The 41,423-nt window shown below is 57.6% G+C and carries 39 protein-coding genes and 2 pseudogenes; 25 read left to right on the forward strand and 16 right to left on the reverse strand.

Annotation, left to right across the window (positions count from 1 at the left end; translation table 11 throughout):
- Positions 1-302: 302 nt before the first annotated feature.
- Positions 303-815 (reverse strand): LuxR C-terminal-related transcriptional regulator, encoded by a 513-nt coding sequence (locus FB593_RS25830; RefSeq protein WP_145167323.1) that lies wholly within the window; start codon positions 813-815, stop codon positions 303-305.
- 169 nt (positions 816-984) lie between these two features.
- Between FB593_RS25830 and FB593_RS25835 the strand changes: the two genes are divergently transcribed.
- The 8 genes and pseudogenes from FB593_RS25835 to FB593_RS25870 all read left to right on the forward strand — a co-directional run bounded on the left by FB593_RS25835 (position 985) and on the right by FB593_RS25870 (position 8,666).
- A complete protein-coding gene (locus FB593_RS25835; RefSeq protein ID WP_145167324.1) occupies positions 985-1,701 on the forward strand; it encodes a CoA transferase subunit A in 717 nt (238 codons plus the stop codon).
- Positions 1,701-2,366 (forward strand): 3-oxoacid CoA-transferase subunit B, encoded by a 666-nt coding sequence (locus tag FB593_RS25840; RefSeq protein WP_145167325.1) that lies wholly within the window; start codon positions 1,701-1,703, stop codon positions 2,364-2,366. Before FB593_RS25835 ends, FB593_RS25840 begins: the two co-directional genes overlap by 1 nt.
- 31 nt (positions 2,367-2,397) lie before the next feature.
- Positions 2,398-3,579: a thiolase family protein gene (locus FB593_RS25845; RefSeq protein ID WP_145167326.1), complete on the forward strand. Its 1,182-nt coding sequence runs from the start codon at positions 2,398-2,400 to the stop codon at positions 3,577-3,579.
- A gap of 380 nt (positions 3,580-3,959) precedes the next feature.
- A pseudogene (locus FB593_RS27980) lies at positions 3,960-4,159 on the forward strand (IS110 family transposase); the annotation flags it as partial.
- 659 nt (positions 4,160-4,818) lie between these two features.
- Entirely contained in the window at positions 4,819-5,271 is a 453-nt protein-coding gene (locus tag FB593_RS25855; RefSeq protein ID WP_145167327.1) for a lipocalin-like domain-containing protein, read from the forward strand.
- A gap of 25 nt (positions 5,272-5,296) precedes the next feature.
- Positions 5,297-5,833 carry a cupin domain-containing protein gene (locus FB593_RS25860; RefSeq protein WP_145167328.1) on the forward strand — a complete coding sequence of 179 codons (537 nt, stop codon included), beginning with the start codon at positions 5,297-5,299 and terminating at the stop codon, positions 5,831-5,833.
- A 120-nt stretch (positions 5,834-5,953) separates the two neighbouring features.
- Positions 5,954-7,537 carry a bifunctional 3-(3-hydroxy-phenyl)propionate/3-hydroxycinnamic acid hydroxylase gene (locus FB593_RS25865; RefSeq protein ID WP_145167329.1) on the forward strand — a complete coding sequence of 528 codons (1,584 nt, stop codon included), beginning with the start codon at positions 5,954-5,956 and terminating at the stop codon, positions 7,535-7,537.
- A gap of 4 nt (positions 7,538-7,541) precedes the next feature.
- Complete coding sequence (locus tag FB593_RS25870; protein WP_145167330.1) at positions 7,542-8,666, forward strand: alpha/beta hydrolase family protein; 1,125 nt, start codon at positions 7,542-7,544, stop codon at positions 8,664-8,666.
- Here the strand turns inward: FB593_RS25870 and FB593_RS25875 are convergent.
- From FB593_RS25875 to FB593_RS25885, 3 genes are all read right to left on the reverse strand, one after another.
- Positions 8,659-9,414: a TetR/AcrR family transcriptional regulator gene (locus tag FB593_RS25875; RefSeq protein ID WP_210246047.1), complete on the reverse strand. Its 756-nt coding sequence runs from the start codon at positions 9,412-9,414 to the stop codon at positions 8,659-8,661. The genes FB593_RS25870 and FB593_RS25875 overlap by 8 nt on opposite strands.
- A gap of 262 nt (positions 9,415-9,676) precedes the next feature.
- Positions 9,677-10,576: a transporter gene (locus tag FB593_RS25880; RefSeq protein WP_186447989.1), complete on the reverse strand. Its 900-nt coding sequence runs from the start codon at positions 10,574-10,576 to the stop codon at positions 9,677-9,679.
- A 342-nt stretch (positions 10,577-10,918) separates the two neighbouring features.
- Positions 10,919-12,337 carry an amidohydrolase family protein gene (locus tag FB593_RS25885; RefSeq protein ID WP_145167333.1) on the reverse strand — a complete coding sequence of 473 codons (1,419 nt, stop codon included), beginning with the start codon at positions 12,335-12,337 and terminating at the stop codon, positions 10,919-10,921.
- 172 nt (positions 12,338-12,509) lie between these two features.
- Here FB593_RS25885 and FB593_RS25890 point away from each other — a divergent pair, with 172 nt between their 5' ends.
- Positions 12,510-13,832, forward strand: coding sequence for an amidohydrolase family protein (locus FB593_RS25890; RefSeq protein WP_186447990.1), 1,323 nt, complete (start codon positions 12,510-12,512; stop codon positions 13,830-13,832).
- Between the two features lie 65 nt (positions 13,833-13,897).
- Here the strand turns inward: FB593_RS25890 and FB593_RS25895 are convergent, their stop codons facing one another.
- Complete coding sequence (locus FB593_RS25895; RefSeq protein ID WP_145167335.1) at positions 13,898-14,635, reverse strand: GntR family transcriptional regulator; 738 nt, start codon at positions 14,633-14,635, stop codon at positions 13,898-13,900.
- Positions 14,636-14,805: 170 nt separating this feature from the next.
- Between FB593_RS25895 and FB593_RS25900 the strand changes: the two genes are divergently transcribed.
- The 6 genes from FB593_RS25900 (at position 14,806) to FB593_RS25925 (ending at position 21,881) form a co-directional block, all read left to right on the forward strand.
- Complete coding sequence (locus tag FB593_RS25900) at positions 14,806-15,687, forward strand: fumarylacetoacetate hydrolase family protein (RefSeq protein ID WP_145167336.1); 882 nt, start codon at positions 14,806-14,808, stop codon at positions 15,685-15,687.
- Between the two features lie 31 nt (positions 15,688-15,718).
- Positions 15,719-15,934, forward strand: coding sequence for a hypothetical protein (locus FB593_RS27745; protein WP_210246048.1), 216 nt, complete (start codon positions 15,719-15,721; stop codon positions 15,932-15,934).
- The gene (locus FB593_RS25905; RefSeq protein ID WP_210246049.1) at positions 15,931-16,668 is read left to right on the forward strand and encodes a VOC family protein; all 738 of its coding nucleotides are present in this window, start codon (positions 15,931-15,933) and stop codon (positions 16,666-16,668) included. Before FB593_RS27745 ends, FB593_RS25905 begins: the two co-directional genes overlap by 4 nt.
- Before the next feature lie 199 nt (positions 16,669-16,867).
- The gene (pyc, locus tag FB593_RS25910) at positions 16,868-20,329 is read left to right on the forward strand and encodes a pyruvate carboxylase (RefSeq protein WP_145167337.1); all 3,462 of its coding nucleotides are present in this window, start codon (positions 16,868-16,870) and stop codon (positions 20,327-20,329) included.
- A 578-nt stretch (positions 20,330-20,907) separates the two neighbouring features.
- Positions 20,908-21,165 (forward strand): helix-turn-helix transcriptional regulator, encoded by a 258-nt coding sequence (locus tag FB593_RS27985; RefSeq protein WP_321186335.1) that lies wholly within the window; start codon positions 20,908-20,910, stop codon positions 21,163-21,165.
- 167 nt (positions 21,166-21,332) lie between these two features.
- Positions 21,333-21,881, forward strand: a complete 549-nt coding sequence (locus tag FB593_RS25925; RefSeq protein WP_145167338.1) for a carboxymuconolactone decarboxylase family protein — start codon at positions 21,333-21,335, stop codon at positions 21,879-21,881.
- A 92-nt stretch (positions 21,882-21,973) separates the two neighbouring features.
- On the opposite strand, the gene FB593_RS25930 is transcribed toward FB593_RS25925, so the two are convergent.
- The gene (locus FB593_RS25930) at positions 21,974-23,281 is read right to left on the reverse strand and encodes an MFS transporter (RefSeq protein ID WP_145167339.1); all 1,308 of its coding nucleotides are present in this window, start codon (positions 23,279-23,281) and stop codon (positions 21,974-21,976) included.
- A gap of 156 nt (positions 23,282-23,437) precedes the next feature.
- Between FB593_RS25930 and FB593_RS25935 the strand changes: the two genes are divergently transcribed.
- From FB593_RS25935 to FB593_RS25955, 5 genes are all read left to right on the forward strand, one after another.
- A complete protein-coding gene (locus tag FB593_RS25935; RefSeq protein WP_145167340.1) occupies positions 23,438-24,928 on the forward strand; it encodes a bifunctional 3-(3-hydroxy-phenyl)propionate/3-hydroxycinnamic acid hydroxylase in 1,491 nt (496 codons plus the stop codon).
- The gene (locus FB593_RS25940; RefSeq protein ID WP_145167342.1) at positions 24,925-26,055 is read left to right on the forward strand and encodes an alpha/beta hydrolase family protein; all 1,131 of its coding nucleotides are present in this window, start codon (positions 24,925-24,927) and stop codon (positions 26,053-26,055) included. Before FB593_RS25935 ends, FB593_RS25940 begins: the two co-directional genes overlap by 4 nt.
- Positions 26,056-26,080: 25 nt before the next feature.
- Complete coding sequence (locus FB593_RS25945) at positions 26,081-27,079, forward strand: fumarylacetoacetate hydrolase family protein (RefSeq protein ID WP_145167344.1); 999 nt, start codon at positions 26,081-26,083, stop codon at positions 27,077-27,079.
- Positions 27,080-27,113: 34 nt separating this feature from the next.
- A complete protein-coding gene (locus FB593_RS25950) occupies positions 27,114-28,118 on the forward strand; it encodes a VOC family protein (protein ID WP_145167346.1) in 1,005 nt (334 codons plus the stop codon).
- Between the two features lie 118 nt (positions 28,119-28,236).
- The gene (locus tag FB593_RS25955; protein WP_145167348.1) at positions 28,237-28,980 is read left to right on the forward strand and encodes an IclR family transcriptional regulator; all 744 of its coding nucleotides are present in this window, start codon (positions 28,237-28,239) and stop codon (positions 28,978-28,980) included.
- Between the two features lie 782 nt (positions 28,981-29,762).
- Here the strand turns inward: FB593_RS25955 and FB593_RS27660 are convergent.
- The 6 genes from FB593_RS27660 to FB593_RS25975 all read right to left on the reverse strand — a co-directional run bounded on the left by FB593_RS27660 (position 29,763) and on the right by FB593_RS25975 (position 34,304).
- Positions 29,763-29,912 carry a hypothetical protein gene (locus tag FB593_RS27660; RefSeq protein WP_186447991.1) on the reverse strand — a complete coding sequence of 50 codons (150 nt, stop codon included), beginning with the start codon at positions 29,910-29,912 and terminating at the stop codon, positions 29,763-29,765.
- Between the two features lie 254 nt (positions 29,913-30,166).
- Positions 30,167-31,096 carry a DMT family transporter gene (locus tag FB593_RS25960; protein ID WP_145167350.1) on the reverse strand — a complete coding sequence of 310 codons (930 nt, stop codon included), beginning with the start codon at positions 31,094-31,096 and terminating at the stop codon, positions 30,167-30,169.
- Between the two features lie 48 nt (positions 31,097-31,144).
- A complete protein-coding gene (locus FB593_RS25965) occupies positions 31,145-31,723 on the reverse strand; it encodes a TetR/AcrR family transcriptional regulator (protein ID WP_145167352.1) in 579 nt (192 codons plus the stop codon).
- A 285-nt stretch (positions 31,724-32,008) separates the two neighbouring features.
- Positions 32,009-32,626, reverse strand: a complete 618-nt coding sequence (locus FB593_RS27990; RefSeq protein ID WP_321186336.1) for a hypothetical protein — start codon at positions 32,624-32,626, stop codon at positions 32,009-32,011.
- Between the two features lie 3 nt (positions 32,627-32,629).
- Positions 32,630-33,148, reverse strand: coding sequence for an MFS transporter (locus FB593_RS27995; protein ID WP_321186337.1), 519 nt, complete (start codon positions 33,146-33,148; stop codon positions 32,630-32,632).
- Positions 33,149-33,380: 232 nt separating this feature from the next.
- Positions 33,381-34,304 carry a LysR family transcriptional regulator gene (locus FB593_RS25975; protein WP_145167354.1) on the reverse strand — a complete coding sequence of 308 codons (924 nt, stop codon included), beginning with the start codon at positions 34,302-34,304 and terminating at the stop codon, positions 33,381-33,383.
- Between the two features lie 100 nt (positions 34,305-34,404).
- On the opposite strand from FB593_RS25975, the gene FB593_RS25980 reads away from it, so the two are divergent.
- Positions 34,405-35,448, forward strand: a complete 1,044-nt coding sequence (locus FB593_RS25980; protein WP_145167356.1) for a zinc-dependent alcohol dehydrogenase family protein — start codon at positions 34,405-34,407, stop codon at positions 35,446-35,448.
- A 144-nt stretch (positions 35,449-35,592) separates the two neighbouring features.
- Here the strand turns inward: FB593_RS25980 and FB593_RS25985 are convergent, their stop codons facing one another.
- Positions 35,593-36,948 (reverse strand): MFS transporter, encoded by a 1,356-nt coding sequence (locus FB593_RS25985; protein ID WP_145167370.1) that lies wholly within the window; start codon positions 36,946-36,948, stop codon positions 35,593-35,595.
- A 6-nt stretch (positions 36,949-36,954) separates the two neighbouring features.
- Positions 36,955-37,383: a nuclear transport factor 2 family protein gene (locus FB593_RS25990; protein ID WP_210246050.1), complete on the reverse strand. Its 429-nt coding sequence runs from the start codon at positions 37,381-37,383 to the stop codon at positions 36,955-36,957.
- A 122-nt stretch (positions 37,384-37,505) separates the two neighbouring features.
- Between FB593_RS25990 and FB593_RS25995 the strand changes: the two genes are divergently transcribed.
- Positions 37,506-38,225, forward strand: coding sequence for an ArsR/SmtB family transcription factor (locus FB593_RS25995; protein ID WP_145167360.1), 720 nt, complete (start codon positions 37,506-37,508; stop codon positions 38,223-38,225).
- A 99-nt stretch (positions 38,226-38,324) separates the two neighbouring features.
- Here the strand turns inward: FB593_RS25995 and ftrA are convergent, their stop codons facing one another.
- Complete coding sequence (gene ftrA, locus FB593_RS26000) at positions 38,325-39,308, reverse strand: transcriptional regulator FtrA (RefSeq protein ID WP_145167362.1); 984 nt, start codon at positions 39,306-39,308, stop codon at positions 38,325-38,327.
- Between the two features lie 114 nt (positions 39,309-39,422).
- On the opposite strand from ftrA, the gene FB593_RS26005 reads away from it, so the two are divergent.
- Both FB593_RS26005 and FB593_RS26010 read left to right on the forward strand, forming a co-directional pair.
- Complete coding sequence (locus tag FB593_RS26005; RefSeq protein ID WP_145167364.1) at positions 39,423-40,037, forward strand: glutathione S-transferase; 615 nt, start codon at positions 39,423-39,425, stop codon at positions 40,035-40,037.
- Positions 40,038-40,065: 28 nt separating this feature from the next.
- Entirely contained in the window at positions 40,066-40,743 is a 678-nt protein-coding gene (locus FB593_RS26010; RefSeq protein WP_145167366.1) for a glutathione S-transferase N-terminal domain-containing protein, read from the forward strand.
- Positions 40,744-40,878: 135 nt separating this feature from the next.
- Here the strand turns inward: FB593_RS26010 and FB593_RS27665 are convergent, their stop codons facing one another.
- Entirely contained in the window at positions 40,879-41,019 is a 141-nt protein-coding gene (locus tag FB593_RS27665; RefSeq protein ID WP_186447992.1) for a hypothetical protein, read from the reverse strand.
- A 130-nt stretch (positions 41,020-41,149) separates the two neighbouring features.
- Here FB593_RS27665 and FB593_RS26015 point away from each other — a divergent pair.
- A pseudogene (locus FB593_RS26015) lies at positions 41,150-41,423 on the forward strand (IS110 family transposase); the annotation flags it as partial.

Raw genomic sequence — 41,423 nt, forward strand, 5'->3', positions numbered from 1 at the left:
TGCCGAGCTTGATATACAGCTCGACCGCGCGAATTCTGTCAGCATGGGAATACATGAACTACCTCCTGGTGGTCCAAGTTTTAGTCCGCATCCCCTATCCTATGCTACCGGGTCAGTTCTCAGTGGCAATCAACATTTTAGGCTTCCGTCGCCGTTTGCGGTGCTCCTAGATACCTTTGGCAGCAACAACGCACCGGCTTTGCCAATCAGTTCCATTTCGGCGATCACATGCATCGAGACGCCAGCCCGCGCTGACCGTTGCATTTGACGGGCGATTTGAAGAACGCTTACATCACCGCTGTTCAGCGTCCTGAAATGTAGCTCAAAAACCATGTCATGAGTTCGCTGGCGTTCCTGGCGCCGACCTTTCTCATTAGACGCGCCCTGTGCGCCTCAACCGTGCGCACCGAGATACCAATCTCGTGGGCGATCTCGTGATTCCTCTTGCCGCGTGCGACAAGGGTCATGATCTGCTGGCGGCGTTCGCTGAGCAGGCTTCGCTCGCCATCGACAGGTCGCGAAAGGGGTTGGAAGAAATACACGGCTTCAGCAAAGGGATCGTGAGGCGTTCTGCTTCGTCCGCTCACCGCACACCAGAAACGGCGGCCTGTCGCGCTTTTCATGATGCGCTCGTCATAATAGATTTTGCTGCCGGCCAGATGGGTGCCCCACATTTCGCCTATCCGTTTAAAATCCGACAATTGTGGGTAGAGCCTGGCGAAGCTCCGATCGATTATGTCTTCGCGGGTCCGCTCGAAAAGATCCGCAAATGCCTGATTGCAGTCGCGAATGATCCGGAAGGTCGCATAGGCCATCGGCGTGGGCATATCCGCAAGCGGGAAGTGGAGTTCGCCGCCAATCTGTGGAAGCGATGTCATAAGGCGCTGAGTATGCATGCAGTATTTATACTACTCCCCATTCCGCTGGCCAGCGATTTTAATCGGACCTGCGGGGCGTGTCCCGGCGTTTTGGAGGAGGAAATCAGTGAGCAAAGTGAGTTCGACGGCCAGCGAAGCGCTGGCCGGAATTTTGCGGGATGGGATGATGATTATGGCCGGGGGCTTCGGACTCTGTGGCATACCGGAAAGCCTGATCGAGGCCGTGCGACTATCGGGAGCAAGAGACCTGACATTCGTATCCAACAATGCCGGGGTTGATGGGATCGGTCTCGGCCGGCTGCTTGAGACGCGGCAAATTCGAAAGATGATTTCTTCCTATGTCGGAGAAAACAAGCTCTTTGCCCAGCAGTTCCTGTCGGGCGAACTCGAACTTGAATTCAATCCGCAGGGAACGCTAGCCGAGCGGGTGCGGGCGGGTGGCGCAGGCATTCCGGCGTTCTACACGAAAACAGGCGTCGGCACGCTGGTCGCCGAAGGCAAGCCTACGCAGGACTTCGATGGCGAGACTTATGTTCAGGAGCGTGGCCTGTTTGCCGATATCGCTCTCGTCCATGCTTACAAGGGCGATCCGGAAGGTAACCTCGTCTACCGGAAAACAGCGCGGAACTTCAATCCTGTCATGGCCACTGCAGCTAAGGTCACGATCGCTGAAGTCGAGCATCTGGTCGGGGCCGGCGAACTGGATGCCGACCATATCCACACACCGGGCATATACGTTTCAGCGGTCGTTCATGTCCCCAATCCGGTGAAACACATAGAGCAACGTACCGTGCGTAAGCGCGAAATGGAGGATGCGATCTGATGGCCTGGACACGCGAACAGATGGCCGCAAGGGCAGCGCAGGAACTGCGCGACGGCTTCTACGTCAATCTCGGGATCGGCATACCGACGCTGGTCGCCAATTTCATTCCGCAGGGGATGAAGGTCAACCTGCAGAGCGAGAACGGCATGCTGGGCATGGGACCCTTCCCATATGAGGGCGAGGAAGATGCCGACCTGATCAATGCCGGAAAGCAGACTATCACGCAGATCGGCTCCTCCAGTTTCTTCTCCAGCGCCGATAGTTTCGCTATGATCCGCGGTGGTCACATCGATCTGTCGATACTGGGCGCAATGCAGGTGGCATCGAACGGCGATCTCGCCAATTGGATGATCCCCGGCCATATGGTCAAGGGCATGGGTGGCGCGATGGACCTGGTAGCCGGCGTCAAGCGCGTGGTGGTGGTCATGGAACACGTCGCCAAGGGCCAGCCGAAACTCCTGAAAGAATGCACCCTCCCCCTGACCGGCAAGCGCGTTGCCGATCTGGTCATAACCGACCTTGGGACATTCGAGATCCAGAAGCGCGGCGATGTCCGCATGACGCTCACGGGGCTGGCGGACGGTGTAACCGTAGACGAGATCAGGGCGAAGACCGAAGCCGACTTCGACGTGATGCCGGATATGCGGCAGGCCTTGGCATCCTGATAACAGACAGTTTCATACAAGGGAGAAATTTATGGCACGCGAGGTCATCCTGGCTGCTGCAGTACGCACTGCAATTGGCGGCTACAATGGCACCTTGAAAGGTGTGACGGCTGCGGACTTGGGCGCAGCTGCAATAAGGGAAGCCCTATCAAGATCCGGCGCCGACCCGACACTGATCGGCTCGGTCATCATGGGTAACGTCATTCAGGCCGGGAACCGGATGAACCCGGCACGACAGGCCTCGATTGGCGGCGGCCTGCCGGTTTCGGTGCCTGCGCTGACGGTCAACAGGGTGTGTGGCTCCGGTGCGCAAGCGATTATCAACGCCGCGCAGGATGTTCAACTTGGTCATCACGACATGGCCATCGCGGGCGGCATGGAGAACATGGACCGGGCGCCCTATCTCGTCGACAACGGCCGCTGGGGCTATCGCATGGGCAACGCGACCATGGTCGACAGCATGCTGGGCGACGGTCTGAATGATGCATTCTCCGGCGAGCATTCCGGCTGGCATACCGAGGACCTCGTGGCTCGTTGCGAACTGACACGTGCCGATCAGGACAGATGGGCGGAGCGATCGCAGGAACGTTTCGCGACGGCACGCGAGGCAGGCCACTTTGCTGACGAGATCGTCGCAGTCACCGTAAAGGGCCGCAAGGGTGACGAGCTCTTCGACCGCGACGAGGGGCCTCGCCCGGAGACCTCGGCCGAAAGCCTTGCGAAGCTTCGTCCGGCGTTTCGCAAGGATGGCACGATTACGGCCGGCAACGCGCCCGGGTTGAACAGCGGCGCGTCTGCCATGCTGGTCGCCGACAGGCAATATGCCGAAGCAAACGGTATCCGTCCGATGGCGCGCCTTGTTGCCTACGGGATCGCAGCGCTTGAACCCGGCTATTTCGGCCTCGGCCCCGTACCGGCTGTCAGGCAGGCTCTTGCAAGGGCTGGATGGCAGCTTTCCGATGTCGATCGCTTCGAGATCAACGAAGCCTTCGCTGCTGTACCGCTGGCGGTAATGAAGGAAATGGGCCTGCCGGAAGACGTGGTGAATGTGGAGGGCGGTGCCATAGCCCACGGCCATGCCATAGGTGCCACCGGCGCGATCCTCACAACCCGGCTGCTCCATTCCATACGACGCGACGGTCTGAAGCGCGGGGTCGTCACCTTGTGCATCGGTGGAGGCCAGGGCATCGCGCTTGCCGTGGAAGCCATCTGAAAGCTGTTCGAATGGAAACGGGACCCGAGCGGGCCCCGTTTCGCATGTTTGGCTCCCAGTCTACCGAGCCTATTTCGGTATATGGTCCTACGACCAAGATCGACCATATTGGGCTCGGCTGATAGGTGGCCCCGCGCGGTCCGGCAGCTTGAACTCAGCATGCCGATCAGCCAGACCGACGAGGTCCGCTGACAGGTCGAACTGTGCTGCGCGAGGAGATCCACGAGCTCCCCTTCCCGCTGAATCCGCCCATTGATTGACATCATCGAGAAGCCGAGCCCCACACGCCGGCGCTTTTCAAAGCACGACCAGAGCGGACACTTTCTGCGCCTCCTCCAATGGCTAGGCCATTACCGCAACCAGGGTCTCGACTCCGAAACCGGGCGGCTGCGCTACTAAGACATGTCAGAAAGCGACGAACTAAGCCCTCCTGTTGGCTGGCTGCAATGCTGGAGCATAAGCCACCGAAATTGGTCGCTGTCCGCTGGCGAACAAGTTCGCTCGCATCGCTTGGCGGCCTATGATCTCCGGGGGTGTCTATGATAGGCCGGCCGATCCTTATCTATCCGCCACAGCATAGCCAAAGCAGTCCCGCCAGCGTTCGAGAACGAAAGGGCTTGGTAACCTTGCGAAGGAAGCAGCGCTTTTCCGCTCGGTGTTGAGTTTCAGCATGATTTAACCCGATTTGCCACTTCGCGTTACCCCACCAGATCCGGCGTAGTGAATTGTTCGACAACAAATCTATCCGGCAATGGATCGGCTCGCACGAAAACTGACAAATCAACATCGACGGACAAGCGCCATTGACATTACCTTCAAACTTGAGGATATATTCAGTCAATGCACTGTTGGCATGTGATGCGGTGCGTACAGGAGGAGGCACATGGTTAATCTAGTGAGATACGGCGCTGGTGCAGAACCGCGGATGGGAGTGTTCGGCGGACTTCATGTTATCGACTTCCAAGAAGCTGGCTTGGACTTTCCAGCCTGCAAACCAACGTCGATTCAGGGCGAGGCGGTTGGCGACACGCCAAAGAGCCAAGCGGGATCGGTGTCGCAACGTCTAAGAAACAGTTGTGACAATAAGCAGACGCATGTCCGTCTTGACCGCTCGATTACATCAATCCAGCCGTAATTCAATAAGCCGAACTACGAGCTTGAGTTAGCCATTCAGCTATCTCTCTCACAGCGCTCACGTGCGAAGCGAGCCTCGCTCGCAGCTATCTTTAGGAGGAAAGAATGTCTCATCTGCGTTCAAAACTTATCGGCAGTTGGCGGATGGTCGACTGGGCTCTCACCGACGGTGAGACGGTGGATCATTACGTGCCCCCTTTCGGCTATCCGCAGGATGGCGGTGGAATTCTGATCTACTCAGAGGGTGGCGCCATGAGCGCGATGCTTTCCCAGAAAAACCGGCAACCCTTCAAGGATAAATCGCTGGACGGCGGTACCGTTGAAGAAAGGGCCAGGGCGTTCGGCTCGATTACCTCTTACGCCGGAACTTTCGAAACGGATGATGCGACGTCCCAGGTCACACATGTGGTTGAATATGCAACCCTTCCTCATTTTGTAGGCCAGCGGATGATGCGCATCTGCATATTCGACGGCAACAGATTGAAGCTGGATACACCCACGATGATTATCGGCGGTGTATCGCGCAAGAGCTACATCGAGTGGGAACGCTTCAACTGAACAGCTACCTATCGGGAGATAGAATATGAGTGATGTGATCGACCTAAAAGCAGCCACCCCCGTCTCCAGCTCGGTGAAGCGGTATCGCCGCATCGTCACGGACGAGAACGATTCTGGAAAGTCTAACATCAGGACGGACGAAATTTGCCCAAACACGCAGGCAATCATGGGAATCGGCGAGTTCGCGACAACCGAGCTGTGGAAGACGTCAGCAACGCCTGTTGATCTCAAGTCGGAGGCCGACGACCCGAGTGCGGGACCGGTCGTGCTGTCGCCCGAAGGCACTGGAACGACGTTTCGGATCGTCGAGTTTCCGCCTGACGCTTACGTCGCGAGCAAAATGCCACAGCGGCGCCCTGAAGAGCTGATGCATCGCACGGCATCGATCGATTATGCCTACGTCATCGAGGGCGAAGTTGTGGCAGTTATGGATGAGGGCGAAACGGTGATGCGTGCCGGTGACATCATGATCCAGCGCGGTACCAATCACAATTGGTCGAACCGGTCGGACAAGCCGTGCCGCATCCTCTTCGTTCTGGTCGGAGCGCAGCTACCGAGCTGAGCCGCAAGCGCCGAGGGGAGAGCTCCACGGTTTCAGTTGCTAGAGGCAGATACATCTTACCGCGGCGGCAACGCCGCGGCGTGGAGGTCATGTAACTTTGAAAGGCAGGAGGATCATAAGATGGGAGGGAACGTGGAAAGCTACGATGTCGTGCAAATCGGCTTTGGCCCGGTTGGTCAGGTCAGTGCCGCAGCATTAGGACAGCGAGGGCACAAAGTTGGCGTGTTTGAACGGTTTGGCAGTCTTTACGCGCTTCCGCGCGCGGGGCACGTCGACCACGAAATCATGCGAGCGTTTCAGTCGATTGGCGCCGTCGAGAAGATGCTGGATGATGCGTTCCGCTGTTCGAAATACGGTTGGCGAAATCAACATGGCCACACGCTTCTCGATATAGATTGGAGTTATGACGGCATCTCCGGCTGGGCTTCAGACTATCTGATCTACCAACCTTACGTGGAGGATGCTCTCAACCAAGCCGTACGCCGACACCCAAGCGTCGATGTCCATCACGGATGGACGGCAGTCGGCATCGAGCCTGGCGACAAGTGGGTTGAAGTCGAGTTGGCACAGGGTGTCCTCGAAGGCACGACGTATCGGCTGACCGGCGAGCGTCGACGGGTTCGTGGGCGTTACCTTATCGGTGCCGATGGCGCGAACAGCATCGTTCGCTCGCTGTCTGATATCCCGATGGTTGATAAAGGCTTCAACGAGCAATGGCTCGTCACCGATTTCAGGCAGAAGATGCCCCTGCACTTCGAATTCGACAATGGTCAGATATGTGATCCCGCCCGTCCGATGTGCCTCTTCCAGCTCGGTCGCACTCACCGTCGCTTCGAGTTCATGGTCATGCCGGATGACGATGTTTCCGACATCACGTCGCGAGAGAGCGTCTGGAGGCTCGTCGCCCCCTGGATCACGCCTGAACAAGCTGAACTCATTCGGGCAACGGTCTATACGTTCCGGTCTGCGAACGCAGCCAGATGGAGGTCGGGGCGCAGTTTACTGATCGGTGATGCGGCGCACTTGATGCCACCGTTTCTAGGCCAGGGAATGTGTTCGGGCGTAAGAGATGCCGTCGAGTTGGCCTGGAAGCTGGATCTGGTCTTGACTGGCAAGGTGAGCGATCAGCTTCTCGACACGCACATGATCGAGCGTAAACCACACGTAGATGCGATCACCGATCAGGCTGTCGCGCTTGGAAAAGTATCTTGCACGATCGACCCCGCCGCGGCAGCGCTGCGCGATCAGGCCTTCCTCAGCGGCAACGTGCCACCGCCGCCGCCATTCCCCATTCTTGAGGAGGGCATCCTTGACGATGGGCAAGGCCCCGCGAATGCTCGGGTACGCGGACGACTGGGTCCCCAAGGCGTTATCAAAGTCGGGGACCGTGAGAGCCTGGCTGACAACGTGATCGGACCCGGCTGGCAACTCATCTCCCGTGATGACGTTACGGCGACTGCACAAACAAGGACGAAGACAATTCTAAACGAACTCGATGTGAAACTGCTGAACCTAGACAGCAAACGCTTGCTCGACACGAACGGCACCTACAAGGCGTATCTCGAAGAGATCGGAGCGCGCGCCATCTTGGTACGGCCGGACTTCTACGTATACGGTGCAGTTGAGGCGGATGAGACGCTTGATCGACTTATCGGTGAGCTGTCGGTAAAGCTTGGTCTTCGCGAACTCGCGTTGCAGGAGTAAGGTATTGTTGCAGACTGTATGGACGTTAGAAGACGATCCCGATCGTCCTCAAGCAGAGGCCACCGCGCAAGACGAAGATTTCGTCGCGGAGCAAGCAAGTCATCGACGATCCATGCCCGTGCAACGCTTGCTCGGCGGTGGCATGCGCTTCGATGATGCCCAAGACCTGCATCGCATGAATGCTGAGGGGGTATCCTGGCAGCGAGCCGCAGAATTCCTTGGTCAACGCAACCTTGCAGCCGGTAACGCCTCTCCACATGCCGCGGCACAACGTTCGTGGTACCGCTACGCCTCGGCTTGCTTCCGGTTCGGCCAAGCTGCGTTGCCCACCGATGATGACGAGAAGCGGCGGCTTCACGGGCTCATGGTGGAGAGCTTCGGCCTTGCCGCACGGCTTGAAGAACCAGTCGTCGAGAAGCACGAGATCGACTGGAACGGCGGTAAACTTTGCGGATGGCTCATGCGACCAGTCGCCGAAGGACCGGTCCCCATTGTCATGGTGCTAGGGGGCTTCGATGGTTGGCGAGAGGATTACGTTCTTGGCGCGGATCAATTGGTCCGTCACGGCATCGCTGCGTTTCTCGTGGACGGGCCTGGCCAAGGCGAGACAAGACTGCGGCACCGCCTATATCTCGATGACAGCTTTGTGGATGCGTTTGGTACGGTTGCAAAGTCTATTGCAGCAGACCGAAGGTTCACAACGCTCGGCGTATGGGGCAATAGTCTCGGAGGCACGTTGGCTGCTTGGGTCGCAGCGTTTACTCCGCAAGTTCGCGCAGTTTGCGTAAACGGCGGCACGATCCGTCCTGCAGAACTTCCTGAACGTTACCCACGGTTCTGGTCAAAGGCCGAAGCGCTTGTAGGCTCTGCGGAGAGGGGCATCGCACAGGAAATCCTCAATGGGCTAGATCTTTCTCCCGTTGCCGCCCGGATCAAAATTCCTTTCCTTCAGCTGCACGGAACTCCGGACAAGGTCTTCCTGCTTGAGAATGCCCAAGAGATATACGACCGTGTCAGTAGCTCCGACAAAAAGCTGCTCATTTGGGCAGATGGCGATCACTGCATTTACAACCACACAGAGCAGAAGAACCTTTATGTTGCGGGTTGGTTTGCAGACCGTCTCACCTAGACCTGAAGGTTCGCTCGGCGAGGTCTTCAAACTCAGCCGGTAATGGGAGCCGGCTCAGCTCCACCGCGGAATCGTTGGGAACGCCAAGTAACTGTAGGAGAGATCCGACGATATCTTCGGCCCAACCGGCAGGTTTCTCGCCCAGCAACAGGTCGCGCATCCCAGTGGTGAGCACGACCAGGATAATCCGGACCGCGACGTCGATGTTCACCGGCTTGAACCGTCCGGCCTCTTGACCCCGTTTGATGTGATCGGCCGCTCCTGCGCCAAAAATCTCACCGAGCTCAGGAAGGTCCGATGTCGCGTGAACCACAAACCAGCCCCAAACCGGATCGCGAACGGCCTTCGTGAAAAATGTCTTCTGAATATATGCAATACCCAGTGCGGCATCTTCAACAGACTCGAAAATGCTCATGCTTACGTTGTAAAGATCGTCGGCATGGCTGCGGAAGATGATTTCGGCTAATTCTGATTTCGTTTTGAAATGGTTGTAGAACGAGCCCGTCCCTACATCGGCCGCCTCGGTGATGTCGGCAATCGTGGTCGCGTCAACCCCTTTTGCCGCCATCGTTCTTTCCGCGGCTTCGATAAGCTTGGCACGCGTGCTCTCTCTGATGCGCTCGGTGCGCGAGAGCTTAGCGCGCGCACCAGCGTTCACGACTTTAGACTGGTCAGAATTCAAGGGAAGCTTCGGTTCGGTCGGCGTCATCCCTATGATGTATGCCGTCATGATCGCAGATTCAACCATGAATCCACCATCAACTATTCCATCATCATGAAAATTAAGTTGCCGGCAATACACTCTGGCTCCCTCACCAATCATTTCGATGAAGCACGTAGCCATCTGACAGGACTCAGAGCATCTGATGTGAAGATGAGGATACGGAAGGTGCTCGCGCCAGAATAGACGAGGGTAGCGACACGCTCCCTCGTCGCTTGAAAAGCGGAGTTGCAACGCTCTTTCATTCAATGATCCGTATTCACGATCATTATATCGCCCTAGCGACATGTCATTTTCCAACAGGCATACTAAACTGAAGCCATACACGGTCGCCTTTCGCCCTGTATTCCGTATCGAATTCATGTTGCCATTTCAGAGCTATGCCGCCGCCGCCGATGGCGTAGCTAATCTGGGGCCCTATAGCGAACCCTTGCTGCCGAAAGCCGTCCCCAACAACGACACCCGCGATCTTGTCATCGGTAACCTGCTTTACCGCGTAGCCCTGAATCCCGATTCCCAAATTCGGAAGGGCATCGAACGCCCGATAGTTTGCGGCCCAATCCAAAAACAAGACCGTTCCTGATTGGTAATCTGTTTCAGGGTTTTTGGTGTGAAATTCGGCGCCAAAGGATGCCGAAAGCTCGAGCTTACTGGTAGGAAACCAAGTTATGTTTACATCTGGGGCAAAACTATAGAAATTATTCGAAACATTTGTCTTCGTCGGAACAAATACGTTGACGCCACCATAAATGAAGAAGTTCTTCTGAGGGTTGCTCCAGCCAAGATACAAAGGCTCAAGCGTAATATCCCCCAATGCGAAATCATTTGAATGGCTGAGATCCGATCGGACATCTACGCCAATTAACGGCAAAACAACCCCAGAACTTAACGTAAAGGGGCCAAATGTCTCGTCCCAAGTGTGGAATACGCGCGTGGCGTTTACGACGGCACGGGAGTTGAATCCTGGCACCAGACTATTTCCCGACCCATCCGAATATTCCGAAGAGTCATAGTAAACAGAATAATTTTGGACCCAGGTCTCTCCAGGAGCGGGGATGATCCCATTCGCTATGGTGTAAACGCCGATCGGATATGCGGTCGTTCCGTTCTCGGTCGCTATCGCAGGCGATCTAGTTGTGAGAAGCACCGACAGAGTAAGAATCAGTACAGCGGGTTTAGAAATGTTCAAGTTGTCCTCCCTCACTTGAAATGTTCACGCGTCGGCATCGGCGCGTTTTTGCATGAGCTTTGCTCTCGCAGGTCGATCGCAATCTGCTGCCTATGCTTAGAAGCCGCTGATGCGACCGCCGTGTAGAAGGTCCGCTTCCTCCTGCGGACCCAGGCGGTCTGGAACAGCGTTCGTTGTTGACAGCCAATTGATTTGACGGTCCAGCCGAACGCTTGATCCAGGTTTGTTCTGAAGGCGATTAAAGAGTATGATTTGCGCGACGGTTTGCTCTATGGCTTCCCCGAAGCCAGCAGAAAACCAGGCGCATTAACTCTCTGCTCAACAATCAGCCGTGCGACGCATTTAAGCATCGACGGCCGCTTCGGTGACTCGACTGGACCACCTTCCGACTTCTTCAGCGAGGTCGCGTTCTTCGATCTTGGTGTTTGATTGAAGATAGGCGTGCGATGCGCTCAAATCGCGGTTCAGCTTCTCGAGGTCGACACCGACGAGTTTGCCGTGACGCTTCCGGATTTTGCCGTCAACGAGAACCGTATCGACGTTCGATACTTGCCCCTGCAGTACGAGGCTGGCAATTGGGTCGGTAATAGGCGCGAGATTCGGTTGATTTGCATCGATCAGCACAATGTCTGCTCGTTTACCTGGCACAAGACTACCCACGAGGTGGTCAATGCCGAGTGCGCGGGCTCCGTTGATCGTCGCCATCTTGAAAACGTCACGAACAGAGACTTTCTGATGTAAGACGGCTTGGAAACCGGCCGCGGCAGGCGCATTGATCTGGTGGCGCGCGAAGTTGAGCGTAAGGCGCATATTAGCGAACATGTCGGCGGACATGCAACTAACCGTGTCGGTTCCGAGCGATATCGGCGTGCCGGCGGCAATTGCCTCGATGAAGTTTACCGGCTTGGTGATACCCATGTAGATTTCCGAGTCGGGTGAGCTGGCGAAATGAGCTCCGACTTCGTTCATCATCACGAAGTCATTGAAGGTAAACTCGTTGCAATGCGAAAGAATCGCCAGATCATTTACCAGATTCTTTGCGTAAAGCTTGTAGATGCCCCGTGAAATCGGTGCTGCGCCATTGCCGCAATGCGTGTGTGCAGTCCACTTGGCGTTCATGTCCAGCGCCGAGCGGACCTCCATCTCAGTATATTCGTAGGGAAGCAGTTGCTGTTCGGTTATGGCAACGCCCATTCGCAGCAAATTGTCGTCGGAAGCGAAGTAACGCCGTTTGACCCGGTATGCGTCGGCGATGCGGTCTTCATGCCTTTTAAATGCATCGCTTTCCCAAACTGGACAATAGCCATAAGCCCATACGCCTCGAATGCCAGCTTCAAGCGTTGCTTCGATCACCGCGTCGGCATGATCAGGGGTAATGATGCAATGCGAGTGGTCGAGCACCGAGGTCGATCCGCTGTTCAAAAGCTCCAGTGCACACGCTAGGTTGCCTATGCGAACATCCTCTGGCCGGTAGGAAGCGATAAAATTCTGGCGGATCGTCTCAAAGTACCCAAGCAAGGTCATATCGCCGCAGATGCCACGCAGGGCTGCCTGCCATAGATGCTTATGGGCATCCACGAAGCCAGGGATGGCGATGAAGCTCTCCCCGTCTATGACTTCACTTCCTTCGGGTTTTACGATTTCAGGCGCGATTTCAATGATCTTGCCGTCTCGTACCAAGATAGAACCGCATCTTAGATCGCCGATTTTCTCGTCGTTGGATATGATCCACGCGTTCTTTATCAGAATAATAGCGCTCATTTACCTCTCCCAAAAAAAGCACAACTGATTTTCTCCTCATTTGTGAGGATATATTCAATTCGCTCTCGTTTGCAAGCTGCTTTGCGAGATCCGGATCTTGCTCTCGTCGAAACAGTGGAATAAGTTGACGACATCCTCAAATATGAGGGCATATTCATTGGGAGGGATATTGATGAGCAATCTACTAATTTCAGGCGGCCTGGTTTTGTGTCAGGACGCAGAGCGCCGCGAACTGCGCGCCGACGTCCTGATCGAGGATGGGGTGATTACGCATATTGCCGACGTGGGAGCAATTTATCCCTTAAAGGCAGGCGAGACTATCGATGCGTCCAATTGCGCCGTCCTTCCTGGCTTCGTTGATACACACCGCCATACCTGGCAGACAGCGTTGCGTGGTATGGCGGCCGGAGACTCGTTGCTAGGCTATCAGCACAAAATCCAAGGCCGCTTCGGTGCCAAGTTCACGCCCGAGGACGTCTATGCGGGTAATTTGCTCGGCGCCTTTGCGGCTGGTCAGGGAGGAATAACCACCCTATGCGATGAATCGCACGTCCAGAACAGTCCAGCTCACAGTGATGCGGCGATCGCAGGTTTGGTGGATTCTAAAATCCGCGCCGTCTTCGATTACGGTTGGCCGTCGGTCGATGCTGAAAGCTGGTTGCGCAACAGCCGACGTGAACATCCAGATTACATTCGCGACATCCTGAAGGACAGTCGCTGGAACTCAAACCCTCTGCTGAGCTTCCAAATGATGCTGCGCGGCCCGCTTATGACGCCGATTGACGTCACAGCGCAAGATATTGCCTTTGCGCGCGAGATCGGCCTCCGATCTGTCATGCACATTATAAAGGGCAACATCCAGACCTTGGCGGACGCAGGCCTGCTCGGAACGGATCTTACCTTCGTTCATTGCTGCGACAGTTCCGACGAAGAGCTTAGACTGGTCGCACAGTCTGGCGGTAGTATCTCAAGTTCGCCCAACCTCGAACTGAACATGGTTGGCTTGGGAGCGCCGCCGATCCGTCGCTTTGTCGCGGCTGGTATAGAACCGAGCCTCAGCATCGATGTCGAAACATCTGTTGCCGGTGACATGTTCTCGACCATGCGAGCGGCACTGCTCTCGCAAACCGCAGAAGAGCTGTATCTGGGTGCAAGCGAGCAGCGGCATCTCACACCGCGCGACATTATCCGGTTCGCTACGATTAACGGCGCTCGTTCTTGTGGATTGGGAGATGTCACGGGCAGCGTGGAAATCGGGAAGCGCGCTGACCTCATCATGGTTCGGCTCGACGACCTTAACGTTGGGCCTGTGGACGATGCGTATGCTCCCGACGTTATTGTTGCATCTGCGCACCCTGGAAATGTTGACACAGTTATAGTCGATGGCAACATCGTCCGCCGGAACGGACAGCCTACCGACCCGGCGCTTGCGGCCCGCAGTATCGAGCTTGCAACAGCTTCTCGCACTCGGCTGCTCGCAACGGCCTCTTCATAAGCCTCGGAAGCAAATGATGCTGCCAGACCTGACCGCGCTCCGATGGCGAGCAACCAGTCCGCGATTTAAGAAGATGCGTTCTCAACACGTTCTTGCGGGGCCCGTTTTGGTTTACGATTATGGCTCTGCCTCATGTTGCAAACATCCGAGTCAATTATTATGCGGGTTGTGCGATCCAAATGCCTTTTGAGCGCAGCACAGGCAGTTTCTGAATCACGGGAGAGGCATGCATCTGCTATTTCCTTGTGTTCCGACACAAGGTCCCGCTTTTTCGAATCCAGCGGCACGGATAATCGTCTGTAACGCTCTGATTGGTTGAAAAGCAGGTTTCTGATCCGGAGCAACCAAGGGCTATCGCAGGCCGCCACCAGGGCTTCATGAAATCGCTTATGTGCCTCCGCCCATTCCTCACTGAGACGGGCGGGGTCACCCGGATCCTGAATCGGCAAGCGCGAAAGTTCAAACTGTGCGGCTACGATATTGGCCTCCCATTTGATGTCTCCGTGTTGAATGGCGTTATCGAGACACAGCGTCTCGATCAAATTTCGGACGTTTGTAATGTCTTTGATCTCAGCCTCAGTTATCGGGGCAACAGTGAAACCCTTGCGAGGCTCCGCCTCCACAAGGCCTTCTGCGGTGAGCCGCGCTAGCGCCTCTCGCACCGCTCCAAGACTGAAACCGAAGCTTCCACAGAGATCTGCTATTACGAGCTTCTGGCCGGGGGGCAGTCGGCTAGCAAGGATTTCGTTTCGAATGCGGTTGAAGGCTTCCTCGGTCAGGCTTCCACTCGGCGGCCGGGACATGTGGTTCTTTCTCTATTTTTGGATCGTTGATGGCGACTCTACTTCAAAGACTTTGCGCCTGCTAGAAGCGATTCATAATCGTCATATAATGTATTATTCCGTATTTGATATATTATCATTGACGTATGGCGGAGGCAGCGCTATCGTCTTTGCAACAAGAGGAGATGATGATGAGGCTTTCTTCGTATTCCCGTCGCGGGAAGAATGGACTGGCACTGCTGATTGATGGGACCTGGCGAGGACTTGAAGAAGGGCAACCCGCATTTCCGGGCGCGCTTCAAACCTTAATCGAAGCTGGGGGAGATTCCTTGGCGCGTGCTGAGAATGTCCTGAAAGCCGCACCAACTTTAGATTTCGAATCAGTTCGCAAGCTGCCCCCGCTTTCTCGTCCTGAGAAAATCGTCTGTGTCGGCCTGAACTACACGGACCATTCATCGGAGAGCGGATTCAAGCAGCCAGACTATCCCACAATTTTTGGACGCTTCAATTCAAGTCTGATCGCTGATGGCGATCCGATTCTACGGCCATCATTTTCGGAGCAGCTGGACTACGAGGGCGAGTTGGTTGCTGTTATCGGGAAGACTGCTCGTGATGTGAGCGAAACTGATGCGCTTGGCTTCGTCGCCGGATATTCCATCTTTAATGACGCATCAATTCGTGACTATCAATTCAAAGCGCCGCAGTGGACGCCGGGCAAGAACTTCGACGATACGGGCGCTTTCGGTCCCATCTTCGTAACTGCGGATGAACTGCCTCCTGGATGCCAAGGTTTGAAGTTGCAGACTCGCCTCAATGGGGAGGTGGTACAGAATGCGTCGATTTCCGACATGGTATTTTCCGTTGCGAAACTCGTAGCCCTTCTCTCTGAGTTCATGACCCTTAAGCCCGGCGATCTGGTCGTAACGGGAACACCATCCGGCGTTGGTTTGGCACGCAAACCACCTCTATGGATGCAGCATGGCGATACGGTAGAGGTTGAAGTGGAGGGTATCGGGATCCTGTCGAACCCGGTGCGCGACAGGCAGTCCCTGGAGGCGGTCAAAGTCGCTTAGAACATCCAGGTGTTTGGAGGAGGAACCAAGCATGACAGCAATTTCCGGTAGGGTCCAGATCGTGAAACGCCCCGGCGAACTCGGTGTGCATTCCATGGACACATTCAACATGATCGTGCCCAGCTTGCGGGTCGCCGAGGATTTCTACAAGGCATTCGGCCTAGATGTCCGGGAAGAGGGCAACACACTGGGCCTTTATACCGAGGGTAGCACCCACCGCTGGGCGAGGGTGGAAGAAAAAAGTTGAATTACCTGTCGTTCGGGGTCTTCGAGGAGGACTTCGAACCGATGAAGCGGCGTGTCGAAGCTCAAGGAGTACGCTTGATAGATGCGCCCCGCGGGTTCGACTCAAACGGCATTTGGTTTTACGACCACAATGGTGTGCTAATAGAACTCAAAGTGGCAGAAAAGACGTCCCCGGACGAGAAGTCATTGTTCGACATCGCCTCCTGTGCTCCGGGCACAGCAGGGGCGCCGCAACGGTCAAAGGCGCTGAAAGTTCGACCAACCAGACTTGCTCATGTTCTGGTGTTTACGACTGACGTGCCTAAAGCCATCGATTTCTACAGTCGAGTCCTCGGCTTGAGACTGTCCGATCGTTCGGGTGACGGTATTTGCTTCATGCATGGCATACATGGGTCGGATCACCATCTGGTTGCTTTCGCGAAATCCACTGCGCCGGGCTTGCATCATTGCAGCTGGGACGTCGGCTCTATTAACGAGATTGGTAAAGGCGCTATGCAGATGGCGGAGAAGGGTTTCGAGAAAGGCTGGGGCCTTGGTAGGCACGTGCTGGGATCGAACTACTTCCATTATGTACGCGATCCCTGGGGCAGCTATTCGGAATATTCCGCCGACATCGACTATATTCCGGCTACTTGCGATTGGGGGGCTGGGGATTATCCGCCGGAAGACTCCTTGTACCTCTGGGGCCCCGAATTGCCTAAGGACTTCGTGACCAATTACGAGGCTAACGACTGACAAACAGATTTTGGATACCATAAGCCTCCCTCTTGTCAGTCCTCAGGCGGTATCGGCACCTCTTCTTAAAGGCCAGGTCGTGAGAGGAAGGCGATCGGCATCGCGCCTTCCAATCGCGCCGCGAACAGATGCCGATACTCGACCCGCCTCGGTCGCCAACGGTTTACGAGCTCAACGAGTCGTCAGGAACTGAATGTAAATGCCTATCGAGAAAGTTCTCTGCGCCAACCGATCCGAAATCGCCATCCGCGTGTTTCGCGCGGCCAATGAGCTTGGCATCAAGACGGTAGCGATCTGGGCGGAGGAGGATAAGCTTTCGCTGCATCGCTTCAAGGCGGACGAGAGCTATCAGGTGGGTCGTGGACCACATCTGGAACGGGATCTGGGTCCGATCGAGAGCTACCTGTCGATCGAGGAAGTGATCCGCGTCGCCAAGCTGTCCGGCGCTGACGCCATCCATCCGGGTTACGGCCTTCTGTCGGAAAGCCCCGAATTCGTCGATGCCTGTGATGCGGCAGGCATCACCTTCATTGGTCCGCGCCCGGACACGATGCGCCAGCTTGGCAACAAGGTGGCCGCGCGTAATCTCGCGATTTCCGTCGGCGTACCGGTGGTCGCTGCCACCGAGCCGCTACCGGATGATATTGCCGAGGTCGAGCGCATGGCCGAAAAAATCGGCTATCCGGTGATGCTGAAAGCCTCCTGGGGTGGCGGTGGTCGCGGCATGCGTGCCATCCGCAAAAAGGAAGACCTTGCCCGCGAAGTGACCGAGGCCAAGCGTGAAGCCAAGGCGGCCTTCGGCAAGGACGAAGTCTATCTCGAAAAGCTGGTGGAGCGTGCCCGCCACGTGGAAAGCCAGATCCTTGGCGACACGCATGGCAATGTCGTTCACCTCTTCGAGCGCGACTGCTCCATCCAGAGGCGTAACCAGAAGGTGGTCGAGCGCGCGCCTGCACCCTATCTCTCCGAAGCGCAGCGTCAGGAGCTCGCCAACTACTCGCTGAAGATCGCGGCGGCGACCAACTATATTGGCGCCGGCACGGTCGAATATCTGATGGATGCTGACACGGGAAAATTCTACTTCATCGAGGTCAACCCGCGCATCCAGGTGGAGCACACGGTGACCGAAGTCGTCACCGGCATCGATATCGTCAAGGCGCAGATCCACATTCTTGAAGGTGCGACTATCGGCACGCCGGAATCCGGCGTTCCTGAACAGAAGGATATCCGTCTGAACGGCCATGCGCTCCAGTGCCGTATCACCACAGAAGATCCGGAGCACAACTTCATTCCCGACTACGGCCGCATCACTGCCTATCGTTCGGCCTCGGGCTTTGGCATTCGTCTAGATGGAGGTACGTCCTATAGCGGCGCCGTCATCACCCGCTATTACGATCCGCTGCTCGTCAAGGTCACCGCCTGGGCGCCGAAGCCGGATGAGGCGATCAGCCGTATGGACCGCGCGTTGCGAGAATTCCGTATTCGTGGTGTTGCGACCAACCTTACCTTCCTAGAGGCCATCATCGGCCACGAAAGTTTCCTCAACAACACCTATACGACGCGTTTCATCGATTCGACGCCGGAGCTCTTTGCCCAGGTGAAGCGACAGGACCGCGCCACCAAACTTCTGACCTACCTTGCCGATGTGACCGTCAATGGCCATCCGGGAACCAAGGGACGCGCCACGCCGTCCGACAAGGCCGTCAAGCCTGTCGTTCCCTATATCGATGCACCGACGCCGGATGGTACCAAGCAGTTGCTGGACACGCTCGGGCCGAAGGGTTTTGCCGAGTGGATGCGCAACGAAAAGCGCGTTCTCGTCACCGATACCACTATGCGCGACGGCCATCAGTCGCTTCTGGCAACGCGCGTACGCACCCATGACATCGCCCGCGTTGCAAGCGTCTATGCAAAGGCACTGCCGCAACTTCTCTCGCTCGAATGTTGGGGTGGCGCGACGTTCGACGTCTCCATGCGCTTTCTCACCGAAGATCCGTGGGAACGTCTGTCGCTGATCCGCGAGGGTGCGCCAAACCTGCTCTTGCAGATGCTGCTGCGTGGCGCCAATGGCGTCGGCTACAAGAACTATCCCGACAATGTCGTCAAATATTTCGTCCGTCAGGCGGCGAAGGGTGGCGTGGATCTGTTCCGCGTCTTCGACTGCCTGAACTGGGTCGAAAACATGCGGGTGTCGATGGATGCGATCGCCGAAGAGAACAAGCTCTGCGAAGCGACGATCTGCTACACAGGCGATCTTCTGAATTCGGCGTGTCCGAAATACGACCTCAAATATTACACCAACCTCGCGGCTGAACTGGAAAAGGCCGGGGCTCACATCATCGCCGTCAAGGACATGGCGGGCCTGTTAAAGCCGGCCGCCGCCAAGGTTCTGTTCAAGGCGTTGCGTGAGGCCACCAGCCTGCCGATCCATTTCCACACGCATGACACATCCGGCATTGCCGCCGCCACCGTCTTGGCCGCCGTCGATGCGGGTGTCGATGCCGTCGATGCGGCGATGGATGCCTTCTCCGGCACCACCTCTCAACCCTGCCTTGGCTCGATCGTCGAGGCGCTGGCCGGTTCGGAGCGTGATACCGGTCTCGATGCCGAGTGGATCCGCCGCATTTCCTTCTATTGGGAAGCCGTGCGCAACCAGTATGTTGCCTTCGAAAGCGATCTCAAGGGACCGGCTTCGGAAGTCTATCTGCATGAAATGCCAGGCGGGCAGTTCACCAACCTCAAGGAACAGGCGCGCTCGCTCGGTCTCGAAAGCCGCTGGCATGAGGTGGCGCAGGCCTATGCGGATGCCAACAAGATGTTCGGCGATATCGTCAAGGTCACGCCATCCTCCAAGGTCGTCGGCGACATGGCGCTGATGATGGTGTCCCAGGACCTCACCGTCGCAGACGTGGAAAACACGGCAAAGGATATCTCCTTTCCGGAATCGGTCGTGTCCATGCTGAAGGGCGATCTCGGCCAGCCGCCGGGCGGGTGGCCGCAGGGCATCCAAAAAAAGGCGCTGAAGGGTGACAAACCCTACACCGCGGTGCCGGGCTCGCTGCTGCCGCCTGCCGATCTCGATGCGGAACGCAAGGTCATCGAGACCAAGCTGGAACGGACGGTCACCGACTTCGAATTTGCGTCTTACCTGATGTATCCGAAAGTGTTCATTGATTTCGCCATGGCCTCAGAAACCTATGGTCCGGTCTCGGTCCTGCCCACGCATGCCTATTTCTACGGGCTGGACGACGGCGAGGAAATGCTGGCCGATGTCGAGCGGGGCAAGACGCTGGTGATCGTCAACCAGGCGGCCAGCGCTCCCCATTTGCAAGGGCTGGTCACCGTCTTCTTCGAGCTCAACGGACAGCCGCGGCGCATCAAGGTGCCGGACCGGGCGCATGGCGCCTCGGGCTCCGCAGTTCGCCGCAAGGCGGAAGCCGGCAACGCCTCGCAGCTCGGAGCGCCGATGCCGGGCGTCATCTCCCGCGTCTTCGTCTCCCCGGGCCAGGCGATCAAGGCCGGCGACGCGCTGCTCTCCATCGAGGCGATGAAGATGGAAACCGCCCTGCATGCCGAGAAAGACGGCACGATCGCCGAGATACTGGTGAAGGCCGGCGACCAGATCGACGCCAAGGACCTGTTGATGGTCTACGGATGGTAGAGGTGGACCCGGTAAACCACGCGAGCTCGGCGACTCGCGGGATCTAATCGAGGAGCCCAATCACAGGCGCTCGACTATTGGCCTGAACCGTTCACAAACAATCGGCCAATCGGGGGCGCAATTGTGGGTGCGACCAGCAGGCCGTCCAACTGCTTGTGGAACCTGATCCACGAGCCCTGCGTCCATTCGGTCGACACATTTCGCCATCAAAGCCCGGGATCAAACGACTAAATGAGTAGACCTTCCAAGCACATTGCGATGCCCATGCCGCCGCCGATGCAAAGGGTTGCCAGGCCTTTGCGAACTTGGCGTCGTTTCACTGAGATACCGGTTCCACTGGTCTACGCCACACATCGGATCATTCGTGATTGCAACGAGGAGTTTCTCCAGCTTTTCGCTTACTCCAGAGGTGAGCTGATCGACCGAAGTTTCGCGGTGTTGTATCCGAAGAACGCCGACTTTGTGCGCACAGGCCGAATGTGGAAAGATAACCTGTGAGGAGGACATGCATACTATGATGAGCGGATCATGGTCGCGGGTGACGGTCGGCGCTTTTGGTGCCGGGTCAACGGACGAGCGTGGTCGACCAGCGACCCGTTTGCGCAGACCCTATACTGTTCCAGTTGATCCCACGACCTGTCACCAAAGAGCGACTGCATCTGACAGATCGCCAGCGCCAGATCGTTACCCTCGTATCTCAAGGTAAAACGAACTCAGCCATTGCATCGGAACTGGGCTTGTCGCCAAGAACAGTAGAGTCACACAGGGCACGTTTGATGCACGCCACCGGGACAAGAAACGCGGCAGAGCTGATCGCACGCTTCAGTAGACCCTAACGAGTGAGAGATCGAGGTTTAAGCTGAAGCCATGCGCTGAACAGCGAATTGGTTTTGACGACATTACCAGCAAAACATGAACGAGCGCGCGATCGGTTGGCAACTCCGGCGTCGATTCACACACCGTTACCCGGGTCGTCGATCACCGGCTCAGGAAAGGACAATCCATGAAACTGAAGCCAATCGAGAATCAGAACTGGCCCCAATCACTGGAAGCGCTCAAACGCGGGTTCGCGGGTCAATTGAATGTCTATCGCACCATGGCACACCATCCAGCGCTTCTGGGCGCATGGGCCCCGCTTCGAGATCACGTTGTGGTTCGCTCGACATTGGGCAGCCAGTTCAGCGAAATCGTCATCCTGCGCGCCGGGATGCGGCTAGGCTCGTCCTACGAATGGGCCCATCATGTCAGCCGCGCACGGGCTTGCGGGGTTTCAGACGAGCGCATTGCTTCGATCGCCGGTCCTCTCGAAACGATGGAACCTGCCGACGAAGTGCTCGCATCCGCCGTCGATGATCTTTTTGCCCGGCATGCGCTCTCGCCAACTTCGCAGGAACGGCTCGTCAATCTTGTCGGTGTGACCGGCATGCTCGATTTGATGGCGACTGTCGGCTTCTACACAACGCTTGGGTTTATCCTGAAGAGCTTCGATGTTCCACTCGATTCGGAAATTGCTGCCGAAATGCAGCGAGATCCGCTTGATCTGCCTGGATAACGGCGCAACGCCTCCTTGAGCGGTAAATGCAAAAGAAGAGGTGAAGAATTCCACCTCTTCGTCAGGGCACGGCATTGGAGTTGATGCCCGCGTCAGACCGTAGCTTCGAAGCCCTTTCGCTTAGCCGTCCCGACGGAATGGGACATCGTCAACCTCAAAAGCAAGGCCATCAACAAAATACCGGCAGCGGCGAGGTACATGCCCGACGCAAAGCTTCCGGTCGCATTCTTCAAGTAGCCGGTCAGGGTGGGGCTGAGAAAACTCCCAAAAAGCCCGACACAAGTTACAAGCCCAATTCCGGCAGGACGTTCGTCCGGCGAGAGGACATTGGTTGGGATCGTCCAGAAGACCACGAGCGATGCAAACAGGCCAACCAGCGCCAGCGCGATCCCGGTAAAAGTCAGTGCAGCCGAAGCGGTGCCTATGGCGCATAGGATCCAACCAGCGGCCGATACGACAGCAGCGATAAAAAGGTGGTTCAAACGCTCGCCGCGCCGATCGGAGCTCTTCCCCCAAACGACCATGGTAACGGCAGCAAGAAGATTGGGAATCGCTATCGCCCACGAAATCTGGCTAGGCGTCAAGCCAAACGGGCTCAGCAGAAGCGGGAACCACGGCTGCGCCCCGAGCGCCAGATTGAGAAGGAAGTAGGCAATGGCGAGCACCCAGACGCGTGAATTGCCGAATGAAAGTGCAAGGCTCCGGAGTGCAGCGACACGGTGAGGCGTTGCCCGGCTTTCGGTAAGTCCCGCGACTTGTGCCTTCTCAGCTTCGGACAACCAAGCGGCCTTCATGGGGTGGTCATCAAGATAACTGAGTGCGATGAGCCCCAAGATAACGGCGGGTACACCTTCCACAATGAAGATCCACTGCCAACCGGCCAGACCGAGAACGCCATCAAGCTTCAGGATCAGCCCCGAAACCAGCGCAGTGATGAAACCTGCCACCGGTACCATGAAGAGAAGCCAGGAGTTGAAGGAGCCTAGGCGTCGCGGCGATACCCAATAGCTGGCATAGAGCATGACCCCGGGAATGAAGCCCGCCTCGGCCACCCCAAGGAGAAATCGGAAGGTCAGGAACGACGTCACGCCGGAGGCAAACGCCATCAGTGCCGCCACGATGCCCCAGGTGATCATGATGCGGGCGATCCAGTAACGTGCGCCGACACGGGCGAGCACAAGATTGCTCGGAACTTCAAAGAGAAGATAGCCTATAAAAAAGATACCTGCACCTAGACCAAACGCTGCTGCGTCTATGCCCAACGCCGGATTCATGGTTGGCGCCGCAAAGCTGATGTTGATGCGGTCCATAAAAGCGACCAGCATTGCCGGCATCAGAAGCAGGAGCAGCCGTCGGGCCACTTTTTGCTCAACAGGCGTTATTTCTGAACGATATGACATATTCCCTCCTCCACATTGACGAGCGCTCCTCCGCGCAAAACCGTTTTATCTCAACTGATGAGACAAATCAACATTCGCTGGCGATTATGTCTTGCCAATAAGCGTTTATATCTCATATAAAGATACTCAATTACATTCTTCGGGAGGAGGAAGTCGATGTCGGGACAGTACGACGTTGTGATTTTGGGATACGGCCCCGTTGGGGCAACGCTCGCCAATCTGTTGGGTCCCTCGGGGCTGTCGATCTGCGTGATCGAACGGGATCTCGTCCAGTTCGCCTTGCCTAGAGCCGGCCACTTCGACGACGAAGTCATGCGTATATGGCAATCGGCGGGCCTGAGTGGCGAGATTTCCGCAACCGTCCGCGTTAATCCCGGGATGCGATTCGTGAATGCCGAAGGCACCCTTCTCGTCGATTGGCCGCGTCCGTCTGGAGAGGGGCCACAGGCCTGGAACACGAGCTACCGTTTCCATCAGCCGTTCATCGAAAACATCCTCAGAGAGGGAGTGAAGCGATATGGAAGGATCGACGTTCGTCTCGGTACTGAAGTGACCAAAGTCGAGCAGGGCCGGGATTTCGTCAGCCTTGAGACAATTGATACATCCGGTCGAGACTCCACGATCAAGGCATCCTATGTCGTGGGTTGCGATGGCGGTCGCTCCACGGTACGGAGGGCAATGGGGGTCGGGTCTTCTGATCTGGGTTCCCATGACAAGTGGCTGGTTGTCGATCTGCTTCTCAAGGGCGCGCGCGACGATCTCGGTGACTTTACCGTTCAGCATTGTGATCCGGAAAGACCCACCACCTACATCCGGATGGTCGAAAACCGCCGCCGCTGGGAATTCATGCTCATGCCTGATGATAATCCCGAGGAAATCGCAAAGCCAGAGACAGTCTGGAAATTGCTTGCGCCGTGGATCGGCAACCAAGAGGCCGATATCGAACGCACGGCCGTCTACACGTTCCACGCGGTCATTGCTGAGAGCTGGCGCAGCGGCCGCTTGCTGCTGGCCGGCGATGCGGCGCATCAGACCCCGCCCTTTCTCGGGCAAGGTATGTGTGCCGGCATCCGCGATGCCGCCAATCTTGCCTGGAAGATGGTCTCGGTCATTCGCGATGGCGTCCCTCCCGATCTGCTGGACAGCTACCAACAAGAACGGGAACCTCATGTCAGGCACTACATTGAGCTTGCAATTCGACTGGGCGGAGTTCTTCAGAACACCGACCCCTCCAAGGCGCGCGAGCGCGACGAAGTCCTCGCGATCAAGCCGGAACGGCTTGTCTCCGCTCGTCCAGCGCTCGGGAAGAGCTGTCTTAACCAAGGCGGCCAACTCGCCGGAACCTTGACGGATCAGCTCCGCCTGGCCGATGGCAGTCGCCTTGACGATCGAGTCGGCTACGCGTTTGCCATTCTGGCGACATCGAGTTTCGCGGCAGAGCTCGGCTCAATCCGTGTGGATTTCCCGCCCGATACCGTCGTCGTGGCGCTCGACGGTCCTGGTGAACACTATTTGGAGAAGCTGGGCGCGCAAGCCGTTGTGGTTCGCCCGGACCGCTACATTCTCGCAACGGTGAATACCGTGGCGGAACTGACATCTTTACAGGCCTTGCAGCGCCTCTGCCAGCATGATCGGGCTGCAGCATGACAGACACGGTCTTCAAGAGCCGCGACAGCCTCGCTCCCACGCCGGCGGCGGTCGTCACCGAAGACGACCGCAAAGCGCTGGCTGCGGCCCGCCGCGCGCTTCCTATGCAGCGGCTGGTCGGCAACGGTATGGATTACAGCGACGCCGCAGCCCTGCATTGCATGGCTGAACAGGGCATTGCCTGGATCCCGGCGGCGACCTTCCTGGGAGAGGCCAATCTGGAGCGCGCCGAAGAAGCGCTTGCATGCAACAACTTGCGAACCGCCGCCGACTATCTTCGGCTGGCATCCGCATGCTTTCGCTTTGGCCAATCGACGATCTATTTCGACGACCAGGAAAAGTGCCGGCTTTACGCCCGCGCTCTTGAGGCGTTCACACGGGCTGCGGCACTGGACGTGCCGGTAACTGAGAAGCTTGAGGTCATGGTTGGTGACGCCACTTTGAGCGGCTGGCTGATGCGTCCGGCACATTCGGGGACAGGCGCTGTCGTATTAATTTTCGGCGGTGCAGACGGTTGGCGCGAGGAGTACCATTCGGGCGCACGCTATCTTCTTGATCGTGGTATCGGCGCGTTTCTTGTTGATGGCCTTGGACAGGGCGAAACACGTATCCTCAGACACCATTATCTTACGGTAGGTCCCGAAAAGTTCTACTCGGCAGTTGCTGACCATTTACTCGATAATGGATACGCAGAACGCGTTGGCGTCTGGGGGAACAGTCTCGGTGGCAATTTCGCCGCACGAACGGCAATCGCGAATAGTCGTATTCGCGCATGCTGCGTCAACGGTGGCGCGTCATCGCCGACGGAGGTGCTGGAGAATTTTCCGAAATTCATCGATCGTATCTGCGCGATGATGGGACACCGCGATCAGGCGGCGGCCCGCGACTTGATGGCCGGTCTTGACCTGGGTGAGACGGCGTCGAATCTGCGCTGTTCTCTACTCGTCGTCCATGGAGGCCAGGATCCGATCTTCAGCGTCGCCAACGCACTGTCGATTCACGACACAGCCGCGGCGTCCGACAAGACGGCACTCGTATGGGAGGACGGCGATCACTGTATCTACAACCATTCTCACGACAAGCACAGCCGCATCGCCGACTGGTTCGCGAGACAGTTGGGCATTTGAAAACCTATATAGCAAGGAGCCGACGATGAAATTGGGAAGTTTGAGAGCTGGCGGCCGGGACGGAACGCTGGTCGTTGTCAGCAAAGATCTGAAGCGGGCAGTTAAGGTGCCTAAAATTTCGGCCACCATGCAGGACGCTCTTGATCGATGGGCGACGGTCGAGGCCGATCTCGCGGCGGTCTACCTGAAGCTGAACGCAGGCGAGATTGTTGACGCGTTTGCGTTGGATCATACGGCTCTCGCCGCGCCGCTTCCACGCGCCTACCAGTGGTGCGACGGGTCCGCTTATTTATCCCATGCGGAATTGGTCCGGCAGGCGCGCAATGCGGAAATGCCGCAGAGCCTTTATTCCGACCCGATGGTCTACCAGGGCGCTGGCGACACGCTGATCGGGCCGCGCGAGGACATCGTGCTTGCTGATGAGGCCTGGGGCATAGACCTGGAGGGAGAGATTGCCGTTATCACAGACGATGTCCCGATGGGAACCTCCGCAGATGAGGCACTCAAGCACATCAAGCTCATTACGATCCTCAATGACGTCAGCCTTCGGCTGCTGATGCCGAACGAACTTGCCAAGAGCTTCGGCTTCTTTCAGTCAAAGCCGTCAACTGCCTTTGCGCCGGTCTTCTCTACGCCGGACGAACTCGGCGACGCTTGGGACGGACGCAAGCTGTCGCTACCGTTGATCAGTCACGTGAACGATGAGTGGCTCGGCCAGCCAAACGCGGGTGTCGATCTCGATTTCGACTTTCCTACCCTTATCGCACATATCACCAAAAGCCGGTCCCTGTCGGCCGGCACGATAATCGGCTCCGGCACTGTCTCCAATCGCGACCGTTCCGTAGGCTCTTCCTGCCTGCAGGAACGCCGGATGATCGAGAAGATCGAGACCGGGGAGTTCCGAACGCCTTTCCTGAAATTTGGCGACAAGGTGCGCATCGACATGGTCGACAAGGTCGGACACAGCATCTTCGGCCCGATCGAGCAGACCGTCGTTAAATACGAGCGGTCGGCCAGCCTGTAGGCCGCGCAAACGAAATCCTTTGGAGGCATTTTCGATGGAAATTCAAAGTCTCGGCTATATCGGCGTCCGTTCGCAAACCATCGACGACTGGAGATCCTACGGAACCGGCCTTCTCGGCCTGCAGCTTATCGACAAGAGCCGTAACACCCTCGCCTTCCGCATGGACGATCGCAAGCAGCGTATCATGGTCCGCAAGGATGACAGCGATGGTGCCGATTTTTTCGGCTGGGAGGTCGCGGATGCCGCAGCGCTTGACCGATTGGCGAGCCGCCTCGACAACGCGGGGGTTTGTGTTGGGCGCCTCCCCGCTTCGATCGCTGGTGAACGGCATGTTCGGGACGGGATTGTGTTCCTAGATCCCGCCGGCAATAGAGTAGAGGTCTTTTACGGCGCAGCCATTGCTGACATGCCCTTTTCCCCGGGTCGATCTATTTCGGGTTTCCGAACCGGGCCTCTGGGGATGGGGCATGCCGTGTTGACCGTGGAGCGGATCGACGAGGTGATGCCCTTTTATGTCGATCTCCTGGGTTTCAAATTGAGCGACTTTGCGCTGCGTCCATTCAAGGCCTTCTTCTTCCACATCAATTCAAGGCACCATAGCTTGGCATTGATCGAAACGGGGAAGAACGGCATCCATCATCTGATGATGGAATTGTTCAACCTCGACGATGTCGGCCAGGGCTACGATCTTGCACAGGGCGGCGATGGGCTAATTGGCGCCACGCTTGGGCGCCATACCAACGACTTCATGACATCCTTCTACGCCTATACGCCGGCCAAGTTTATGGTCGAGTATGGATGGGGCGGACGCGAAATCGATCCGCCGACATGGGAACCCGTCGAGTTGCAACACGGGCCAAGTCTGTGGGGACATGACAGGACATGGCTTAGCGACGAGAGGCGCGAAGAAGCCCGGCAATTGCGGTTGGGCGCGGCGCGGGCGGGTGTCCGGGAACCTGTTCAGGTGATGGACGGCAATCACACGTTAATGCAGGGCGCCTGCCCCTGGTGGGATGCGACTATGCGCGCTGCTGAATGAAGTCTTCGACTTGTCTCTAGCCGTGTGTTCGATGCAGTGCCGTTAAACTCCGAACGAAATCTTCTAACGCCGACGAAAACGGGTAAAAGACACCATCACGCTTTCCTCTGGAGTTAAAATGGCATCCAGCATCAGCAAGATGTTCTCGATCTTGGATCTTTTTAAAATCGGCAATCCCGTCCTATCGGGAGAAGATATTATTGCCGGCATGGACTGCAGCCGACCCCAAGCTTATCGCTATTTGAAAGCTCTCTGCGACGCGGGCTTTCTTGCAAGATCGGCTGGAAGCTATCGATTGGGCGCACGTGCAATCGAACTCGACTATATCGTCCGTGAAAGCGACCCTCTTTTAAAGGCTGCCGTCCCGGCAATGCAAGACGTTCGTCGAGACACCGGTTGTGATGTCCTTTTGACCAGCCTCGTCGGCGAGCGAATCATCACCATTCATCATGAAAGCGGTATGGATCCAACGACCGTCAGCTATGGCCGAGGTCGGGCGATGCCATTGTTCAGAGGCGCCGGATCGAAAACTATCCTTGCGTCGCTGCCATTTGCGAAAGCGCATCGCTTATACCAGCTGCATTACGCCGCGGACCCCTCGCCTGTCCTGGGCGTAAATTGGGAAGAGGTCTCTAGATCTTTGAAGCAAATAAAGAAGCTAGGCCATGCAATATCTGAAGGAGAACTCGATCCGGAAAATGTAGGTATCTCCGCGCCGATTGTCTTTGGGAACCCTCCATTGCACGCCAGCGTAGTTTTGGTATTAGGGCAGGTCCGATACAAGACTACCGACCGAGAAAGAATTGTTCATATTGTTAAAAATCTGAGCGCCAACATAAATAAAACGCTTCTTCTAAATTAATCGCCGAGTCGTCTTCAAAAATAGGAGGTCGAACCTCCTGCACGAGGGCCGAAAAATCTCCTGAGGTATTTGTGGCCGCAAGAACGTGGGTGATATGGGAGTATTCGTCGCTCTTCTATAACGGCTGGCCTGAATACATTCATTCTCCTCCCCCTCGGTAAAGACGTCTTGGGCAGCACCTTTACGGCGCAAGTGGCTAGCCCGACGAGAATGGATTCCAGCACTGGGTACATATGGCTCTCCTTATGAGCAAACGATGTCCTAATGATCATCGTCCTTTGATTGTCATCCGATGCCTTGCAAGGAGCAAATTCGCGAATCTCGCCGATAGGCCGGACTGCCCCCTAGATGTCCAAGCTGACTGGTATACGAGAAGCTGGTTCCGTGCTGCTTTCGAACATCACCCGGACTGTCGGGTCCATATTGGTTCGGTATCGCCATTTTGCTCTCAGTTTTGGGATATTGTCGCTCGCCATCCGCATTCTGTACTCTCAGCCCGTGACTAGGCGTTTTCTAGGTCTCCCTCAAAGGGTGGCCGCGCTGGCACATATCCGAATTGCGCCGAAGGGACGGCGTAGGCCATCTTGATTCAGGCCCAGGATTTTTCGCAGCTGCCCCCTTTAATAGAGGATGGGAATTATTTGATGGTCTCGACAATTTCTGCTTTGCGCACAACAGCCTCCATACCCCTGTTTAGGAGGGTGAGAAGATTGGCCCGCGTCTTTTCGATATGCATCAGCACCCAACATCGAACGGTTTATCGAAATGGGCATGTCGTGCATCTAAAGCTGGTTATAGACGACGCCTCTTTGAAAAACGGACAGGCCGTTCAATTCAGCCTGACGCAGCAGCAATGCCGAGAGATCGGCGAGAATCTCATTATCGCCGCCCAGGTCATAGAGCTGAGCGACCCACGGAATTTCATGACCCATTTCAGAAGTCTCGAATTGCAAGGTCACCGAATTAGAACTACCTCTACGTTCGCATCATCGGCGATTTCAGCCCAAGCGCGATCGGCAGTCACGGCCGGCAACTGAAGTTGTCTGGCTAGGGCCAGGCAGGCTCTGTCCCCATGGCTCAACCCTTTCGGCTGTGTCGCCGCGATCAGAGCTCCGCCATCAACTGCCAAATCAAAGTCTAATGAAAAAGCGGACGCAATGCCCTACACGCGCCATTCGCAATCACTTCAAGGTTGCGAAACCTCAGCCTCGTTTCTGGAGCCGCCCCGCACGACCAACCATCCTGCGGCCAGGATCAAACCAATCCCCAGCACCGTGAGCATATCGGGCACATCCGAGAAAAACACAAAGCCCCAGAATACCGCGAAGACCAGATAGCTGTAGTCGAACGTGCCGATGATCGCCGCCGGCGCGATCTGATAGGCTTTTGCGACCCAGATGCTTTCAGCGACCAGCAAGATCCCCAGCAGCGCGATGATGGCCATCGTCTTAGTGCTCATTGCCATCCATGGGCTTTGCAGGAATGGAAAGGTCAGACTTTCGGTACTCGACAACAACATGACACCCACGACACCGACAGCGCCCGTCAGGACGAGGCAAAGGTTCAGCCCCATGGCGACGCTCAGGGGGGCTTCGTCAGCGCATTTGCTTCGGGTGATGACTGCTGCGAGGGCATAGAAGATGGCGGCAAGGACAGGCAGAAGCGCGACAGGGGAAAAGCCATCGGCCGCCGGGCGCAGAATAACGAGCACGCCGACAAAGCCAACAACGATCCCAAACCACCTACGGGCGCCGACTGGCTCTCCAATAACGGCTGCGGAAAACAGGGCGATAAACAGCGGTGTCGTATAAAGTGCCGTTGCTGCCACCGACAGGCTCATGAACGGAAGTGCAGCGTAATAGGCCATCCACATCAACACAATCAGCATGCTGCGGACAAACACCCAGCCCACCGCCTTTGGCCATAGGCTGGAGGCAGGAGCCGTCACCCTGGCGATGCCGAAGATCAGCGGTACTGTGACAAGCCCGCGTGCGACGAACAATTGCCATAGTGAAAAGTCGGCGCTGCTCTGCTTGACGATCGCATCGCCGAAGGCAAGCATGAAGACCGAGGCCACAATCAGCGTGATGCCGAGGGGAGTTCCTTCGAGGCGCAAATTCTTACCTTTCGCAGTAACAAGGAAAGCAGACAGATGCCGCCAGCCTCATCCGTCCGCAACTCCGATCAGGCGGGATGCAGCCCGACGGGCGTGGGCGATGGCTTTCTGCCCCTCCCCCATCTGCGCCATCACGGTCGCGCCTTCGAGCAGCATGAAGATGGCATCCGAAGTCGCCGCAGCCTGATCCTCGTGCATCGCAGCCTCAAGGATCGCTGACAGGCGGTTTTTGAGACTGCTTTTGTGCGCAGCCACCGCCTTAAACACCGGGTGCCCCGGCTCACCGAACTCCGCAAGTGCATGGGCAAAAAGGCATCCGTGAAAGTCGGCGCTCCGGAACCATCGCTCATACCATCCAAAGATCGTTCCGATCTTCTCGACAGGGGTTGCGGCGCGCTGAGCAAGGTCATCGAGTTGACCATCGAAGAGAGCGGCACGATAGTTCAGAACCTCGACGATCAACGCATCCTTCGAAGCGAAATTGCGGTACATCGTCATCTTGGCCACGCTGGCCTCTGCAATGATCTGGTCAGTACCGGTCGCGTGATAGCCGGACCGGGAAAACAGATCATAAGCCGTGTCGATGATCTGCTGGCGTTTGTTGGCGGGATCGAGGGGGCGCGGCATCTGTCACCTTATTATGATAGAGACCGATCTGTATCATAATTCGACTGCTGGTCAATGTGGCCAAGCGGATGATGGAGGGTCAACGTGAATGGGTTGCGAATTCTTTGAACGGGCTTGGCATGGCCGGTTCCCGCTGAATTTGACTTCGGTGGACTGGAATCGGCCTGCCATTTGCGAACGCTTCATCTCGGGGGATCTTGTGTTATTCAGCGCGAGATCAACGCGATGCCCCTCTGTAGGGCATTTTTGGGACGCTCGATAGCAAAAGGAGGGGCAGGATCGCGATCAGCCCAGCCCCAGCATGACTGCCGAAAGACCCGACACCTTGAGGAGCACTGCCCCGATCACAGCGCCGAAGCCGATGGCGGCGTTGAGGACTGCCGTGTGAACCGCGGCTGCCGGCGTCGCGAGCGGCCCGGATGCCTTGAGGATCCATGTCTGCAAGCTTGCAAACAGCATCGAGATCGCAACACCCCAACTCATCATGCATGCCGCGACACCCATCAGACCGAGGTTCGGACCTTTCCAGCCCATGACAATCAGGGCAATCGCCATTGTCGACAGAGCGCAAACGATGACGGCACGCATGAACCGGTCAATCAGGATGCCACCGAGGACACTGCCGAGCAATCCTGCCAGTCCGAACGAAAACAGAAGTATGGGTACGGTCGTCGGTCCAATGTCGGGGATTGCGCCGATGAATGGTTCCGCAAAGGTATAGGCCGCGAAATGAGCGCCGGCCGTGAAAGCGGTGATGGCGTAAATGGGCCAGAGGCGGCGACTGTATGCAACATCGGCCAGTGTCGCTTTGCGGTCCTGCGGTCCTGTTTCCAGCTTCGGAAGCACAACCATCATCGAAAGGGCAGCCAAAAGACCGACCAACGCGATCAGGCCGAAGGCCATGCGCTATCCCAAGGCTTGGCCGACCAGATTGACAATCGGAACGCCCATGACGGTCGCCACGGAAATTCCGCCGAAAACGATCGACGTCGCAAGGCCCATTCGACCGGGCGGAGCGATGTCCGCAGCGAAGGCCGCGACCATCGCCCAGAACAAACCATGTGCAATGGAGCCTGCAAAGCGCGTCAGAAGGAAAGTCTCGATGGAATGAGAGAGGAGCGCACCTGCATTCGAGGCGACGATAACCATCATCAGCCCAACGAGCAGAGTTTTGCGCGGAATGCGCCCGATAAGGGTCGGGGCCAGAAGTCCGCTGATCGCTCCAAACCAGGCGTAGAGGGTAACCGTAAGGCCAATGGTCGCTTGGCTTTTTCCGAGATTGCCGGAAATCTGCGACAGGAGCCCGATGGGCGCAAATTCTGTCGTCACCATCGTGAACGCGGCGACACCCAGAACCACGACCGAAAACCATATTCGGAAGACCGAATGACCGACTTTGTCCGTCGTTCCTGCTTCAGTGCTCATCTCTATCCCCGTAATGGCTGACCCGAACTGTTCTCAACCACAGGCAAGGCAAGGTCACAAGCTGTTCTTCCTTGCCGCGAATATCCTTAATGCATTGTCGACCGCCGCGCGGTTGGTTGCACTGAGCCATTTGGCCGCTGTACTTCCCCCGCGATGACAGGATCGGCGGCCGCGAGCATCGACTGGCCAGCGCTGATGCGATCACCCCCCTACCTCCACGCACAGCCTTTTCTCACGGGTCGACCACGTCGGTAGGCCTGAACGCCTCGACGAGCGCATCCACCACCACCCGTACTTTGGGAGCCAAGTCCCGCGAACGCGGCCAAAGCGCAGTAATCGGGACATCTTGCGCAGGAGTAGGGATCTGGACTACTTCAAGCCGCCCGCTGTGGAGGGCCTCGGCCGCAAGCCAGGTCGAAAGGTAGGCCAAACCCAGCCCGTTCACAGTCGCGTCCCGCAAGGCCTCGCCATGGCTGATCGTATGGCGCGGCTGGATAACGAACGCCCTGACCGTTCCGTCCGGGCCGCAAACCGCCCATGGCAGCGGGCGGCCGTCTTTGGCGAAGGCGAGGCAGTCGTGATTGACGAGTTCTTCTACGGAAGCCGGACGCCCGCAACGTTCCAGATAGGCCGGCGCAGCGCAGATGATCGAGCGTTGTGTACCAAAACGCCGCCCGATCAGGCTGGCATGATCTCCGGGGTCGCCAAGCCGGACCACAAGGTCGATCCCTTCCTCGACGAGATCGACCTGGCGATCCGTGAATGAGATATCGAGATTGAGATCAGGGTTCCGGTCCGCGACTTGCCTGAGCACGGGCATAACGCACAACCGGCCAAACGAGATCGGCAGGTTGATCCGAAGGGTTCCCGATATGACGCGCTTTCGCGAAGCCAGCAGCGTCTCCGCTGCATTCAGCTCCTCCAGGACCTTGAGGCAGCTCTGGTAATAGGCCTGCCCCTCGGTCGTCAGGTTCAGACTGCGTGTGGTGCGGTCCAGCAGCCGGATGCCGAGACGCTCTTCGAGGCGAGCAACGCTCTTCCCGGTCGCAGATTTCGACACGCCCATGCGTGCAGCTGCTGCCGTGAAGCTGCCTGTTTCTACCGCATGCACGAAGGCGGAAATGCCCTGAAGGTGGGAATGGAGGTTCAGGCTCATCGATTGGAGACCAAATGGAGGAAGTGTTCACAAAAGACATCGCAACACAATCGATATGATTGTCAATAAGATCCCTGCTCAACGCGTGAAAGGATTGACAATGAGCGAGACAATGAAACGGTGGCAGTTGCCGTCATTCGGACTGAAGAACCTGGAACTGGCTGAGGCGCCAGTGCCTACGCCAGCCAGCAGGGAGGTACTGATCCGGGTTGCGGCCGTCTCCCTCAACTATCGTGACAAGCTGGTGGTCGAAGGCGAGTTACTGCCCGACAGGCCGACCATGCCGTTCGTCCCGGTATCAGACATGGCGGGCGAGGTCGTGGCGATCGGCACGAATGTGTCACGATTCAAGGTCGGCGACCGGGTGCTCGGAAACTTCTGGACGCAGTGGATCGACGGCGAGCCGCCACGGGAGATGACCCGTCATGGTCTGTCGCTGGGCGGGCCGCTTCCGGGCATGCTGTCCGAATATGTGACGCTTCACGAGGGCATCGCTGTCAGGGCACCCGCATCGCTGACGGACGAGGAAGCCTCCACCTTGCCGGTTGCGGCGCTGACGGCATGGTTCGCCCTGATCAAGACAGGTCATCTGAAAGCGGGCCAGACGGTTCTGGTGCAGGGCACCGGCGGCGTCGCCCTGTTCGGGCTTCAGTTTGCCCAGGCTTTCGGAGCCCGCGTGATCGTCACCTCCCGGAGCACGCAGAAGCTTGAACGCGCGAAAGCGTTCGGTGCTTTCGGGGTGATCGATACCCTTGCAAAACCGGATTGGTCCGTTTCTGCGCTGGATCTGACCGAGGGGCGCGGCGTCGATCATGTGCTCGAGCTGATCGGTGGCGACAATATCAGCCAGTCGGCAGCCGCACTGGCGAGCGGCGGGCGTATCGCCCAGATCGGCTTCATGAAGGGATCGGAGATCGTGCTGTCGGCGGTCCCCATGATGTTGAAGAGGGCTATCATCCAGGGCGTTTCGGTCGGGCACAGACGGGCGTTTGAAGACATGAACCGCGCGCTCGACGAACATCGTATCAAGCCGGTGATCGACACGGTTTATGCCTTTGAGGATGTGCGTGCGGCGTTTGATCATCTCGAACGCGGGCCGTTCGGCAAGATTGTGGTTCGGTTCAACAGTGAAGGTGGAAGCTGATTCTCAATTCCGCCTTGCCGTGGCGTGCGGTGATAGGCGGTATCTACGTAGCTGTGTCGCAGAATATTGCGCCACAGCGCGCAATCGGCGGGGATAGCGGACCGCGCTCGATGACGATGAGCACTACGTCCACGCTATAGCACTCTAATGCCGCACGGTATTCATCCGCCACCACACGCGCGCAGACAACACGGAGACGAACACGATCAGCCAGAGTGCGAAGTTGAATCCCGATCCCCAAAATGTCGTTGCAGCAATCTGCGAACCCAACGTCGCCACGCCCGCTGCCGCCCCCGTTTGACGGGCGGCGTTCAGCATGCCGGCGGCGATGCCAACCTGCTCTTTGTCGACAGTGCCCAATGCGGGCGCGGTGGCGGCCGGCGAGATAAAGCCGGACGCGAAGCCAATGGCCAGAAGCGCCGGAAGCTCATACACGTATGGTGTCGTCGTTCTGGCCAGAAGCAGACCGACCGCGCCGCCGGCATACAGGAGGAACGCGGCACTGAGTGAACGGCGGGGGCCTACGGCCTTTACGATGGAGGCGGATAGCAGACTGCCGGCCGCGACCGTCGCCGTCATGGGGAGCAGGGCCAAGCCGGTTTCGAGGGCCGTCCATCCACGCAGTTGCTGGAATGTGAGGCTAAGAACAAACAGGAGGCCGTAGAACACGAATGCGGAGGCGCAGGAGACATAGACCGATCCGGAAAAGGTCGCACTCCGGAACACCCGCACAGGGAGCATCGGGTGATCTGCCCGTCGCTCGATGGCGATGAACAGCCCGCAGGCGAGCAGTGTCACGGCAGCGCCGGTCAGGATGGGCGGTGAAGTCCAGCCAAATGCTCGTCCCTCGATCAGCACACCGATCACCCCGACCAGGCCCACGATCGCCGCAATTTGACCGGGAATGTCGAGAGGCAGCGCCTGTGCAAGAGGCTGGTCGCGCGCGATACGCCAGGTCATCGCCATCCCGGCCGCGCCGATTGGTACGTTAACAAAAAAGATGCTGCGCCAACCAAGGGTATCGATCAGGATGCCGCCGACCACGGGGCCGGCCGCCATCGCGATTGCGCCGCATCCCGCCCAAAGCCCGATGGCACGAGCGCGTTTCTCGGCGTCCGGACTGGCATGGTCGATGAGCTTGAGCGAGCCTGGCACCAGCAAAGCGGCACCGGTCCCCTGCAGGACCCGAGCCGCCAGGAGAAAGGATAGGCCCGTGGCGCACGCGCAGAGCAGCGACGCCAGCGTGAACAGGCCAAGGCCCACCAGATAAACATTGCGCGCTCCGTAGCGATCCCCAAGGCGGCCGCCCGTCAGCAGCAGCGCCGCGAGACTGAGGGTGTACCCGCTCACGACCCATTGCAGGCTCTCGACCGGTGCTGAAAATGCCACCGAAAGGCGTTCCAGCGCAACGTTCACAATCGACGTGTCGAGGATGACGACCACGTAGCTGATGCTGGTGGCGGCCAGGATGCGGCGGCGTTCGTTTTCTGCCGTTCTCATCTCCACTTAGCTGACCCCCACGGGCACATTGGACAACGTTCTGAAACCGACCCAGCCCCAATAGACGCGGTGATGCTTGATCAGCCCGCCCGCCACGTCCATGACTTCGACCAGATCGATCTGGTCGCCGTCGGGGGTCGCGCGCGGATACTCCCATGTCAGTTGGTGACCGTTGGCGAAGAAGATTCCCGTTCGGTACCAGCGGCCGAGGCCGTTCGACGGGCTTCGGAAACCGGCAGCGAAAAAATCACCGATGGCCGCCTTACCGTGAAGGATGCCGGAGCCAAGCTCTGGCTGAACGGTCCAAACCAGCGGGCTTTCGAGAATGGCGTCATCGGAATAGAGCGCCATAAGCCCTTCGATATCACGGCGTACAACGGTCTCATGCCATTGTTCGTAAATGTGACGGATAGCGGCTTCGGTGTCTGCTGTCATGATTGGCTCCCTGTGCGGCGACGGGCCAAGTATAGTTTCAAACGGAAATCAGATGTTTCGATCTCGATCGAAGCGTCCGTCCGGATCCTGTGCTAAAGTCGGTGCACGCAAGGAGCACCGGCATGAACCCACAACCCGCTATTACAAGCGCCGCCGCGCTGATTGCCGATCCCGCACGTGCGGCCATGCTGCTGATGCTGGTGGATGGACGCGCCCGCCCGGCCGGAGAGCTGGCCTATGGCGCAGGCGTATCGGCGCAGACTGCAAGTTCTCATCTGGCCAAGCTTCTGGCCGGTGGACTGCTGAGCGTCGAGAAGGAGGGCCGTCATCGTTATTATCGGCTGCCCGGTCCCGAAGTCGCTTCCCTGCTCAAGCATCTGGCCTCTTTCGGCCCCGGCGAGCCTGTGCGTCGCAAAGCGCCCAATCGGGCGGCGGAACATCTTCGTTTCGCGCGCTGCTGCTACGATCATCTCGCCGGAAGTCTGGGCGTTGGAATTACCAGAGCGATGCTCAGCCGTGGCTACCTCGCACATGGAGAGGGAAAAACCTTCCTTATCACGCCTGACGGTGCCGCGTGGTTCAGCCGCTTGGGACTGGATATTGCCCGGATCACTCCGGGCCGGCATGGCGTCGCGCGCCAGTGCCTCGACTGGACCGAGCGCGAACACCATCTTGCCGGTCCCCTCGGAACGCAGTTTCTGGCGCAGGCTTGCGCGCTTGGATGGTTCCAGCGTCCGCCTTCCACGCGCGCTGTGGAGGTCACGCCAAAAGGCTGGAAGGCCCTGAAGGCGTATCTTGATCTTGAGAGGCAGAGCATCGGGCACGACCCTGACGCAAGATAGTTCACGACTTGACGCCGCGAAATTCGCACAAAGCGTCCGAGCTGAAACCAGCTTGATGGCAAACATGACGTTGCCTCAGGTGCTGAGGGCTATCGCCATCTACACCACGGTGAACCTGCCGTCATCGACGTGGAACCGGGTCCGGTAAGTCGTCGGCGGCAGGCCGGTGGCGGCACGGAAATGCTGGCGGAAGTTCGTACCCGTACCAAAGCCGGAACGTGCGGCAATGTCGTTGACGGACAGTGTGGTTTCCTCTAGCAGGTCGCGCGCGAAGGCAATTCGCTGCCGCTGAAGCCACTCGCCCGGCGCCAACCCGGTCGCGTCACAAACATGTCGGTGAATACTGCGGACGCTGACATGAGCTTCGGCGGCCATGCGCTCGACCGTCCATTTCTCGCCGATCCGCCTCTGGACCATGTCGAGCAGATTGGAGAGGCGCCCCCCTGAAGGCGGCGGAAGAGATCGTTCGACGAACTGTGATTGTCCGCCGTCTCGATGCGCAGCCACGACCAGCCGGCGCGCCACGCTGTTGGCCGCTCGCGCGCCAAAATCCTTTCTGACAATGTGGATGCAAAGGTCGAGGCCAGCCGCGCTTCCGGCCGACGTCAGGATATCTCCTTCGTCGACATACAGCGCCTGTCTTTCCACGACGACTTGCGGATAACGCTCTGCGAGTGTGTCGAGATGGTGCCAGTGCGTCGTCGCGCGTCTGCCTGCAAGCAGGCCCGCCTGCGCGAGCACGAAGGCACCGCCGCAGATCGACACGATCCGGGTTCCTGCGGCATGGACGCGCCGGAGTGCGTCGAGTAGCGCTGGCGGAGCGACAGCGTTTGCGCCGCGCCAGCCGGGAATAACGATGGTGTGGGCGGCGTCGAGCAATTCCAGACCGCCATCGGCTTCTAACCGCAAGCCCCCCGCACCCCGGATCGGTCCCGGTTCAGTCGCCGCGGTAACGCAACGATACCAGCCCGGTCCCATTTCAGGCCGAGACAGGCCAAACACCTCAAAGGCGCAGCCGAACTCAAACGTGCAGAGCTGGTCGTAGGCGAGGATGACGACGAGAGGATTTGGAACGATTGGCATGATCCTTACGTTAGTGGCAAATCAGGCCACTGGCAACGGCCGTGCGCGAGCGCTAGCGTTTCTGGGCGCGGATCAATAATCCTCTCGATCCCCCAGAAGAACGGAGCAAACGTAATGAAACTTATCGGAATGCTGGATTCTCCCTATGTGCGGCGAGTAGCCGTCTCCTTTCATCTGCAAGACATCGCCTTTGAGCATCAGCCTCTATCGGTCTTCTCGGCATTCGATACCTTCGCTGCGATCAATCCTGTGGTGAAGGCGCCGACGCTGATCACAGACGATGGAACTGCCCTCATGGATTCGGGTCTGATCCTCGAACTGGGGGAGCGACTGGCCAATCCGGACAGAAAACTGACACCATCCGGTCTTGACGCCTTTGTCCGCGCCCAAAGGGTTATCGGCCTCGCGCTTGCCGCTAGCGAGAAGACGGTCCAGATCGTTTACGAGCACAACCTTCGGCCGGCGGAACGGCAACATGAGCCTTGGATCGACCGGGTTCAGGGCCAGTTGACGGCGGCCTATCGACTGCTCGAAGTGGAGGTGCGGCAATCTGATGCCTGGCTGTTCGGCAACCGGCCGCTTCAAGCCGACATCACCAGCGCCATCGCTTTCCGTTTCTCGCGCGAAATGCTGCCGGACATCATCACAGCCGAAGCTCATCCGGCGCTTGCAGCACTTTCTTCCCGCGCGGAGGCGACAGCGGCGTTTGGTACCTTCCCCTTCAGCTGATAACGAAACCAGTGGATCGAGCATGCCCATGACCGCACCGCTTCAACTGTACTACTGGCCGACGCCCAACGGGTGGAAGGCCACCATCATGCTGGAAGAACTCGGCGTGCCTTATGATGTGAATTTCGTGGACATCGTGAACGGCGACCAGTTCGATCCCGCCTTCCTGACGATCTCGCCGAACAACCGCATCCCGGCGCTCGTTGATCCTTATGGCCCAAACGGTGAGCCGCTAGCGATTTTCGAGTCTGGCGCAATCCTTCAGTATCTCGGGCGCAAGTTCAGGCGCTTCTATCCCGACGACGACGTCCGCCGGACGAAGGTCAACCAGTGGCTGTTCTGGCAGGTGGGTGGCCTGGGACCGATGGCAGGTCAGGCTCACCATTTCCGACACTACGCACCAGAAAAAATCGACTATGCGATCGACCGTTACACCAAAGAAGTCGCGCGCCTTTACGGAGTTCTGGACCGCCAGCTCGGCGACCGGGACTATCTTGCCGGGGAGTATTCGATCGCGGACATCGCCTGCGTCGGCTGGATCGTGCCCCATGCAAAGCAGGGGCAGGATTTTCGTCACTTTCCCCGACTGGAAAGGTGGTTCGAAACAGTCATGGCAAGGCCCGCTGTACAGCGTGGGATCGCGGTCGGCCGCTCGCAACGGGAGCGGACCGATTTCGCCAGGATTGCGCCGTTCAGGGAAACGTAGGTGGGTTGTTTTTCACAGGTTTGGACAGGGCATCTTGAGGAGTTCATGGATATGATGGCGTCTTGTCCAACGATGAGCCTGAGCCAGTTCGCTGTCTCGTACACGTCAAATCCTTGAGGCTGAGGTCCTGTGGATTCAATCGTGATGACGGCCGGGGTCTCGACTTCGTTGCTGTCCTTGGCGACCACGCTTTTCGCTGTTGCCGCTTGCACCTTTCCCCTGCAGGGTTAAGAGGAGCACCGTCTCCCTGAATATTTCGTAGATTTCTTTCAGCATAGCGGCATGCTCCTTCACCACTATTAGGCCCAGTCGGCCCGAAGCTGATGAGGTGGAACGGCCCTTCTCAAACGGCATCAAGTGCCTAACGTGGTCGTGTTGAAACGCCACAAAGAGGAAGGACCGCTCCATGGAGAAGATTACCACAGTCGGGCTCGATCTGGCCAAATCCGTCTTTCAGGTTCATGGCATAGCCGAAGAAGGAGTCGTGATCGTACGTCGCGCACTGCGTCGATCGCAGGTGTTGGACTTCTTTCGCAAGTTGCAGCCTTGTCTCGTAGGGATGGAAGCCTGTGGCAGCGCGCATTATGGGCTCGGGAAATTCAGGCCTTGGGGCATACGGTTCGGTTGATGCCACCCGCCTACGTGAAGGCCTACCTCAAACGCAACAAAACTGATGCCGC

The sequence above is a fragment of the Rhizobium sp. SJZ105 genome, assembly GCF_007828365.1.
GTDB classification, from domain to species: Bacteria; Pseudomonadota; Alphaproteobacteria; order Rhizobiales; family Rhizobiaceae; genus Agrobacterium; species Agrobacterium tumefaciens.

Coding starts and splice junctions, on each gene's coding strand:
- pyc (WP_145167337.1), top strand. CDS start 16,868: ATGCCTATCGAGAAAGTTCTCTGCGCCAACCGATCCGAAATCGCCATC.
- FB593_RS25945 (WP_145167344.1), top strand. CDS start 26,081: ATGAAATTGGGAAGTTTGAGAGCTGGCGGCCGGGACGGAACGCTGGTC.
- FB593_RS25950 (WP_145167346.1), top strand. CDS start 27,114: ATGGAAATTCAAAGTCTCGGCTATATCGGCGTCCGTTCGCAAACCATC.
- FB593_RS25940 (WP_145167342.1), top strand. CDS start 24,925: ATGACAGACACGGTCTTCAAGAGCCGCGACAGCCTCGCTCCCACGCCG.
- FB593_RS25995 (WP_145167360.1), top strand. CDS start 37,506: ATGAACCCACAACCCGCTATTACAAGCGCCGCCGCGCTGATTGCCGAT.
- FB593_RS25990 (WP_210246050.1), bottom strand. CDS start 37,383: ATGACAGCAGACACCGAAGCCGCTATCCGTCACATTTACGAACAATGG.
- FB593_RS25875 (WP_210246047.1), bottom strand. CDS start 9,414: ATGGTTGAATCTGCGATCATGACGGCATACATCATAGGGATGACGCCG.
- FB593_RS26010 (WP_145167366.1), top strand. CDS start 40,066: ATGACCGCACCGCTTCAACTGTACTACTGGCCGACGCCCAACGGGTGG.
- FB593_RS27995 (WP_321186337.1), bottom strand. CDS start 33,148: ATGAGCACTGAAGCAGGAACGACGGACAAAGTCGGTCATTCGGTCTTC.
- FB593_RS25845 (WP_145167326.1), top strand. CDS start 2,398: ATGGCACGCGAGGTCATCCTGGCTGCTGCAGTACGCACTGCAATTGGC.
- FB593_RS25980 (WP_145167356.1), top strand. CDS start 34,405: ATGAGCGAGACAATGAAACGGTGGCAGTTGCCGTCATTCGGACTGAAG.
- FB593_RS25925 (WP_145167338.1), top strand. CDS start 21,333: ATGAAACTGAAGCCAATCGAGAATCAGAACTGGCCCCAATCACTGGAA.
- FB593_RS25890 (WP_186447990.1), top strand. CDS start 12,510: ATGAGCAATCTACTAATTTCAGGCGGCCTGGTTTTGTGTCAGGACGCA.
- FB593_RS25840 (WP_145167325.1), top strand. CDS start 1,701: ATGGCCTGGACACGCGAACAGATGGCCGCAAGGGCAGCGCAGGAACTG.
- FB593_RS27660 (WP_186447991.1), bottom strand. CDS start 29,912: ATGGGTCATGAAATTCCGTGGGTCGCTCAGCTCTATGACCTGGGCGGC.
- FB593_RS25935 (WP_145167340.1), top strand. CDS start 23,438: ATGTCGGGACAGTACGACGTTGTGATTTTGGGATACGGCCCCGTTGGG.
- FB593_RS26005 (WP_145167364.1), top strand. CDS start 39,423: ATGAAACTTATCGGAATGCTGGATTCTCCCTATGTGCGGCGAGTAGCC.
- FB593_RS25865 (WP_145167329.1), top strand. CDS start 5,954: ATGGGAGGGAACGTGGAAAGCTACGATGTCGTGCAAATCGGCTTTGGC.
- FB593_RS25965 (WP_145167352.1), bottom strand. CDS start 31,723: ATGCCGCGCCCCCTCGATCCCGCCAACAAACGCCAGCAGATCATCGAC.
- FB593_RS25885 (WP_145167333.1), bottom strand. CDS start 12,337: ATGAGCGCTATTATTCTGATAAAGAACGCGTGGATCATATCCAACGAC.
- FB593_RS27990 (WP_321186336.1), bottom strand. CDS start 32,626: ATGGCCTTCGGCCTGATCGCGTTGGTCGGTCTTTTGGCTGCCCTTTCG.
- FB593_RS27665 (WP_186447992.1), bottom strand. CDS start 41,019: ATGCTGAAAGAAATCTACGAAATATTCAGGGAGACGGTGCTCCTCTTA.
- FB593_RS25830 (WP_145167323.1), bottom strand. CDS start 815: ATGGCCTATGCGACCTTCCGGATCATTCGCGACTGCAATCAGGCATTT.
- FB593_RS27745 (WP_210246048.1), top strand. CDS start 15,719: ATGACAGCAATTTCCGGTAGGGTCCAGATCGTGAAACGCCCCGGCGAA.
- FB593_RS25985 (WP_145167370.1), bottom strand. CDS start 36,948: ATGAGAACGGCAGAAAACGAACGCCGCCGCATCCTGGCCGCCACCAGC.
- FB593_RS25975 (WP_145167354.1), bottom strand. CDS start 34,304: ATGAGCCTGAACCTCCATTCCCACCTTCAGGGCATTTCCGCCTTCGTG.
- ftrA (WP_145167362.1), bottom strand. CDS start 39,308: ATGCCAATCGTTCCAAATCCTCTCGTCGTCATCCTCGCCTACGACCAG.
- FB593_RS25855 (WP_145167327.1), top strand. CDS start 4,819: ATGTCTCATCTGCGTTCAAAACTTATCGGCAGTTGGCGGATGGTCGAC.
- FB593_RS25930 (WP_145167339.1), bottom strand. CDS start 23,281: ATGTCATATCGTTCAGAAATAACGCCTGTTGAGCAAAAAGTGGCCCGA.
- FB593_RS25895 (WP_145167335.1), bottom strand. CDS start 14,635: ATGTCCCGGCCGCCGAGTGGAAGCCTGACCGAGGAAGCCTTCAACCGC.
- FB593_RS25900 (WP_145167336.1), top strand. CDS start 14,806: ATGAGGCTTTCTTCGTATTCCCGTCGCGGGAAGAATGGACTGGCACTG.
- FB593_RS25860 (WP_145167328.1), top strand. CDS start 5,297: ATGAGTGATGTGATCGACCTAAAAGCAGCCACCCCCGTCTCCAGCTCG.
- FB593_RS25955 (WP_145167348.1), top strand. CDS start 28,237: ATGGCATCCAGCATCAGCAAGATGTTCTCGATCTTGGATCTTTTTAAA.